The following is a 57,671-nucleotide window of genomic DNA, read 5'->3' on the forward strand; positions in this document are numbered from 1 at the left end:
GTGCTTTTTGTGTATAGTTTGTTTAGTAATTGTCTTCGGTATTTTATAAAGTAAGTACATTGTATACAATGAGAAGAAATCAACAATTTGGTATGGAGTGATAAAAATGGAAGCTTTTATTAGAAGTGATCAATATAATTTTATAAAATCACAAGCTCATATTCTAGTGAATGGACATGCAACAGTAAATGATAGAGGCGTTATTGCTGCTTTAAAGTCTCTTGCGATAGAAAAAGTGTTACATGTTTTTGAAAACCTTACTGATGAACAAAAAGAATTAATAGATACGATTTTGACGGTTGAAAATAGAGAGGACGGAGAAGCGTTTTTATTCAAGTTAAATCCATATGTCATTCCGTTTCAGGAAGTTACGCCGCAAACGTTAAAAAAATTATTTCCTAAAGCTAAAAAATTGAAGCTTCCTGAAACGGAAGGAATAAATATGAAAGAGATGTCTTATCTAGGCTGGATTGATAAAGGCACAAGTAGAAAGTTTATTATAGCAAAGAATAAAAATAAGTTTGTTGGTTTACAAGGCACATTCCAAAGTATAAACAAAAAAGGTATTTGTGCATTGTGCCATGGTCATGAAGAAGTAGGTATGTTTCTAGTTGAAATAAAAGGAGATGTACCAGGTACTTTTGTTAAAAAAGGAAACTATATTTGCCAAGATAGCGTAACGTGTAATCAGAATATGACTTCACTGGATAAGTTATATGATTTTATTGAGAGATTGAGAAAATAACTTATAGTAAAAAATAGGTACAGAAAAGGGTGAGCTTTTATCATCCTTTTTATCCCGCTATTTGAGGGCAGTAATACTCCCACCTCAAAATTCGGCGAAAGCATTGTCCAGCTCTAGCAGCTAGAATCTCCAGTCGTTTCGCCCCCTCGGACGAGGCAAAAAGCGCCTCTCTGCCTTTGGCGCGGGCGTCCTGCGATTCTGAGCAAGCCGCTTCCGTTTTTCTAAAGAAGTAAGGTAGGAGATAAACTGCCCGTAAAAGCCCGATTGGTGAGGGCTGATAATCAATGGGGGACCCCACTGATTAAAGTTTCACTTTATGCTGCAAGGCATGGGTTATTCAATTTTGCATAGATGAAAAAAGATGAACAGTAGGGAAAGGATCATTTTTTGCATGGCATGATTTTTGCATTTTAATAAAAAAGATTTAGGAAAGTTTTTGAATGTGAAAATTATGCTGATAAAGGGGAAATGACGTATGAAATATCCACTAACGCCAGATGTAAAACCTGAGTTTTGTACGACGGGTTCATTTATGAGATTACCATCAAGTAATGAGCAAGCAAAGATTGCAATTCTAGGAATGCCGTTTGATACGGCTGCTTCTTTTCGCGTTGGTGCGCGTTTTGCTCCGCAAGCAATTCGTCAAGCATCTATGACTTTGTTCCCATATCATCCGATTCACCATGTTTATCCGTTTGATGATACAAATGCAATTGATATTGGTGATGTTTCTGTGATTCCGCACAATATTCATCGTAGCTATGATCTAATTGAAGAAACTGTTTTTGGATTAATGCAACAAGGAATTATCTCGATAGGTCTTGGAGGGGATCATTCAGTTACATTAGCAAGTCTTCGTGCAGCAGCGAAAGTTCATGGACCTGTCGCAATGATTCACTTCGACTCCCACACAGACACATGGGATACATATTATGAAGAGAAATATTGGCATGGTTCCCCATTTATTCGTGCACATGAAGAAGGATTACTACAACCTGAAAAAGTATTCCAAATTGGTATCCGGGGAACATTAAATCATCCTGGTGATATAGAAGCTAGTAATGATTTAGGGTATAACGTCATTACAACGGCTGAATTATGTGATCGTGGTTTTGAAAGCGTTCTCGAGCAAATGCGAGCAACGATTGGCGATACACCATGTTTCTTAACGTTTGATATTGATTTTGTAGATCCATCTTGTGCACCTGGTACAGGTACGTTAGAAGTGGGGGGATTTAACAGTCGCGAGACACTAAATATGGTGCGTTCATTAAGTGGATTTAATTATATTGGTTTCGACTTAGTAGAAGTATTACCGCCATATGACCAGACCCAAATTACTTCTCTTTTAGCAGCGACACTTGTGCATGATTTTGCTAGCTTAATTGCTTTACAGATGAAAAATGAAGTGAATAAGTAAGAAGATAATTATTATATTGAAATATAAAAAGACCGATGAAACAACTTTTCATCGGTCTTAAAAAACGTTCATTTATTATTTTTTCTGCCAATTCCCCTTGATAAAGTCTTCACGACCAGACTCTTTACGTTCCCTGGCATATTTCTCTGGATTTTTTTTGTAGAAATGTTGATGATATTCTTCCGCTTCATAAAAAGGAGCAGCTGAACGAATTTCTGTTACAATTGGGTCTTTAAACATGCCGCTTTCTGCTAGCGTTTGCTTCGAGTATTCAGCTAGTTCTTTTTGTGTTTCATTATGATAAAAAATTGCAGTACGATAGGACGGACCACGGTCAAAAAATTGTCCGCCATCATCAGTTGGATCAATTTGTGGCCAATATAAATCTAATAATTTTTGATAAGGGAAAACAGAAGGATCGAATGTAATTTGAACGACTTCTAAGTGTCCAGATGTTCCAGACTTTACTTGTTCGTATGTTGGATTTTCGATATGACCACCAGCATAGCCTGAAACCACTTTTTGAATACCAGGAAGTTCATCAAATGGTTTTACCATGCACCAAAAGCAGCCGCCAGCAAAAGTTGCAAGTTCGTATGTTTTTTCTGCCATTACTATAATCCTCCTAAATAGATATGTTTTATCTAGTATTATACAGATTGTTTTATTACGCAATAAAAAAGATTTGAAAATATATGTTTTTTATTCCGTTTTGTTTTGATAAAAATATCTATATAAATCCATTTTAACTTTTCGACATCTATATGTATCCATTTTGATTTTCCAGCATATAAGTCACTGCTATGAAGAACAAAAAGTGACCGCTACTTATTTTCTCTATTTGTTTTCACTTCGCATGTGGCAGAAACAGGCCCTGACCGCTTCTATGCATAGCCAGATGCTCTCTCCTATCTAAAAAGAGGGGGGTTATGTCGTTTTTTTAATTGATGTATATATAGATTGAAAAGTTTTGATTACAATTAAAAATATGAATTTTCAAAAAATATATTGACAATGAAAAGAACAAGGTCCTATAATACGTGTAATAACTTAAATTTAATTAAGAATTTTCTGATTTTAATAAACTGTATATGCAAAGAAGAGGAAAGTAGATGATTATGAAAGTTTTAGAGAGCTGCCCCGTGGCTGGAAGGGCGGTAACGATCGAATCATTGAAGATCACCTCGGAGCATCGCTTGCGAAAGGGAAACTGAGTAGAGGGCGGCGGTATCGTCTCCGGTAAATGGACGGGGGTCTGATAGGACCTACAGAGCTTATATTTCGTGAGAAGTATAAGGAAGCTGAGTGGTAACGCGAAACTCTCGCCTCAGCAATCAAAGCTACTATGGTGTAGTAATTGATTGCTGAGGCGAGAGTTTTTATTTTAGAAAATAGATATAGAAGAATGTGAAGAAGAGGAGAGTAAACGATATAAATTGTTTCAGAGAGCTGCCCCGTGGCTGTGAGGGTAGTAACAATTATATCGATTGAAAATCACCTCGGAGCACTACTCACGAAAGGTAACAAGTAGGGAGTAGCGGAGTTGTTCCCGGTAGAAGAACAGAAGTCTAATTTGGACTTACAGAGCTTATATTTTGTGAGAAGTATAAGGAAGCTGAGTGGTACCACGATTCCCTCGTCTCAGCACTAGGTTGCTACACGTTTGTAGAAAATCGATTGTTGAGGTGAGTATATTTTTAAGTTTAATATACAGAATCTTCTGTCTAAATGTATTCTTCTCAGCAATCGATATAGAAATGGATTGCGCAAAAAGAGATAAATAAAAAGGAGCGATGTAAGATGGGAAACCAGTATATCTATATGAATGGGGAATTAGTAGAGAAGGAAAAAGCGGTTGTTTCAGTATATGATCACGGATTTTTATATGGAGACGGCGTATTTGAGGGGATTCGTAGTTACGGCGGAAATGTATTTTGTTTAAAAGAGCATTTAAAGCGTTTATATGAATCCGCGAAATCAATTTTACTCACTATTCCAATGACAGTAGAAGAAATGGAAGAAGCAGTTTTACAGACACTACAAAAAAATGAATATGCCGATGCATATATTAGGTTAATTGTTTCAAGAGGAAAAGGGAATTTAGGACTCGATCCAAGAAGTTGTGAAAAGCCGAGTGTCATTATTATCGCAGAACAGTTAAAGTTGTTTCCACAAGAATTTTATGATAACGGCCTTAGCGTTGTATCTGTTGCATCTCGCCGGAATATGCCGGATGCGCTTGATCCACGCATTAAGTCAATGAACTATTTAAACAATGTATTAGTAAAGATTGAAGCAGCACAAGCTGGTGTACTAGAAGCACTTATGTTAAATCAACAAGGATATGTTTGTGAAGGATCAGGAGATAACGTTTTTGTTGTGAAAGATGGAAAAGTGTTAACACCTCCTGCCTATTTAGGAGCATTAGAAGGTATCACACGAAATAGTGTGATTGAACTGTGTGAACGATTAGGTATCTCATGTGAAGAAAGACCATTTACTCGTCACGATGTATATGTAGCAGACGAAGTGTTTTTAACAGGAACTGCTGCTGAATTAATTCCAGTTGTAAAAGTTGATTCCAGAGAAATCGGAAATGGAAAGCCAGGAGAAGTGACCAAGCAGTTAACGGAAGAATTTAAAAAGTTAACTAGAGAGCGAGGAGTACGCGTTCCGGGCCTAGCAGAGAGCTTAGCTTAAGGAGCAGAGGGTTAGCAAAATAGAGGAACACCATGCAGTTTGTAAAGAAAAATGTGTAGGGAGGGACTTGAAAAGATGAGAAGTGACATGATTAAAAAGGGCTTTGATAAAGCACCACATCGTAGTTTATTAAAAGCAACAGGTTTGAAAGATGAGGATTTTGACAAGCCGTTTGTAGCAATTTGTAATTCTTTTATTGAAATTATTCCAGGACATAAACACTTAAATGAATTTGGCCGCCTTGTAAAAGAAGCGGTGCGTGCGGCGGGAATGGTTCCGTTTGAATTCAATACAATTGGAGTAGATGATGGGATTGCAATGGGGCATATTGGTATGCGTTATTCACTCCCAAGCCGTGAGATTATTGCTGATTCGGTTGAAACAGTAGTAAATGCGCACTGGTTTGATGGGATGATTTGTATTCCGAACTGTGACAAAATTACACCTGGTATGATGATGGCAGCATTGCGTGTTAACATTCCAACCGTGTTTGTTTCAGGTGGACCAATGGCGGCTGGGAAAACATCTAAAGGTGATGTAGTCGATTTAAGCTCTGTTTTTGAAGGAGTAGGGGCTTATCAATCTGGGAAAATTTCAGAAGAAGAATTAAAAGATATTGAAGATCATGGCTGCCCATCTTGTGGTTCTTGTTCAGGTATGTTCACTGCAAATTCGATGAACTGCTTATGTGAAGTATTGGGGCTTGCGCTTCCAGGGAATGGTAGTATTTTAGCGACAGACCCAAGGCGTGAGGAATTAATTAAACAAGCAGCTGAAAAATTAAAAGTATTAATTGAACGTGATATTAAACCACGTGATATTGTGACAGAAGAAGCGATTGATGATGCATTTGCGCTTGATATGGCGATGGGAGGATCAACGAATACGGTATTACATACGCTAGCAATCGCACAAGAAGCGAGACTTGATTATGATATGAGCCGTATTGATGCAGTTTCGAGACGTGTTCCTCACCTATGCAAAGTAAGTCCAGCTTCAAATTGGCATATGGAAGATATTGATCGCGCGGGTGGCATTAGTGCTATTTTAAAAGAATTAAGTAGAAAAGAGGGTGTACTTCATCTCGATCGTATTACTGCTACTGGTCAGACATTAAGAGAAAACATCGCTCATGCAAATATTCAAGATAAAGAAGTAATTCACTCTCTTGAAAATCCTCATAGTGAAGAAGGTGGCCTGCGTATATTAAAAGGAAACCTTGCAAAAGATGGTGCTGTTATTAAAAGTGGTGCAACAGAAGTAAAACGATTTGAGGGCCCGTGTGTTATTTTTAATTCACAGGACGAAGCACTTGCAGGAATTATGCTTGGAAAAGTAAAAAAAGGAGATGTTGTTGTTATTCGTTATGAAGGGCCAAGAGGTGGTCCTGGTATGCCAGAAATGTTAGCTCCAACATCAGCAATTGCTGGTATGGGGTTAGGGGCAGATGTTGCTCTCTTAACAGATGGACGTTTCTCAGGGGCATCACGTGGTATTTCTGTAGGACATATTTCACCAGAAGCGGCTGCCGGCGGGGAAATTGCACTTCTTGAGCAAGGAGATATCGTATGTATTGATGTAGATGAGCGTTTACTTGAAGTGAGAGTAAGTGAAGAAGAGTTAGAAAAACGCCGAACAGAGTGGAAAAGACCAGAATTAAAGGTGAAAACGGGATGGCTTGGGCGTTACGCACAAATGGTGACATCAGCAAATACAGGCGCAGTATTGAAAATGAAAAATTTTGATTGAAATGATATAAAAAAAGAGATAAGGAATGATACGAAATGGTGCAAAATGTAAAGGAGAGAGTGAAAATTGAAGATATCCTTGTGGCTCATAATCATATGAAGGATATCGTCAATAAAACACCGCTTCAGCGAGATGCGGTTTTATCTGAGAAGTATGAATGCGACGTGTATGTGAAAAGAGAAGACTTGCAAGTCATTCGTTCATTTAAAATTCGTGGTGCTTACAATTTAATTCAAAGTTTATCGAAAGAACAATTACAAAATGGTGTTGTATGTGCGAGTGCCGGTAACCACGCGCAAGGTGTTGCGTACACATGTAATTTATTGAAGATTCCGTCAAAAATTTTTATGCCAACGACAACACCAAAGCAGAAAGTATCACAAGTCCAGTTCTTTGGTGGTGATTATGCGGAAATTGTATTAGTCGGCGATACATTTGATAGTTCTTTTCAAGAAGCGCAGCGCTATTGTGAAGAAAATCGTATGACGTTTGTGCATCCATTTGATGATCCATATGTGATTGCCGGTCAAGGGACGGTTGCAGTTGAAATTTTACATGATATGGAGAAACCAGTTGATTACGTGTTCACAGCAATCGGCGGTGGCGGTCTAGCCTCGGGTATCGGTACATATGTAAAAGGTGTGAGTCCTACTACAAAAGTAATCGGTGTGGAACCAAAGGGAGCAGCATCGATGAAAGAAGCTTTTTTACAAAATAAAAATGTGACGCTAGAGAGCATTGATAGTTTTGTGGATGGAGCAGCGGTCAAAAAGGTAGGGAAATTAACCTTTGAAACTTGTAAAGATGTACTCGATGATATTGTATTAGTTCCTGAGGGGAAAATTTGTACAACAATTTTAGAATTATATAAGAAAAATGCAATCGTTGCGGAACCAGCTGGTGCTCTTTCCATTGCGGCGCTCGACTTTTATAAAGATGAAATAAAAGGGAAAAGTATTGTTTGTACGTTAAGTGGTGGCAATAATGATATTGATAGAATGCAAGAAATGAAAGAGCGCTCTCTCATTTACGAAGGATTAAAACATTACTTTATCATTGAATTTCCGCAGCGCTCAGGGGCATTGCGAGAGTTCCTGGATAAAGGCTTAGGGCCAGAGGACGATATTACCCGCTTTGAGTATATTAAGAAACACAATAAGGAAAATGGTCCTGCGCTTGTTGGCGTGGAGTTAAAACATAAAGAAGATTATGAGCCGTTAATTACTCGCTTTCAAGAGAATAATATTCAATTTATGGAGCTGAATAAAAATCCTATTTTGTTTGATTTGTTAATTTAATGTACAAAAAGAAAGAGAGCTATAAAATCATAAGCTCTCTTTCTATCTATTTGCAAGTGGCAAATGTATTGCCGGGGATATGAGTGGTTGGAATAATTGTTTCTATATATACATCAATTAAAAAAACGACATAAAACCCCCTCTTTTTAGGTGGGAGAGAGCATCTGGCCATGCATAGAAGCGGTCAGGGCCTTTTTCTACCACATGCGAAGTAAAAACAGAAAGAGTAAACGAGTGTAAGTTACTTTTTATTCTACATAGCAGGGATGTAGATGTCGAAAAATGAAAATTAATTGCTGATCTATCTCATGATTTGCGAACACCATTAACGACAATGCGTGCACAAATGGATTCTTTGACAGAAGAGGTTATCTCGGAAAAGGGATACAAAACAATTACGCTAATGGATGAAAAAATTAATTACCTAGCCGAATTAATTGAGAACTTACTATCCTATTCGTTAATAACAGCAAAAAAATATCCGTATCACCCAGAACGAACGGATATGACACGTTTAATGAGAAAACTCGTTGCATCATGGTATGACATATTAGATGAGCAAGGTTTTGAAGTTGATATTATGATTCCAGAAAAGCAGTTATTTTGGAATATTGATGAAAATTGGTTTCAAAGAATCATAGATAATGTAATTCAAAATGTAGTTCGACATGCGAGTGATGGAAATTTTATAGGAGTATATATGAACCATGAAGAAGGAACGATTGCAGTCGTTGACCATGGGCCAGGTTTTCAAAATGCTCATTCACCAAATAAGGGTGCGGGAATTGGATTATCCATCATTGCTGTTATGGCGAAAGAAATGGATATCGAATGGCGTATAGAATCTGATGATACAGGGGCGACGTTTCTATTTAAAAAGTTGATGTAGAAGAACTTCTCCAATTTGTTATCTATGAATTCGGTGAAAGATGGATTGAAGCGGCGAATAAAGGTTTTCGAGAATATAAAGAACCACCAATTTACATTGCAAAGCAAAATGAAAAGATTATTGGTTTTGCTTGTTATGATGTTGTAAGAGAAAAGAAGGGACTATTTGGACCGATGGGAACAGCTGAAAATAATCGTGTAAAAGGTGTGGGGAGAGAACTAGTACAACATCGATGCTTGTCTGATATGAAGCAAATTGGTTATGAATATGCAATTATTGGTCAAGCAGGCCCGATTGAGTTTTATGAGAGAAGTTGTCATGCTCAATTAATACCGATTGAAATAACATGATACGTATTGCTAGAGGAGTAATCAGTGGGGATGGAGAAAACCCACTGATTAAAATTTCATTTTATTGAAAAGTTAGTAGATAAAATTGTTAGGAAATATTATATTTTTCCAGTGTAATATTTCACTTGATAAAATATAGATCTCTATTGCTCCAATGAATTGCGGCTAGGAAATAAAATGTCGTATGGGAAATGTGGCAGGAATTAGAAAGTGCTTTCTCAACCTCTGAAAATTCTGAATATATGAAATTGAGTTGAAGTTAAAAGGGGATAATTGTTAATATATCCTTGTATTACCAATATGTTGAAAAAGGGGGTCTTCAAATGAAATTAACAGTCAAAATTAAAAAAGCTACGCAACGAGAGAATCAATGTGTTTGTTTATTATTATGCTAGTTTTGAAAAGAAGAAGGTGTGCAAACACCTTCTTTTTCAATGGAATGGAGAGAAAGAATATGAGATTAAAAACAAGTTTAAATTTTAGAGGGTATCCGAATAAAAATGAAATTGTCTATTACGATGGAGAAGAACGGATTATTGAAGTGAATGAATTTGAAAAACTATGGTCATTGTTAAAGATTTTAGAAAATCCTATAGGTGATATTCGGGAAAATATACATGAATGGAAGAATAAGAATGGAATGGATGATGAGGAATTACAAAACATTATTCAATTTATAAATGAGAATCGACTTTTATATGAAAAACGTTGTGATGAAGATAAGGAAGAACAGTTGTTTAATCGTAGAAATTTCAACTATTTCAGTACACATGATTCTACTTTACATGCAGATACAATCGTTCAGAAGATGAAGAAGATAAAGGCAGTTGTTATCGGAGCCGGTACGATTGGTGCAACATTATGCATGACGTTATCAAAACTTGGTGTTGGAGAGATTATTGTAATCGATTTTGATACAGTTCATCCTAAAAATATTAGAGCACAAACGATATTTCAAACAGAAGATATTAACAAGAAAAAAATACATGTAATCCAAGAGAAACTGGGTAAGATGGATCCGTATATCAAAATTCAAGTATTTGATATGAAAATAGAAACACTTAAGGATTTATTGCAATTAAATTTAAATGAGATCAGCTATATTTTTGGATGTTTTGATGACTCTTCACTACAATTGCAAAAAGATATAATGGACTATTGTGATGAAGAAAAAATCAAGTATTTTTTGATGGGGTATCATAATGATTTTGTAAAAGTATTGCATGTAAGTAATAGTAATAATGGTGCTCTAATACTTGAGGATAGTTTCCAAAATTATTATACAGAATATGTAATTCGTGAAAATAGAGGAACAATTATTCAAAGTTTAGCTGTTTCACTTATTATTAGCCGGATTATATTTGGAGATATAATAAATGATGAGCATACGCAACAAAATGGATATAGTTTTGATTTTATTAAATTCCGTACTTCAGCAAATCATGAATCAATACCTTGGGAGCCATTTACCCAATCCTTGCAAAAAATTATGCCTCTTCATCAAGAAAAATTGAAGCGAAAAATAGAAGAGATTTCTAATATTGCGCATGTAAAAGGAACTATTCTTCCAAAAGTAATTGAAATTGATATTTTATCTATGCATCAAGTTTTTGATATTTTACTTCATATGGATCAGTTGTCTATTTTACAATTGGAAGAGGAGTATAACGAATTTGTTAAACTTATGCGTGATATAGAAGGAGAGGATGGGAACGAAGAGGAGTATGAGCGGTACTTACAGATAATTCGAAGTATGAAAATTGTCTATAAGGGTGAGACATATGCTATATCTGAAATCTTTGAAATGATGCGTGATACAAAGGATTATGAAGAAAAGAAATCAATGCAGAGAACCGTCTATGAGGTATTGCAAAGCAACGGAAATGAAATTCTTCAATTTTTTACAAACAGTAAGCAAAGGTATTTATCTTTGGAAACATCTGATTATTATATGGAAGTTTTTGGAGTGAGGGAAGGAACGTTACATACGTTTGAAGAGAAATTGCAGAAGAGATTTCATGCGCTTATTACGAAAAGTCTATCGCTTATATTTCCAACTTCATCTGGGAAAATTAGTGCGGACTTTTTAGCGTATAATGAAGAGGAACGAAGCACAATTTCAATTGATGAGGCGAAAGAAATCATATTAACAAGCTTGGAGAAATGCGGACAAAATCGCTGGATCAATCATATTGAAAAGATGTTTCAATATAATTTTGTGCAAGTGTACAATGAAATTGAAGTGAACAAAACATATTATTTTCCAAATACTAAAGAGAGTAGAATTCTGTTTAACTATCATGATGACGTAGATAGTTTATTTATATTATGTCATGAATTAGGACATGCGTATTTTAATCAAAGTTATGGACATACATTCTTTGATGATAGTACACAATTAGTAAACGAGATTATGGCATATTATTTTGAAATAATCTGTGTGCAAGCAATGTTACAAAATGAGGATATAAGTTTAGAGATAAAGCGGGAAATAGCAAGTCAGTATGTAAAAAGAATACATCAAGTTGTCTTATCTACATATGGGGTTCATTTATTTGAAACGAGTTTAATAAAATGTATACAGGGTTATGGAGAAGTTTCAGTAGCAGATTTTTTAAGAATCCGAGAAGAGTATGGTCAACATCCTTTTTTTGAAGGGATACAATTTAAAAATGAAAAATACTCCTATTTAAATCCACTTTTGAAAACTTCATTTATTTTTGAATTTGGAGACCATGTTTTGCCTCCGATTGCGTATTTACTTGCAATTAGTTTATGCCATGAACAAGTAGAATCCAGTATTCCAAAAGATATTCAAATACAAGAAGCTATACTAAATGGGGTATATCGTACGGAAGAGTTTTTGTCGTATATGTCAAAAGGAGTATCTCACGGTGAACGTATGGATCAAGCAATTGATGAGTTATTACAAATGCTACTTACACTTCAGTCTTTCATGGTAGAAGATGTAGTACATTCTAGATAAATCCATTTTCATTTTTCGACATCTACATCCCTGCGATGCAGAATAAAAAGTAACCTACACTCGCTCTGTTTTTACTTCGCATGTGGCAGAAACAGGCCCTGACCGCCTCTATGCATGGCCAGATGCTCTCTCTCACCTAAAAAGAGGGTTTTATGTTATTTTTTTGAATTGATGTATATATAAATAAAAGAATGAGTGATTTTAAATTGCTAGTAAAGGTGTATATCTTTGTTAGCAATTTTTATTTTTGTTTAAAATTTTTTTAGAGGAATATCCTTTATACCCGATGCTTTTCCTACCAAGGATTACTTGTACATAGTAAAGGATGTAAATGAAGTATAGTCCCTAAATCGTATTGCTAAACTTTTTAAATAAAAAGGTGTAGAATGGGTATCTAAGAAAGAAGGTGTGAAAATGGCCAGCTGGAAAAGAAATTTAATGATTTGTTGGCTTGGTTGTTTTACCACTGCAGCTGGTATGAGTTTAGTGATTCCTTTCTTATCCTTTTATATTGAGGATCTAGGAGTAACGGGTACTTCTAATATCGCACAGTGGTCGGGAATTGCATTCGGTGTAACCTTTCTAATGGGTGCGATTGTGTCACCTTTATGGGGAAGACTTGGTGATATACATGGACGGAAGCTGATGCTCATTCGCGCTAGTCTCGGCATGGCAATTATCATGACGCTTATGGGATTTGTCACAAATGTGTATCAACTAGTCGCGCTTCGTTTTCTAATGGGAGCGGTAGCTGGTTTTCTTTCTACAGCGATGACATTTATTGCAGCAGAAACACCAAAAGAACACTCTGGTTGGGCAATTTCGACAATATCAACTGGGGGTGTCAGTGGCTCCCTGCTTGGGCCAATGCTCGGAGGATATTTGTCTGAGCTAATTGGAATGCGTCATGTATTTTTAGTGACAGGAGCTTTTTTATTTCTTTCATTTATAATCGTCTTTTTCTTCTTACATGAATCGAATCATTCTGTTCAGAAGAAAAAAGCACAACCGAAGAAAGTATGGACGATGGTTCCAGCAAAAAACTTTATTATGAGCTTATTTGTCGCAACGTTTATGATTCAACTTGCGAATATGTCAATTCAGCCTATTCTTACATTGTATGTAAAGCATTTAGCAGGTGCACATACACCTCATATTGAAACGATTGCAGGTGCCGTAATGTCAGCGACAGGTTTAGCGGTCATCTTAGCAGCGCCTAGATTGGGGCGGTTATCGGATCGCATTGGTCCTCAAAAAACTTTAATTGTAGCATTGTTTGTTGCAGGAATTATTTTTATCCCACAAGCATTTGTGACCTCTGTATGGCAATTATTAATTCTTCGTTTTTTATTAGGAATCGCACAAGCTGGATTATTACCTTCCGTACAAACTCTATTAAAAAAACATACACCAAATCATGTAACTGGACGCATTTTCGGATACAATCAATCTTTTCAATTTTTAGGGAATATGATCGGTCCAGTACTCGGTGGACAGATTGCCGCACATGCCGGATTTCAATATGTATTCTTTTCCACAGCATCGCTTTTATTTATAGCTTGCATTTGGGTATATTTTAATAATAAAAGCGCAGAGATGGTAGAAAAAGAGCATTTGGAAGTTAGTTAATGAGGTGAATTATATAGAGCGTAAATATTGAATAAGCATGAACCAAAAAGGATGAAGCGCCATTCGCTTCATCCTTTTTGGTTTAAATCAATTAAAACTGAAAGCAAAGATAACTTAATGTTCCAAGCTCATAGCTACGATGAATGACTTTACCTTCAGTATTACTACTTCCCATAGCGATGAAAAGAGGGACAAAATGCTCTGCTCTTGGAACGGCTAATTGTGCGTGAGGGGCAGTTTCCCAATTAAACAACGAATCAATGCGGGATAAATAGAAAATGCAGTGTTTGTCATAATGGAAATAATTTCATATAATACATAGTAAGAATAATGAATACTCATTCATTTTGTAATGGTATATATAAGGGATTTGGGGGCTATCAAAATGGATATACAGGAAAGCTTCGTTACGGCGCTGGATGGATCGGAATTTTATTTACGTAAGTGGCTGCCAGAAAGTGAGCCTCGCGGGATTGTACAGATTGCACATGGCATGGCAGAACATACGGGTGCTTATACAGAATGTGTTCATACCTTACTGCAAGCGGGATATGGTGTTTATGCCCATGATCATAAGGGACATGGGAAAACAGTAAAAAGGGAAGAAGACTATGGGCATTTTGAGCCAGATATTGGTTGGAATCAGGCTGTTTCTGATGTGATTTTTGTGTCAGAATTTATAAGACAAGAGCATACTTGTCCACTTTTTTTATTAGGGCATAGTATGGGTTCCTTCTTATCAAGACGTGCTGTACAACTTCGCGGTGAATTATATGATGGATTTCTTATTTCTGGAACAGGTGGAAACCCAGGTTTTTTAGGGATTATTGGTCATAAAGTGGCAACGATTGAGATGAAAATCCGCGGGGCAAAAACGAAAAGTCCGATGTTAAACTTTTTATCATTTGGGAATTTTAACTCGCATTTTAAACCAAATCGTACAAAGTTTGACTGGTTATCTTCAGATACAAATCAAGTTGATAGGTATATAGAAGATCCATTATGTGGTTTTATTTGTTCAACAAGCTTTTACCGTGAATTATTTCATGGGGTGCTTGAGGTAAATAAACTAGAGGAATATAAGAAAACGCCAAAAGACTTGTCAATACATATTTTTTCCGGAGATCGTGATCCGGTTGGAGGTATGGGAAAAGGTGTAAAAGAAGTGCACGATATGTATAAAAAGTGCGGTGTGAAAGATGTAACACTTCGTTTATATGAAAATGGGAGACATGAAATGTTTCATGAAGTGAATAGGGATGAAGTATGCCAAGATTTGATCTTTTGGTTAAATGAACATACTGAATAAGAAGAAACCTCACTTTTGTTGAAGTGAGGTTTCTTTTTTAGAAATTAGAGAGCGCTATTTCATAACCAGTAATTGAGAAGACTAATTTCAATTAAAAGAATTTTATTCAAACGAAAGGGATCATAATTTTTTGATTTCTACAGGAGGTGCTGGGATTTTTGGCTAATTATTATAAATGAGTAGTTTAAATGTAAATACAAGTTTAAGAGGGGATAATTGATGATAATTAGAGAAGCCTTATTAAAAGAAACAAATGAACTCAGTGAACTAGCACTCAGTTCAAAAGCAACTTGGGATTACAGCGAAGAATTTATTCAAGCATGCAAGGAAGATTTAACAATTACAGAAGCGTATATGAAAAACAACTACGTATACGTTTTAGAAAATGAAGGAGTAAAAATTGGTTTTTTCTCATTTCTACGTACAGAAGAGGATGCTCTTGATTTTCTATACTTACATCCAAATTATAAGGGGAAAGGTTATGGGAAAGTTGTATGGAAAGGCGTTGTAGAAAAAGCGGCTGAATTAGGGATTAAGCGTTTTACAATTGATAGTGATCCAAATGCAAAAGGATATTATATGAAAATGGGAGCAAAGTTAATTTGGGAGACACCTTCGACTGTTTTTAACAATCGGACTTTACCACTTTTACAGTATGATGTATAAAACGTTTGATACATAGGAGATGCTAAGATGGATAATTTAGAAATTGAACAGATACATAAGATTTTAACGAAATCTTGGTCACTTGAAACAAGCTCAAAATGGACGAAAGAAAATCCAGCAAAAGGACAATGTGGTGTAACAGCACTTGTTATACATGATTTATTTGGTGGGGAAATAAAGAAGACGCAAGTTGAGGAGGCTTGGCACTTTTACAATATGATAAACGGTAAGCGATATGATTTTACAGCATCACAATTTTTGACCGAGATAATTTATATGGATATTCCTTCTAGTAGAGAAGAAGCATTTGCAGACACGAATGAAAGGCAATATAGTGTTTTAAAACAAAACGTATATATCTTCACAGTGGAATCTATATAAATCCATTTTAATTTTTTAGCATATAAGTCGCTGCGATGCATGGCCAGATGCTCTCGTCCACCTGAAAAGAAAGGGGTTTTTATGTCGTTTTTTCAACTTGTATTTATATAATTATTTTTTGACTCTTTCTTTCTAATAAGTTACTATAGTGGTAGTAACTTATTAGAAAGAACTTCATAGAGTCGAGAGGGGAAATACTTTTGAAAACAGCTTATGTAAGCGCTACGATTGTAACGCTAAATGAAAAGAATGAAGTGTTTGAAAACGGATATATCATTGTAGAAGATGATAAGATTATAGAAGTGGGAAATGGTGAATTTTCTAATCAAGATCAAGTGGATGAAGTTATAGATTTGAAAGGAAAGTGGCTATTGCCAGGTCTTGTGAATACACATACACATGTTGTGATGAGTCTGTTGCGTGGCATTGGCGATGATATGTTATTACAGCCATGGCTTGAAACGAAAATTTGGCCGCTTGAAAGTCAATTTACTTCAGAACTGGCGGTTGCTAGTACAGAACTTGGTTTATTAGAAATGGTGAAAAGTGGAACGACAACATTTTCTGATATGTTTAATCCAATTGGTATCGATCAGGATGCGATTATGGAAGCGGTTCGTAATAGTGGAATGCGCGCAGCGGTTTCAAGAACTTTATTCAGCTTTGGAACGAAAGAGGACGAAAAAAAAGCAATTCAAGATGCAGAGAAATATGTAAAACGATATTACAGTGAAAGTGGCATGCTAACAACGATGGTTGCTCCTCATAGCCCATATGCATGCTCTACAGAAATGTTAGAAGAGTGTGCGAGAATCGCAGTAGAGAACCATACAATGGTTCACATTCATCTTTCAGAAACAGAGCGTGAAGTACGTGATATTGAAACGCAATATGGCAAACGTCCAGTAGCGTATGTAGCGAGCTGTGGTTTATTTAAGAGACCGACGGTTATTGCTCATGGCGTTGTGTTAAATGAAAATGAACGCGCCTTCTTAGCAGAACATGATGTTCGTGTTGCTCATAATCCTAATAGTAACTTAAAATTGGGATCTGGTATAGCGGATGTTAAGGCAATGTTAGAAGCAGGAATCAAAGTCGGTATTGCCACAGACAGCGTTGCATCTAACAATAACTTAGATATGTTTGAAGAGCTACGCGTTGCAACTTTACTACAAAAAGGTATCTATAAAGATGCAACTGCATTACCTGTTGAAACAGCTCTTCCGCTCGCGACAAAAGGAGCAGCAGAAGTCATTGGAATGAAACAAACAGGTTCCATTGAGGTAGGAAAGTGTGCCGACTTTATTACGATTGATCCATCGGATAAGCCACATTTACAGCCAGCAGAAGAAGTAGTATCACATCTTGTGTATGCAGCGAGTGGAAAAGATGTATCTGATGTTGTGATTAACGGGAAGCAAATCGTGTGGAACGGTGAATGTAAAACATTAGATGAAGAACGAATTATTTTTGAGGCGAGTCGTTATAAACGAGGACTGAAGATGTAGTTAAAATAGAGAAATTGATGAAGGACGCTATCCTTTTTAGTGAATATAAGAGGGAGAGCGTTTTTTTATTTAGAATGAATAAATATTCCATAGAATGTCACGACTTTATAATCCTCTTTCTGCTATAATAAATAGCGTTTCATAATACTATTTGAATTTAAGGAGAAAAATTCATGAAGCAGAAAAAGTACCGCGTATTAGTAAGTACACTTGTTATATCTTTGATTTTATCGGCCTGTAGTAGTAAAGCGAATAAAAGTGATAAAGAAGGCCAAAAACAAGCGTTAAACGTAACAATATCAGAAGAAATTCCTTCTCTTGATACAGCGAAAGCGATGGACGGTACATCATCACATGTGATGCAAAATATATTTGAGGGATTATATGTACTGGATAATCAAGATAATCCCATCCCTGGTGTGGCGAAGTCATTTGAGAGAAGTGAGGATGGGAAAAAATATACATTTCATTTGCGTAAAGATGCAAAATGGTCAAATGGAGAATCGGTAACAGCACATGATTTTACTTTTTCTTGGAAACGGACATTGGCTCCTGAAACAGCATCTCAATATGCGTACATGCTATTTTATATAAAAAATGCAAAAGAAATCAATAAAGGTGCAGTGGCTAGTGACCAACTAGGAGTAAAGGCATTAGATGATTATACACTTGAAGTACAGTTAGAACAGCCTGTTCCATATTTCCTACAATTATTAGCTCTGCCGCTTTATTTACCACAGCATGAATCATTTGTGAAACAACAAGGAAATCGTTATGGATTAGAGCCAGATCATCTTATATACAATGGACCGTTTGTGTTAGACAAATGGAAGCATGAACAAGAATTTCAATTAAAGAAAAATGATACATATTGGGATAAAGAGAAAGTGAAGCTAGATGAAATAAACTTTCATGTTGTAAAGGATACAATGACAGCTGTCAATCTATATGAATCTGGTAGTCTTGATCGTGTGCCCATTAATTCTACATTTGTAGATCAATATAAAAATAGCAAAGAATTCCATGTGTTAAGTGCTCCTGCTATAGCCATGCTGCGATTTAATGAAAGCAATGTTTCACTAGCAAATAAAAAAATTCGTCAAGCTATTTCTTTAGCACTGAATAAAGAGGAATTTGTAAATCACTTTATAAACAACGGTGCAACTCCTGCGGAAGGCCTGATTCCAACAGGATATAAAAATGAAGCAACCGGGAAAGATTTTCGAAAGGAAAATGGAAGTATTGCTGTATATGATTTGCAAAAAGCAAAAAAACTTTGGGAAGAAGCTAAAAAAGAGCTTGGCAAAGAAAATATTACAATAGAGTTCCTGACATTTGAACAAGATAACGCAAAACGTATGGCTGAGTATATAAAAGGAGATTTAGAAAAGCAGTTACAAGGTTTAACATTACAGATCAAACAGCAACCATTCAAGCAAAAATTACAGCTAGAACAAACAGGACAATATGATATTTCTATGGTAGTATGGGGGCCAGATTATAAAGATCCGATAAATTACTTAGAATTATTTACGACAGATAATCCGAATAATAAGATGGGGTACTCGAACTCTGATTATGATGATCTTATAAAGAAAGCAAAATATGATATTGTACTAGATCAACAGAAAAGATGGAAAGCCTTACAAGAGGCCGAGCGATTAGTCTTAGAAGATGCTGCAGTTGCCCCGCTTTATCACGCTGGTTCAGCATATTTACAAAAAGAGTATGTAAAAGGAATTGAGACGCATCAATTTGGTGGCGTATTTACGTATAAACATGCTTTTATAAGCAAAAAATAATAATCTATAAAAAAAGAGCGAATTGCTTAGGGCATTAGCTCTTTTTCTATGGATTTTAGAATTATTTTAAACAAATCTAGAAAAGCTTTTGATAGGAGAGATTGCATTTAAGTTTGAAAATTATATTGTTAATGAAAGGAATTGTGTATGCCTTCTATTAAATAGATTTTAGTAAAGAATAAACATATGTATCATGTGGAACATCATTTTGATACATATAATTTTTCAGAACTCCCTCTTTTTTAAATCCTAGTTTTGTTAACAAGTGATTTGAGGATTCATTTTCAAGAAAAACAACTGCTCCGATACGTGTTAAATTAAGATTATTAAAACCATATGATATAACTGTAGAAACTGCTTCAGTAGCATAGCCATTTCCCCATTGCTCAGGGAAAAGTGCATAACTTATGTTAGCTCTTCTATGTTCTGAAGACCAATCGTGAAAACCAATTGTTCCAATAATGCTTTTCGTCTCCTTTAATTCAATTCCCCATTTCACGCCATGTTTTTCATTGTAACTTTCTGCAAAATTTTTAATGACTTGTTTTACCTGATCTATACTTTTTAATGGGCTTTGACCATAGTAACGTAATACATCTGGGTTAGAAAAGCAATTTAATAGACTTTGTGCATCGGATTCTGTAAGTTCTCTCAAAATTAGCCGTTCTGTTTCTAATATAGGGAACATTCTCTCACTCCTTTTATATAAATTCCATTTTAATTTTTCAACATCTAAATCCCTGCTATACAGAATAAAAAGTAACTTACACTCGTGTGCTCTTTCTGTTTTTACTTCGCATGTGGCAGAAAAAGGCCCTGATCGCTTCTATGCATGGCCGGATGCTCTCTCCCACTTAAAAAGAGAGGTTTTATGTCGGTTTTTTAATTGATGTATATATAGTATAAAACTAGATATTTATTAGTTTATATTAAAATTAGAAAATATCAAATTTTAAAAAATGACTTAGAGTGATAATAAAAAACATCAAGACGTTTTTTAATCGATCTTTGTATAAGTGGTTCCATTGTATGTTGACGTACATTTTCATTTTGATTGTAAGTAAAACAAGATTAAAAGTGTGCTGAAAATAATTATAAGAATAATTTGGAAATCTAATTAAAAAGAAATAATGATTCTCTTTTACCACATGTTAATATAGTTGTGTGGAATATATTTCAAATAACATTGAAGAGGATGGACTATGAAACAACAATCTATATTAATCGTAGATGATGACGCAGATATTGTTCAATTCATTGAGGTGCAGTTGAAACAAGAAGGGTTTAAAGTCTTAAGAGCTTATAATGGAGAAGAGGCATTGTGTATATTGGATACGAATGACATTCAGTTGGTCATTCTTGATATTATGATGCCCGGAATGGATGGAATTGAAGTATGTAGAAAAACTAGGAAAAAATATAACATCCCGGTTATTTTCCTAAGTGCAAAATCATCGGATATAGACAAAGTCATTGGATTAAGTACAGGGGCAGATGATTACATTGTAAAACCATTTAGTATGATTGAGCTCGTGGCACGGGTGAAAGCACAATTAAGAAGGTATACATATTTCAACCAAGTTCCAAGTCAATTACATGAAAAGAAAATTCAAATTAAAGGATTAGAAATAGATCAACTATCTAGAAAGGTAACAATATATGGAAAGTTAATTAATCTTACAAAAACGGAATATGATATATTGCATCTGATGGCAAAACATCGAAATCGAGTATTTACATTAGAAGAAATATTTGAAAGTGTGTGGGGAGAAACTTCCTATGAAAGTAATAATACTGTCATGGTTCATATTGCAAGATTAAGAAATAAGATAGAAGAAAATCCAAAGGAATCAAAAATTATACAAAATGTTTGGGGAGTCGGATACAAAATTGAGGATTAAATTATTGCAAGGGATTAGAATGAAATTTTTTCTTGCTTTTATATGTAGCATTTTATTCACTACCATATGCATTATACTATTTCAAAGTTTGGCTGGAAGTATATATGCAGATGTTGCTAGGTACGAAGAAGAATATTCCTTTATCTATTTTGTTATTTTTCTTATTTTAACTTCATTCTTTTTCTTATTATTGTCAAAGAGTACAGTAAAACGAATAGAACAAATCAATCATAGTGTGAAACAGATAAGCAAAGGTAATTTAGAAGTACATATACCTGTTTTGAAAAGTGATGAGATTGGAGAATTAGCAACGAATATTAATGGAATGGCTGAAAGTTTAAAGGAATCGATTGAGAAAGAAAAACGATCACAAGAAATGAAAAATGAAATGATTCATAATATCTCCCATGATTTACGAACACCTGTAACATCTTTAATAGGCTATGTTGATTTAGTAGAAAGTAAGCTTCATTCAAATGTAGAGGAATGCAATCAATATGTAGCAGTATTAAAGCGGAAAAGTTATGAGTTAAAGGATCAAATAGATGATTTACTGGAATATTGTCATATAAACTACAAGGAAATTCAGTTACATAAAGAGATAATAGGAGTTAAAGCATTAATAGAACAAATTATGATTGATTTTGTACCACAATTAGATAAAGCAAAGCTGCACTTTGAGATTGAGTGTAAACAAAATTTGCAAATTGAAGCGGACATAAGCTTAATAGTGAGATTAATGCAAAATGTAATTAGTAATAGTATTTTGTATGGAAAACCCGGAAAGAAAATTACCATTCAGATTCAACAGAAAAAAATGAATGTCGAAATAAAAATTAAAAACTATGGACAATGTATCTCAAAAGAAGATCTTCCATATATATTTGAAAAATTTTATCGTGGAGAAAAATCAAGGAATGCTCATACTGGTGGAAAAGGAATGGGGCTGGCTATTGCTAAAAGTATTGCCCAGCTTCATAAAGGGGATATAACGGTATGTAGTAGCAATGACGAAACAACATTCGCGATCCTTTTACCAGAATATAAAGAAGAATTGTAAGAAAGTCGTAAGTATTTCTTTCATATGTCTTAAAATTTGTTTTGTATCATAACGAATGAAGATATAGAAACGGAGGATATAGCATGTGGAAGAAAATAACTCTTACAATTTTATTTGTAGTTTTGTTTATAGGATGGAGTTCAATTTATTTAGCTAGGGGTATAGTATCAATCATCGCTTGGTGGGGAGTACAAGTTTTTAGTGTTTTTTCTATCATTATCCTAACCATTTCAGTTATTGTAATTACACGAAATTTATTTTCTAGAAGGCGTTTACATAAAACAATTATTTTTATTTTTGTTTTATCCATAGTTGGAGCTTGGCCAGCATGTTGGTTTGCCGGGATAGGGCAAATTGCTTATCCAGCAGATGTTCATTCGGCAACCCCGAAAGCAATGGTTCGTCTTCCGTTGAATCAAGTCGCGTTAGTCGGATGGGGAGGCGATCGAATCGAAACAAACTATGCTCACGCCATGGTGCCCAATGAACTCTGGGCATATGATCTTCTTGTTCCTCCGGCTGGGATCAAAAGCTTAAAGCTAGAAGACTACGGTATATATGGAGCGGAGGTAGTCGCTCCGGCTTCTGGAACGGTTGTATCCATCAATAATGATGAACCTGACTTGAAACCAGGAACGGATGACTTTGATTCTATGGCTGGCAATCACATATACTTACGCTTAGATGAAACAGGAACATATCTTATTCTTGCACATTTGAAGAAAGGATCGGTACGAGTGAAGGCGGGACAACATATAACAGAAGGAGAAATCCTTGCCCAAGTTGGCAACTCAGGAAGTTCCAGTGAGCCCCATTTGCATATTCATCATCAGCGGCAAAATCCATCCGAGACGAGCATGTTTCTTTCGGAAGGCTTGCCATTATATTTTCGGGATATTGATGGGCCGGCTATGCCAACTGGTGGCGTTCGTATGGAGAATGGAAATGAGGTACCGATAGGAGATGTTGTTTCACCTTTATAATGAAAATTCCCCTCTGCATTTCAAGCAGAGGGGAATTTTCATTAACCAACAAATGTTTGATACAGTAAGAAAATATTTAAAGCGATAACTAGTGCAGCAATTAACCAGGCAATTACGTTTGTAATAGCGTGATTAGCTAGTGAGCCCATAATTTTTTTACTACTTGTAAACATAATAAGTGGTACTAATGCAAAAGCGATACCAAATGATAATACAACTTGACTCATGACAAGAGCATAAGTTGGATTCACTCCTAAAGCGATAATAACAAGGGGTGGAATCATTGTCACGAATCGTCGTAAGTATAAAGGAATATGCATTCGAATAAAACCTTGCATGATAATATCACCAGACATTGTTCCGACAGAAGAACTAGATAAACCAGCAGCTAACAATCCGACTCCGAAAAGGCTGGCAGATACAGGACCAACTAAAGTACTAAATTCTCTAAAGGCAACATCTAAATCTTCAACATGTAATCCGTTTTTGAAGAACAAGGCAGCAGCTACAATTAACATACTTGCATTAATTGCTCCAGCAATCACCATTGCTATAATGATATCAATGAATTCAAAGCGGAAGATCTTTTTGCGTTGTTCCTCTGTTGTTCCTACCACGCGGCGCTGCGTTAAAGCAGAATGTAAATAAATCGCATGTGGCATTACAGTTGCACCTAAAATTCCAGCGGCAAGTAAAATGCTATCTATACCTTGGAATTTAGGAATAAATAGTCCTGCAAGAAGAGGGCTTAGCTCTGGTTTTGCATAAAATACTTGTACACCAAATGCTATAACAACAATAAAGATCATCCCTGTAATAATAGCTTCTAATGGACGGAAGCCTCTGCGCTGAAATTCAAGTATAATGAATGATCCAACTGCAGTAAGTAAAGCAGCGGGCAACATTGGAATGCCGAAAAGTAAATATAGCCCTAAAGCGGCTCCGATAAATTCAGCTAAATCAGTAGCCATTATAACGAGTTCACCTTGTATCCATAAACCAATTGAAACGGGTTTTGGAAAATGCTCGCGAGCGACTTCGGGAAGGTTTTTACCAGTAGCAATCCCTAATTTCGCTGATAGAGACTGAATTAAAACAGCCATTAAATTGGAAGCGAGAATCACCCAAAGTAATAAATAACCGTATTGTGATCCAGCTGCAATATTTGTAGCAAAGTTCCCAGGATCAATATAAGCAACGGAAGCAATAAAAGCAGGTCCTAAAAAGGGTAATAATCTTTTTAGTCCTTTTGTTTCACCACTTAAAGCGAGGTGGGCAGATTGAACCGTTGTACTTTGAGAAGGGACTTGTGCATCGTTTGTTATATCTTTATTCATAGTAGTATTCCCCTTTAGTTTCTTAGCTTGCTGCAATTATTGTATGTATTCTTACTAGTTATTTCAATACATTTAGATATTTTTATTTGAACATAAATGTTTCCTTAATGCAAATTATATGAATGTATACAATAAAAGGTATCCAAAATTGAGGAATAGATAATTATTTAACAAAAATGAATAAAACAGCCAGTATGCAGTTGTAATTTTTAGGAATTTAGGTAGATAAAGCGAGTTAGTCGATAATATGAATTATATAAATCCATTTTAATTTTTCGACATCTAGATCCCTGCGATGCAGAATAAACAGTAACCTACACTCGTTTGCTCTTTCTGTTTTTACTTCGCATGTGGCAGAAAAAGGCCCTGACCGTTTCTATGCATGGTCAGATGTTCTCTTCCACCTCAAAAGAGGGGTTTTATGTCGGTTTTTTAATTGATGTATATATAGAAAAGAGCATGTTTTTCGATTATAAAATAGGAAAAGCATATTAATTGCTGGAAACCAATTTGTATGTTATATAATATATTGGGATTACATCACAGCCGTAGTGGATTGTGATGTAATCTCATTTTCATTTGTGTTAACTTACAGGAAAACATTATAAATAGGAGAAATTGACTTGAACAATAGTTAGCATATCTTTTCTTATTCTTATATGTTCCGATATGATCGTTAACTTATACATGATGTTAAAATATCGAATTAGATAGGTGGTAAAAATAAAATGTCAAATACGAAACCGTACAGAGTGTTACTGTACTACATGTACACTACAATTGAGAATCCTGAAGAATTTGCTGCTCAGCATCTAGAATTTTGTAATTCACTTGAGTTAAAAGGAAGAATTCTTGTAGCAGAAGAGGGAATTAACGGGACTGCTTCAGGTACTGCCCAGCAAACAGAGAAATATATGGAAACAATGAAGAATGATCCGCGTTTTGCTGGAATCGTTTTTAAAGTAGATGAGGCAGATGGACATGCATTTAAAAAAATGCACGTGCGTCCTCGTAAAGAGCTTGTTACACTTCGATTACATGATGATATTAATCCGAAAGAAACAACAGGAAAGTATTTAGAACCAAAAGAGTTTTATGAAGCAATGCAACAAGAAAATACGATTGTAATCGATGCAAGAAATGACTATGAATTTGATTTAGGGCATTTTAGAGGTGCGATTAAACCTGATATTAAATCATTCCGTGAATTACCTGACTGGATTGATGAAAATAAGGAAATGTTTGAAGGTAAAAAGATTTTAACGTATTGTACAGGTGGTATTCGTTGTGAGAAGTTTTCAGGCTGGTTAGTTCGAGAAGGTTTTGAAGATGTAAGTCAGCTTCATGGCGGAATTGTAACGTACGGAAAAGATTCTGAAGTGCAAGGTGAACTATGGGATGGACAATGTTATGTATTCGATGAGCGAATTACGGTTCCTGTGAATCAAAAAGAACATGTTATTGTTGGTAAAGATCACTTTACAAACGAACCTTGCGAACGCTATGTGAATTGTGCAAATCCAGAATGTAACAAAAAAATCTTATGCTCAGAAGAAAATGAACACAAATATTTACGTGCATGCTCACACGAATGCCGTGTACACCCGCGCAATCGTTATGTAAAAGAACATGAATTAACAGAAGAACAAGTGGCTATTGCATTAGAAAAAATTGAAGCAGAAAATCAAGTGAAATTAGGATAATCGTTCACTTTAATAAAAAACGGATCTTATCGTAAACGAGGGGATCCGTTTTTTTTATTTCCATTTAGATAATAAAAAAGATTGCACATTGCTTGTTTGAAACAGCTTGTTTATATAGTTTTTGAATTTCTAAAAAGTAACTATAGGTATATTCTAATATTTCATTCGGATCATCATCTTCAACAAGTGGATAAAGTTGTTCATCCATTAAATCTTGAAAGTTGAACATGTTATTGAAATCAGATGCACTTAAATCTTTTATTGCCAAATAAACTTCTTCGACTTCACTAGCTGTAAGGTAAAACGTACCGAGAGAATCGTTATCTATGATGGAATCATTAAGAGGTACAACATGTCCAAGTGGTGGTTCGCCTCCGCCAATCTCACCACATAAAATAAAATGAAGTAGTTGCCAGGACTTATCGATATCTAAATCAGATTCTTTAAAATAAATATCTAACTCATTGTTTTTGATTTTACTTAATTCCTCATCTGTAACTAATACATACTGTCCAATCATCCCCATAATAGCCAGCTCCTCTAAAGATTTTGAATTTAGTATATCATATTTATGTAGGGGTTTTTTGGGGGGATAGAAGAGGATTATAACTCATTTATAAGATATGAGAAAATATAGATTACTTCTGGTGAATCAAAACAAGGGAAATGTTTAAATAAAAGAGTAGGCCATAAAAATTTGTGGCCTATTCTTTTTATAATCATTCATTTAGATGTTAAAACGTAATTGTTAAAAGGAGGTTTCTGTGTTGTTTATTCTTGAACATTTGATTTTTATGGTGGGAGTAAAGTTTTCGTATTATTGATATTTGCTAAAAAGAAGCGCGGCTACTTACTCTTGTTATAATCAGATCTTGTTAAACCGTAAACAACAGTATCTTTATATGTATAATATAGTTATGCTATAAGAAAGTAAAATTTTCATGTTTTGAAAGAGGGGAGTTCTATATGCGTATTTTAGTATTAGGAGCTGGAGGAGTCGGAGGATATTTTGGGGGCCGTTTAGTAGAAAAAGGGGAAGATGTTACTTTTCTCGTTCGTAGTCGACGGAAACAACAGCTTGAGAAAAATGGTCTTGTTATTCGTAGCATAAAGGGAGATTTTTCATTTATTCCACAATTAATCACCAAAACTGAATCCGTAGATCCATTCGATTTAATATTATTTTCAACAAAAACTTATCATTTAGAAGAAGCAATAAACGATTTGAAGCCATTTGTTGGTGAGAAGACAATTATTATACCACTACTAAATGGTATAGCCCATCTATCTGCATTACAAAGGGTATTTGGCGAGGATAAAGTTATTGGAGGTTTGTGTTTTATCGAAACAACATTAAACGATGAGGGAAATGTTGTTCAAACTAGCTCTACTGACCGACTTGTATTTGGGGAAATTAAACATCTACATACAGAGCGAATACAAGGGATTACCGATACATTAAAGGGTACAAAAGCAAGCTTTGTTTTGAGTAATCATATCGTGCAAGATATGTGGCATAAATATTTATTTATTACTGTTATGTCAGGTGTGACTACGCTAATGCGAGCGCCAATAGGACCGATTCGTGAAAGTGATGGGGGCCGTGACTTGATTCGGAACTTACTTGAAGAAGCAGCGCAGATTATGACAGCATCTGGAGCCCCAATTCAGGATAATATTGTTGACGAACATATGAAGACGATTGAGAAGATTTCATATGATATGAAATCTTCTATGCAGCGGGATATGGAAAAAGGTTCATCTATCGAAGTAGAGTATTTACAAGGATATTTATTGGAATTAGCAAAACAATTTCATATAGATGCACCATTGTTAAAGATTGTTTATCAAAATTTAAAAATTTACGAAGAATAAAGGTGTTTAAAATTGAAAGTCGATATTATAAAATAGTATCGGCTTTTTCAAATTAACTTAAAGATATAGCAATAATTCCTATCCGTTTAAAGGAAAGTTTGGAGGAATGAAATGCATCGACTAAATCTTAAGAAATTTGAAGGAACAGACTTTAAGGAGTACTTTCAACTAGTTGACCTGAAAATTTGTCAGAAAAAAATACCTTTAAATATATCATTCTTCTTAGGCGAACTTGATCGGATACATTATGTTCATTCATAAAGTACTATCCTATATAATCATCACAATTTTTCTATTTCAAAAAAATTAGGCTATTGTTAAAAAGTTTTTATTTACTTTTTTTAAATAAGGGAGTATGATAATCGACAGTTTCAAATTTCTAAATCGCTGAAACCTGATGGTATGGGGGAACCGTTTTTGTGGATTGATACATAATCCAAGGGGTGAATCCTTGCAAGGTAGGGCTACTCAATGGCCCGAATCCGACAGCTAACCTCATAAGCGTTATATGAGAAGGAAGGTGGAGCTTGTGCGACAAAAAAATTGATGTCTACAAGTTTATTTGTTATGAACTTGTAGACATTTTTTTATTTTTGGAAAACCTGTCTTTTATTAAGGGTTTTATTTAACTAACAGAGAAATAAGCGCATAAAATTATTGGAGAGTGAAGGTCAGTGGTTTCTTCCATAAAAAGATTCTTAATCGGTCGGCCATTAAAATCAACCGAATTAGGAGAGCAAAAACTTAACAAAACGAAAGCATTAGCTATTCTTTCTTCTGATGCTTTATCATCAGTTGCATATGGTCCAGAGCAAATATTGATTGCTCTAACTACAGTCGGCACGTTAGCATATTGGTATTCCATTCCGATTGCAGTTGGAGTGTTAGTTCTGTTAACGGCTCTTATTCTGTCTTATAGGCAAATCATCTTTGCATATCCTCACGGCGGAGGAGCGTATGTGGTATCAAAAGAAAATTTAGGTGTCAATCCGGGATTAATAGCTGGAGGCTCCTTGTTAGTAGACTATATTTTAACTGTGGCCGTAAGTGTATCTGCGGGTACGGATGCACTTACATCTGCTTTTCCTAGTCTACATGCTCATAATGTGGTTATTGCCATCATATTTGTGTTATTTATTACAATCTTGAACTTACGAGGTGTAACGGAATCAGCTTCTGTTTTAGCTTATCCGGTATATTTATTTGTTTTAGCATTATTTATATTAATCGGTGTAGGTATATATAACATTGCAACAGGTGCAGTTCCGTCTCATTTACATACGCCAATTGGCACACCAGTAGCAGGAATTAGTTTATTTATACTTTTAAGAGCATTTGCATCAGGTAGTTCTGCTTTGACTGGAGTTGAAGCTATTTCCAATGCAATTCCAAACTTTAAAGATCCCGCTCCTAATAATGCTGCTAAAACGTTACTTGCGATGGGGGCCTTACTTGCGTTGCTATTTTCGGGGATCGTATATTTAGCTTATTATTATGGCATTGCTCCTAGTCAAGAGGTAACAGTTGTCTCACAAATTGCTGAAGAAACATTTGGACGGCATTTTATGTATTTCTTTATTCAAGGAACAACAGCAGTGATATTAATCCTTGCTGCTAACACTGGCTATTCTGCTTTCCCTTTACTGGCAGTTAATCTTGCAAAAGATAAATTCATACCAAGAATGTTTACAGTTAGGGGAGACCGATTAGGGTATTCTAATGGAATTATCATACTTGGGATTGCTTCAATTATTTTAATTATTGCTTTCCAAGGGCAAACAGAACATCTTATTCCACTTTATGCAGTAGGCGTGTTTATCCCATTTACGTTGTCCCAGTCTGGAATGGTAGTTAAATGGATTCGTGAAAAGCCTCAAGGATGGATTTTAAAATTAACGATCAATTTAACGGGTGCTATTATTAGTTTTATAGTTATGAGTATGTTCTTTTTAACTAAATTCTCACAAGTTTGGACAGTCTTGATTTTCCTACCTATCATTATTTTTGTGTTTCACCGAATTAGAAAGCATTATGAAGCGATAGGAGACCAATTAAGTCTTACAACTTGTGAGCCAATTATTCCAATTGAAGGGAATGTAATACTTGTACCAGTGGCTGGTATGACTCATGTAGTAGAGAACTCATTAAATTACGCTAAATCTCTTTCACCAGATCAAATCATTGCTGTTTACGTTTCTTTTGAAAGAGAAGATGAGAAGAAATTTGAAGAAAAATGGAAGAAATGGCAGCCTGATGTTAGATTAGCGACACTGCACTCTCATTATAGAAGTATTATTCAGCCATTAACTAAATTTATTGATACAGTTCAATACAAAGCAAGTGAATCAAATTATCGGGTTACTGTAGTAATACCGCAATTTATTCCTAAGAAGGGTTGGCATAATATTCTTCATAACCAGTCTAGCTTATTGATTCGTGCATTCTTGCTTTATAAGAGAAATGTAGTTATTACAACTGTACCTTACCATTTGAAAAAATAAAGATTAATAGATTTCTAAGGTAGCTTTACGTGGATAAAGCTGCCTTTTCTTATATGTGAGGAATAGAAATGTTCTCTATTCATTTAGATGGTCGAATTTTCTAGAATAAAGCTGTATAATGCTTGTAAGTACAATGTATGTGATAAAAGGGAAATAATAGGAAAGGATATGTAATGAGTTACTATGGATAAAGAGAAACAACAATTAAGTGTTGAAGTTGCGAGATTATACTATCAATCGGATTATAGCCAACAAGAAATTGCTAATAAGCTGAATATTTCGAGGCCAACTATCTCGAGGTTGTTAAAATACGCAAAAGAAAAGGGATTTGTTCAAATTCATATAGCAGATCCATTTGCTGATTTAGATAATGTCGGAAACCTGCTTAAAGAAAAATATAATTTGTTAGAGGCGCATGTCGTGTTTTCTCCGGTACCAGAGTATGCGACGATTACGGAATATATTAGTAAATATGCTGCTGAGTATATGGAGAAAACTGTTACAAATGGTGATACCGTCGGGGTGAGCTGGGGAACGACAATGTATGAAATCGCTAGAAAAATTGTACCACAGCATGTAAAAGGAGTGGAGGTTGTCCAATTAAAAGGAGGCATCAGTCATTCAAGTGTAAATACATATGCGAATGAGACAATTGCTTTATTTGCAGATGCTTTTCAAACGACACCGCGAAATTTACCGCTCCCAGTTATATTTGATAATGCAGTGACAAAGGAATTAGTGGAACAGGATAGACATATCCACCATATTATTGCAATGGGAAAACAAGCGAACATTGCAATCTTTACTGTCGGAACTGTTCGAGACGAAGCGTTATTATTCCGATTAGGTTATTTGGATAAGGACGAAATGGATCTATTGAAAAAGCAAGCTGTTGGTGACATTTGTTCACGCTTTTTTGATGGAGACGGCAATATTTGTAGCGAAGAAATTAATCAGCGTACAATTGGAATTGATTTAGAAGAGTTACGATTAAAAAAACGTTCTGTTCTCGTTGCTGGAGGATCTCGAAAAGTGAAGGCAATTGATGGTGCGTTAAGAGGTGGATATGCAAATGTATTAATTATAGATCAGCATACCGCAAAAGAATTGTTACATTATCAAAAAGATTAGAAATAGAAGGCTCTCTCAAAAGTAGTATTTTGAGGGAGCCTTTTAGTTTAAATAAAGAATTCGCTAAAAAAAGATATGAACAAAATTTCAAAAGTATGTTTACATTTGTTCAAGTAAGAGTTAGAATGAAGTTGTTAAAAGATATGAGGAGTGAAGAAAATGAATATTGCAAAGTTAATTGATCATACAGTTTTGAAACCGGATACTAAAAAAGAAGATGTTATGAAAGTTTTAGAAGAAGCAAAGAAATACAATTTCGCTTCTGTTTGTATTAATCCAACATGGGTAAAATTAGCTGCTGAAGAATTAGCAGGACATGATGTGGACGTTTGCACAGTTATTGGATTCCCTTTGGGTGCAAATACGACTGAAACAAAAGTATTTGAAACAAAAGATGTGATCGCAAAAGGTGCAACTGAAGTAGACATGGTAATCAATGTCGGTGCTTTAAAAGATGGAGAAAATGAACTTGTTGAACAGGATATTTATGAAGTTGTACAAGCTGCAAAAGGAAAAGCGCTTGTAAAAGTTATTATTGAAACTTGTTTACTAACGGATGAAGAAAAAGTTCGTGCTTGTGAATTATCTGTAAAAGCTGGTGCTGATTTTGTAAAAACTTCAACGGGATTCTCAACTGGTGGAGCGACTGCTGAAGATATTGCATTAATGCGCAAAACAGTTGGAGAAAATGTTGGTGTGAAAGCATCTGGTGGCATTCGTACACGTGAAGATGCAGAAAAAATGATTAAAGCTGGAGCTTCTAGAATCGGTGCAAGTGCTAGTGTTGCAATTGTATTAAATGATAAAGAAGGCGCTTCAGATAACTATTAATTCATAAAAAGTTGGAAGTAATAGATACACAAATTGTCAAAGAGCATGGTGTATCTATTACTTTAATATTTGAAAAATATGTAAGCGGATACGAAAAAAGGTGGAGTTTTATGAAGTACTTAATAGGTATTATAGGCCTCGTAATTATTTTAGGTATCGCATGGCTTGCTAGTAATAATAGAAGAAAAGTCAAATATCGTCCTATTATAACGATGATTATATTACAGTTCATTTTAGGCTTTGTATTATTAAATACAAGTGTAGGGAACATACTAATAGCTGGAATTGCAGATGGTTTTGGACAATTGTTAAAGTATGCTGGAGATGGTATTAACTTTGTATTTGGCGGTTTGGTAAATCAAAAAGAATTTTCATTCTTTTTAGGGGTATTAATGCCAATTGTATTTATATCAGTCTTAATAGGTATTTTACAGCATATTAAGGTATTGCCGTTTATTGTGAAATACATTGGTTTAGTTTTAAGTAAAGTAAATGGAATGGGTAAACTTGAATCATATAACGCTGTGGCTTCAGCAATTTTAGGACAATCAGAAGTGTTTATTTCTGTTAAGAAGCAGCTAGGTTTACTATCAGAAAGAAGATTATATACACTATGCGCGTCTGCGATGTCGACAGTTTCTATGTCTATAGTTGGATCCTACATGGTGTTATTAAAGCCTCAGTATGTTGTAACCGCTCTAGTATTGAATTTATTTGGAGGGTTTATTATCGCTTCTATTATTAACCCTTATGAGGTTACTGAAGAAGAAGATATGTTAGAAGTACAAGAAGAAGAGAAAAAGAGCTTTTTTGAAGTACTAGGAGAATATATAATAGATGGTTTTAAAGTTGCGATTACAGTAGCTGCTATGCTAATTGGATTCGTTGCTTTAATTGCTTTCATTAATGCTATTTTTAAAGGAGCAATTGGTATCTCATTCCAAGAGATTCTTGGATATGTATTTGCACCATTTGCATTTATTATGGGGGTTCCTTGGCATGAAGCTGTTAATGCCGGTAATATTATGGCGACGAAACTTGTATCAAATGAGTTTGTAGCTATGACAGATTTGGCAAAAGGTAACTTCAATTTTACAGGAAGAACGACTGCTATCATATCAGTGTTCCTTGTTTCATTCGCAAATTTCTCTTCAATCGGAATTATTGCTGGTGCTGTTAAAAGTTTAAATGAAAAACAAGGAAATGTGGTAGCAAGATTTGGTTTAAAACTACTTTTTGGTGCAACTTTAGTAAGCTTCTTATCAGCAACAATAGTTGGATTAATATATTGAGAGTTTAATAAGTTTCCCCTTTACAAATTATATATACATCAATTAAAAAACAACATAACCCCTCTCTTTTTAGGTGGGAGAGAGTATCTGGCCATGCATAGAAGTGGTCAGGGCCTTTTTCTGCCACATGCGAAGTAAAAACAGAAAGAGAAAACGAGTGCAGGTTACTTTTTATTCTGCATAGCAGGGGTTTAGATGTCGAAAAATGAAAATGGATTTATATAAAACAAAAAGGATTGGTGATTAGGATGAGAATGGTAGATATTATTGCGAAAAAACGTGATGGTAAAGAGCTAACAACAGAGGAAATTCGCTTCTTTATTAAAGGATATACAGATGGATCAATACCTGATTATCAAGTGAGTGCATTGGCAATGGCGATCTTTTTCCAAGACATGTCTGATCGTGAACGTGCGGATTTAACGATGACTATGGTTGAGTCTGGGGAAACAATTGATTTATCAGAAATCGAAGGGGTTAAAGTAGATAAACATTCAACTGGCGGTGTTGGTGATACAACAACATTAGTTTTAGGACCATTAGTAGCTGCTTTAGATGTACCAGTTGCAAAAATGTCTGGACGTGGTCTAGGGCATACAGGTGGTACGATTGATAAATTAGAAGCAGTAGAAGGGTTCCATGTTGAGATTACGAAAGAGCAATTTATTGATTTAGTGAATCGTGATAAGGTTGCAGTTATTGGGCAAACAGGAAATTTAACTCCTGCTGACAAAAAAATATATGCACTACGTGATGTTACCGGAACTGTGAATTCGATCCCATTAATCGCAAGTTCGATTATGAGTAAAAAAATTGCAGCTGGTGCTGATGCAATTGTTCTTGATGTTAAGACAGGTGCTGGTGCATTTATGAAAACAGAAGAAGATGCGAAAAAATTAGCACATGCAATGGTACGAATCGGAAATAATGTTGGTCGTCAAACAATGGCCGTTATTTCAGACATGTCCCAACCACTTGGCTTTGCGATTGGTAATGCTCTTGAAGTGAAGGAAGCAATTGATACCCTAAAAGGGGAAGGTCCAGAAGACTTAACAGAGTTGGTACTTGTATTAGGAAGTCAAATGGTTGTACTTGGTAGAAAAGCTGATACATTAGAAGAAGCTCGTGAAATGTTGAAAGAAGTTATGAAGAATGGAAAAGCGATTGAGAAATTTAAAGAGTTCTTACACAATCAAGGTGGAGATAGCTCGATTGTAGATCATCCAGAAAAGTTACCACAAGCAAAGTATGTAATTGATGTGCCAGCTAAAACTTCAGGTGTTGTGTCTAACATTGTGGCAGATGAAATTGGTATTGCTGCAATGCTTTTAGGAGCAGGCCGTGCAACAAAAGAGGATGAAATTGATTTAGCGGTTGGTTTAATGCTACGCAAAAAAGTTGGTGAAGCTGTAAAAGAAGGGGAACCACTTGTTACGATTTATGCAAATCGTGAAAACGTGGAAGATGTAAAAGCTAAAATTTATGAAAACATTTCTATAGCAGAAAAGGCTGAAACTCCTAAATTAATTCATACAATTATAACTGATTAATCATTCATAGGATTGAATTTACTTTGAGGAGGAAATCACATGGATAAAAAAAGATACATTGAAGAAGCGACAAAGATGTTAGAAAAAGCTTATATTCCATATTCTAAATTTCCTGTTGGTGCAGCGTTAGTTACGAAAGAAGGTAAAATCTATACAGGTTGTAATATAGAAAATGCTTCTTACGGTTTATGTAATTGTGCTGAAAGAACAGCTATATTTAAAGCAGTATCAGAAGGGGAGCGGGAGTTTAGTTATTTGGTAATCACGGGTAAAACAGATGGGCCGATTTCACCATGTGGAGCTTGTAGACAAGTCATCGCGGAGTTCTGTGATCCTAAAATGCCAGTGTTATTGACAAACTTAAAAGGTGATGAAAAAGAAGTAACAGTTGAGCAATTGCTGCCAGGTGCATTTTCGATAGAGGATTTAGTCTAGTTATAATCATAAAGATTAAAAATTAACTATGTATATAGGGTCAGCTCTATATACATCAATTAAAAAACCGACATAAAACCCCTCCTTTTAGGTGGGAGAGAGTATCTGGCCATGCATAGAAACGGTCAGGGCCTTTTTCTACCACATGCGAAGTAAAAACAGAACGAGCAACCGAGTGTAGGTACTTTTTATTCTGCATAGCAGGGATGTAGATGTTGAAAAATGAAAATGGATTTATATAATTAAAAAAGCGCATATTTTTTACCTCAATGGTTCATCTTCCTATGCACATTGCGTAGAGAGATGAACCATTTTTCATACTGAAAAAAGTTATGTAAAGCATCATTCTTTTAAAAAATTGTAAAAGCAATAGGTGCTATAAAATTAAAACTAATATTGAGTATTTGTTAGATCCTTCTTACAGGGATAGATATCTATTCTCTTGTTTGTAAGTTATATATTGAATGTGTTGAACATTCGTGCATTCGGAATATTCTAAATTGCGATAATCAGACTATGGGGAGTAGGTAAGTTGATCTAGAATGGCTCGCGCGGATGCCGCTGTACAAGCCATTCTAGATCAAGATGTTTTTTGGAAATGTAATTAATTCATGTTGTTTGATTCATAGTAAGCTTTCATACTAGTTTGTTGCTGTAGTGTTTTTTAGTAAGAGTGTAAATCAAAATTTATCCCGCATTAACGGGCAGTAAGACCCCCACCTCAACATTCAGCGAAAGCAAAGAAATTAGGTGGGGGATCAACTGCCTGTAAAAGCCCGATTGGTTCAACTAATAATCAGTGGGGGGATGAAAGCTCCCACTGATTAAAGTTTCACTTTATAAAATACATACCATTTGTTGTATCCATTTCAAGGACTCGTTAAAATTAAGAATTGTCATTAAGTATCTTATAATTTTTATGATTCACTACTGTTCTATTAAATTCAACAGTCCCCCCATTTACACCTATAATTTCTACTAGTACAGATTCATTATATAGTTTGACTACTGAACCTGTTATTTTTACACTTCCACGTTGAAATAGTATAGTATCTCCTACATTTGCTTTCATAGTACCACCTCAAAAAATAGAAATATTTTCATATTATATATATTAAACCATGTATTGTTGCATTAGTGAATAATTAATTTTATTTATCAAATTGGATTGAAACTGTAAGAACGCAGTGAGACACAAAAGAAGAATGGCACAGTATAATGGGAAAGGCTACTTTCTTCATTTGCAAGAACAATAGGCTTTAATCATACCCCCTTTTTTAGAAAGCAAAAATACAACTTTTTTATGTGAAATTTCCTTTTTACAGTCAGAAAATTTTTCTAGATTAGAAGTGGTGTTATTCATTGAACAAAAGATATAATATGTGCCACATGTATCATGTAATAAGGATTATATAAGCATCCTATTGTGAAGGTGTAAAGATTAAGCGTATAATATTATAGGTCTAAAACATATAGGACGAATTGTGAATGATAAAAATGATAGATATTTTATCATCGCTTATAAAAAATAGATAAAATGAAAGTAACACGGTTTAGATAGGGAGTTATAAAATGAAATTAATTATTGCTGAGAAACCAGATCAAGGTTTGGCCCTTGTTTCTCAATTTAAATATCGCCGAAAAGACGGCTATTTAGAAGTAGAGGCAAATGAGTTATTTCCAAAGGGAGCTTACTGTACATGGGCAATTGGTCATTTGACGCAGTTATGTAATCCTGAACATTATCACGCTGAATGGAAAAAATGGTCACTCGATACATTACCAATGATTCCAGAGCGTTTTCAATTTGAAGTAACAAAATCAAAGTATAAGCAATTTAATGTTGTGAAACAGTTGTTACATAATCCACAAGTGACGGAAATTATTCATGCAGGCGATGCTGGGCGAGAAGGGGAATTAATTGTCCGAAATATTATCAATCTTTGTAACGTGCAAAAACCGATGAAACGTCTTTGGATTTCTTCTTTAACGAAACAAGCTATTTACCAAGGTTTCAAAAACTTACTTGACGAATCAGATACAATCAATACGTATTATGAAGCCTATACAAGATCCTGTGCCGATTGGGTAGTTGGTATGAACGCATCACGTGTATTTAGTATTTTGTTAAAGAAAAAAGGAATGAATGATGTGTTTTCAGCTGGTCGTGTGCAAACGCCGACATTAGCTTTAATTGTAAAACGTGAAAAAGAAATAGAAAACTTTAAATCAGAGCCATTTTGGGAAGTGTTTGCAACCTTTAATATAGAAGGAAAGAAATATGAAGGAAAGTGGGAGAAAGATAATGAATCCCGCTTAAAAGATCCTAATATGGCAAATAAAATTGCAGCATTTTGCCAAAATAAACCGGCTGAAGTAAAAGAAATGAAAACGGAGCGAAAAGAGTTTCAGCCACCGTTTCTATTCAACTTGTCATCATTACAAGCAACGGCAAACAAAGCATTTAAATTTTCACCAAAAAAGACGCTTGATATAACACAGGCTTTATATCAAAAAGGAATTGTTTCCTATCCTCGTTCAGATTCTAACTATGTAACACAAGGAGAAGCGGCAACATTTCCTGATATCTTACAAAAGTTAAGCCAATTTGATGAATATAAAGAGTTATTGCCAGCACCAATTGATTCTATTATGAATAATAAGCGGTATGTAAATGAGAAAAAAGTGACGGATCACTATGCGATTATTCCGACAGAGCAAGTCACAAATCCAAGTAAATTATCTGGCGATGAAAAGAAAATTTACGATATGATTGTGAGAAGACTTATTGCAGCGCATTACGATGTTGCTATTTTTGACTATACAACAATAACAACGCTTGTAGATGAACGTGCTGAATTTGTCTCAAAAGGGAAGCAACAAATTCAAGAAGGTTGGCGTAAAGTTATTTTCCAAGATGATAAAGAAGATGAAACAATTCTTCCAATTGTTGAAGAAGGTGAACAAGGAAAAGTCGTCAAGGTGAAAGTGAAAGAAGGAAAAACACAGCCGCCAAAGCGTTACACAGAAGGACAACTTATTACGCTAATGAAGACCGCTGGGAAGTATTTAGATAATGAAGAACTTGAGAAAGTATTAAAGAAGACAGAAGGTTTAGGGACTGAGGCGACTCGTGCGGGTATCATTACAATGCTGAAAGATCGTAAGTATATTGATGTGAAGAAAAACCAAGTGTACGTAACGGATAAAGGGAAAGTACTAATTACTGCAATTGGTGATAAAATTTTGGCTTCACCTGAAATGACAGCGAAGTGGGAGCAGCGCCTTGCTGAAATTGGAGAAGGTACAGCTTCGCCAGCAACTTTTATGGAACAAACGAAAAAGTTATCAGCGAAAATCATTGAAGATGCGATTGAAATGTCTGAGAAGTGGGATTTTACCGGGTTGCACGTAGAGTCGATTGAACGTAACGGCTCAAAATTCACAACAGGTAAAAAAGTAGGGAAATGCAAAAAATGCGATGGGGATGTTATTGATAAATCGACTTTCTATGGCTGTTCGAACTATAATACAACGCAATGCGATTTCACGATTTCCAAAAAAATACTAGGGAAAACCATTTCACAAAAGAACATGAGCAAGCTATTAAAAGATGAACAGACAGATTTAATCAAGGGCTTTAAAAAGAATGATAAAACATTTGATGCGAAGTTAGAGTGGAAAGAGAATAAAATTAATTTTGTGTTTGAAAAGTGAGAGAAGGTGTTACGTTTAGTCGTAACACCTTTTTCGGTGTTTAAAGGTAAGACGGAAAGTTTATATTGATTCTAGAAAGTTATGAATAGTAAAATTTAGAAACAAGAAGATGCGGGGAACAGAACATAGAGCGTTGTATAAGGAGTCGTTAAGCTTTAATCGTAAAGAAAACAACAATCTTTACAGGGGGGGAAGAGGATTGCGTGATTTTCCGAATTTGAAAGCCTATAAATATTTTCCGTTTCAGCCTGAATTTGAAGTGCAAACAGATTATTATATCGAACATAAAGAAAAAAATATATTCAATCAAACGGTACTACTATTTTATCAATTTCGCTTGAAAAAAGATTTGCTTCATTCTGTTTCAGTTATTCCCGATGGATGTATGGATATATTGTTTTGTTGTAATGAACAGAAGTTTTTTGCCAATATGTGTGGGAGTGTGATTCGTAGTAGGACAATTTGTTTGCATGCGGATAGTGAGTATTTTGGTGTAAGATTTCTTCCTAATCAAGAAATGATTCAGTCAAACTATACAATAAAAGAGATAGTAGATAAAGAAGTACCGTTAATTGATATGTTTTCCATTCATGGTACGGCTGTGGAGAAATTAATATATGCAAAGGGATTTCAAGAAAGGATACGTTTATTTAAAGAATTAATTGGCCATGTAATTTTTACATCTGGTGTTTCGGGGAACGCTATAGGACAAGCATTAAACAAGATTTATGCTTCAAAAGGAAATATAAATATGAATCAGTTAGCAAAAGATATGGGGTATTCGACAAGATATATACGCAAGCAATTTGAAGAATATATCGGGATCTCACCAAAACTATTTAGTAAAATCGTTAGATATCAATCTTCTTTAAATATGTTAATCAAAATGGGGAATTTTACTGTATGGGATGTCATTAATGAAAACGGCTATTATGATCAAGCGCATTTAATAAATGAATTTAAAAATTTTGGCTCCTTAACACCAAATGAATTTGTCGAGAAGTTTTCTGGGAAGCTATATTCTGAGTAAGAGTTAATTAAGTGAAAAATTATCAGAATGTTCCGTTTTTTACAATAAATATAAAGTGCAATTCGATATTATTTTCTTAGTTTTAGATAAAAGTCATTACCAGTCAGTTATAGAACTGTCATGTTATGAGGGGAGGAGATGAGGCGTTCATAATGATGTGTACGCAGACTGTAACTAAGCATAAATATATCAATTGAAACATAAGGTATGTGTTTTTAAAGGTATATATCAGGGAGGGATTACATGGTGAAAGCATATCAGTTATTTATAGGTGGAAAATGGGTAGATGCAGTGTCTGGTAAAACATTTGAATCGATTAATCCTGGTACAGGTAAAGTGAATGCAGTTGTATCAGAAGCTGGTAAGGAAGATGTTGATTTAGCAGTCAAGGCCGCCCGAAATGCCTTTGAATCAGGGGCTTGGTCCGATATGGACCCTAGTGATCGGGGGCGGCTTTTATATCGAGCGGCGCTAAAAATGAGAGATAAGTTAGACTTTCTTGCTGAAGTAGAATCAATGGATAATGGTTTGCCTATTAATGAAACGAAATTTATTGCTATGCCAGCAACGATTGATGTATTAGAGTTTTATGCCGGCTTAGCGAATAAAGTACAGGGAGAAACGTTAACTTCACCAAAAAATCGCTTGAATTACACTTTAAAAGAGCCACTAGGAGTTATTGGAGCTATCGTACCATGGAATTTTCCGCTTATGCTTGCAATGTGGAAGTTGGCACCGGCTTTAGCAGCGGGAAATACAATCGTTATTAAACCAGCGGAACAAACGCCAGTTAGTATTTTAGAATTAGCTAAAATATTTCAAGAAGTCGGTATTCCAGACGGTGTATTAAATGTTATACCTGGTTTTGGAAGTGTGGCTGGTGATGCTTTAGTAGCTCATCCAGGAATTGATAAAATTGCATTTACAGGTTCTACACGTACAGGACAACTCATTATGCAAACAGCTAGCAAAAATTTGAAACCGTTATCATTAGAGCTTGGCGGGAAATCACCGAATATTGTTTTTGAGGATGCGAACTTGGAAGATGCAGTGAATATGTCCGCATTTGGTATTTATTTTGCACAAGGACAAGTATGTGCGGCAGGTTCAAGGTTATTTGTTCAAGAATCGATTTACGATAAATTTATGGACCTGTTTGTAAAAAAAGCACAGTCCATTCGTGTCGGTAATCCTCTTGAAGGAACTACACAAATGGGGCCGCAAGTTTCAGAAAAGCAGCTGCAGCAGATTGAACAATACGTAGCAGCTGGACTTGATGAAGGGGCGAATCTAGTAACAGGTGGTAAGCGATATACAGAAGCTGGTGATGGATATTATTTTACCCCAACCATTTTTGAGAACGTTAGAAACGAAATGACCATCGCTCGTGAGGAAATTTTCGGTCCATTTGTATCAGTTATTCGGTTTAAAGATGAAGCGGATGCGCTTGCTAAGGCAAATGATACGGTGTATGGTCTTGCTTCTGGTGTATGGACAAATGATTTAAAACGTGCTCATCGCATGGCGCGCGGAATAAAGGCAGGAACAGTGTGGGTAAATACGTATAGTTTTTTAGATAGTGCAGCACCATTTGGAGGCACGAAGCAAAGTGGATTTGGTCGGGAATTAGGTGTACAAGCAATGGATATGTATACGCAAACAAAACACGTTTGGGTCGATCTGAATGAAAGAGCTTTAAATTGGTATGGGGGATAAAGAGGGATATCAAAAAAATATATTTGCTATAGCGGGGCAAAATTATATATGTATCATTTGATCAACAAAAAGAGGGGGAAAATGATATGAGTAAAATTGATTGGCAACAAGTAGTTGAATGGGATAAAAAATATATTATGAGAACATTTTCTACACAGGAAGAATATGAGCCAATTCCAATTGCGACTACAGAAGGAGATTACCTCATTTTACCGGATGGTACACGCTTATTAGATTGTTTTAATCAATTATATTGTGTAAATGCTGGTCAAAGAAATGAAAAAATAAATAATGCAATTAAAGATGCATTAGATCGATATGGTTTTTTACAAGATGCTTATACGACAGATTATAAGGCAAAAGCGGCTAAAATGATTATTGAAGATGTACTTGGAAATGAAAGTTGGCCTGGGAAAGTCCGCTTTGTTTCTACTGGGAGCGAAGCGGTGGAGACAGCACTTATGATTGCTAGACTATATAAAAATCGATCACTGGTTATAACGCGAGAGTATGCTTATCATGGCTGGACAAAAGGTTCTTCTTCAGTGACAAGATTAAAAGGGAGCAAAAGCGGTGTCACAGAATCCAATCCAAATTCGCGTCCGCAGCATGTACCAGCTCAAGATAGCGGGTTAGTTGCTGTAGCGCCTGCACCAAATTGCATGCGGTGCTCACTTGGACATAAGTATGGTTCTTGTCAAGATGAGAATGGCGAGTTGGCTTGTGTAAAATATACAAGACGTATGATTGAGAATCAAGGACCTGAACAAGTTGCGGCAATTATTACAGAAGTTACACAAGGAGCAGGCTCTGTTCAGCCGCCAGATGAATATATTCCACAAATTCGTCAAATGACAAAAGAACTTGATATTTTATGGATTGCAGATGAAGTGTTAACAGGGTTTGGTAGAACAGGCGAATGGTTTGCGTACCAACATTATGGAGTGGAACCTGATATTATATCACTCGCTAAAGGGATTTCGAGTTCGGCTATTCCGGCGGGTGCTGTAGTTGTGAGTAAAGAAATTGCAGAGTTTATGGACCAGTACCGATGGGAGACAGTTTCTACGTATTCAGGGCATCCAATTGCTATGGCTGCTGTATGTGCGAATTTAGAATATATAATTGAAGAAAATTTAGTAGAAAAAGCAGCAGCGGCAGGGCGTTATATTAAACAAAGACTACTAGAGTTAAAAGAAAAACATCGATCTATTGGACAAATAGCTGGGTACGGAGTTCTTTGGCTTGTAGAACTTGTCAAGGATGAGAAGATGACACCATTTGTTGAAATAGATAGAAACTTTACTCACGAAGCAGATCCAAGTACTTTTCCCTCTAATATTATCAGATCGAAGGCGATTGAAAAGGGAGTGTTAATTGGTGGGGTAATGCCAAATACACTTCGCTTTGGAACATCACTAAATATAAGTAATGAGGATATTGATAAAGCAATCGATGCGCTTGATTACGCACTTACTCATTTAGAAAGTCAAGTATTACAGGTGAATTGAACATGTGACTAGTGAAAGAGAATAAACAGTGGGCGGCAGTCTTCCCATCTCAAACTTCAGCAAAAGCGAAGAAAATAGATGGGAGATGCGGTCCCATTAGATAGAAGTTTCACTTTATTAGGAGAGGGGAATTTATTATACGAGGTTACATGCTGGCTAACGTCGTGTTGATTCCTGCGGAGGTGTAAAGCGTGGAGATACAAAAATCATTAGAAAATAGTTTGAGTGTACCACATGCATCGGGATTGAAACGGACGTTAAAAATGAGGGATTTAGTTATCTTTGGACTTGGATTTATGGCCCCAGTGGCAGCGATGTCCCTTTTTGGGATTATTACGCTAGTTTCTAAAGGACATTCTGTACTTTCATATTTACTTGGATTTATTGCAATGCTGTTTACTGCGTATAGTTTTGGGAAAATGGTTGAGGCCTTTCCTGTTGCGGGATCAACCTATACATACGCGCAGCGTGCCCTTCATCCAAGAGTTGGTTTTGTAGCGGGATGGGGAATGTTATTAGATTATCTGTTAATCCCTATGCTAACTTACTTAATTAGCGCTAACTTTGCGAATGCTCTTGTGCCAAGTATTCCAATTTGGGCATGGGTTCTTATCTTCGCAATACCGATTACATTTGTGAACTTGATAGGCATTGAAGTGGCAGCAAAGGTAAATTTCATATTAGTTACAGGTATGATCATAGCGGTTTTTGCATTTATTATCACAGCTACCCATTATATTATAACGGGTGATCTAAATATAATTAACTTGAATGCTGTATATAATTCCGAAACGTTTTCGGTAGGAGCAGTGATTAGTGGAGCCGCGATTGTAATCGTTGCTTATTTAGGCTTTGATGCCATCACAACGCTTGCAGAAGAAACAAATGTAAGTGGAAAAAAGATAGGAACGGCGATTATGCTAACGTGTGTTATTCAAACTATATTTTATATTTCTGTGACGTATTTAAGTGTAATCGTGTTAGGAAAATATACATCTATTGATAACCCGGATACTGCATTTTTTCATATCCTCCACGTACTAGTTGGTACTTTTCTTCAAACTTTCATCACACTTATGATTATTGCCTCGGGGGTAGCAAGTGCCTTAGCTAGCCAATCCGCATCCAGTAGATTACTTTTAGGAATGGGCCGAGATAATGTAATACCTAACTCGTTTTTTGGCTATATCCATCCGAAGTTTAAGACTCCAGTTTATAATATTTTATTAATGTCGGTTTTAGGAATAAGCGGTGCACTTTTATTAAATTTACAAATGGTATCAGATCTTGTAGCATTCGGAGGTTTGTTTGGATTTGCTGTTGTTAATTTGTGTGTGATAAACCATTATTTTATAAAAAATAAACAAAAAAATATTTTTAAATATGTCATTGTCCCAATCATTGGTATCGTTGTGTGTGGATATATATTATTTGGACTTTCAATAACAAGTAAAGTGGTAGGCTTTTTCTGGCTTGGTTTTGGTATTGTATATTTGATTGTTCGGTCTGTTATCTCTAAAGATTTTAAAGTAAGGCTTACAAAGGAAACAGATAGAAGCATATGAATGTATCATAAGCAGACCTTATGAAGAAGGTTACTTGACAGCTATCTATATGCCGCTAGAGTCCAACTTAAATACGTTAGCTAAATTTTTATTCAAAATGAAAAGGTGTTACACAAAAACACTCTCTAGAGTAGACACTAAAAAGTCTATCTATAGGGTGTTTTTTACATAGGGAGTAGAAAAGGGTGCACAAATTTTAAAATTTGTATAGTAAATAATTGTTTGGAAAATTTAAAAATAATATTGCAAAATATTATCCTTCGAACTATAATAAACAAAAGAAATATCTAACTATTAAACTAAATATTCAGAATATTTAATTAGTTAAAATTGGAAATGAGATAATTTATTTTGTAATGGGGGTTATATCGTGACGAATAGAGTACCTTTTTCGTTTATAGTAGTTATCGGATTAATGTTATTTGCTCTCTTTTTTGGGGCAGGAAATTTAATTTTTCCAGCAATGCTTGGCCAATCAGCAGGAACGAATGTTTGGTCAGCGAATGCAGGGTTTTTAGTAACTGGAGTTGGTTTGCCATTACTTGGCGTATTAGCATTTGGAATTTCAGGTAAAGAAGATTTGCAATCACTGGCAAGTCGTGTGCATCCTATTTTTGGGCTTGTGTTTACAACGGTTCTGTATTTAGCAATTGGTCCGTTATTTGCAATACCGCGAACAGGTAATGTTTCTTTTGAGATAGGAGTTAAACCTTTCCTATCAGAAAATCCGGGTTCTATGCCTTTAATCATTTTTACAATTATATTCTTTAGCATTACGTGTTTTTTTTCGCTCAATCCTGCGAAAATTGTCGATATTGTTGGAAAAATATTGACACCAATTAAATTAACTTTCATTGGAATTCTAGTACTCGTTGCTTTCATTCATCCAATAGGGGATATGCAAGCACCTGTTGAAACGTATACATCTAACGCGTTCTTTAAAGGATTTCAAGAAGGATACTTAACAATGGACACACTTGCATCTTTCGTATTTGGCATTATCATCATTAATGCAATTAAAGAGAAAGGTGCGAAAACGAAAAAACAGATTATGGTTGTTTGTGCAAAAGCAACAATTATTGCAGCAACAGTATTAGCGATTATTTATTCAGCACTTTCTTATATGGGAGCTTCGAGCGTAGCAAAACTTGGACACTTAGAGAATGGTGGAGAAGTTTTAGCGAAAGTTTCCAATTACTACTTTGGCTCATATGGTGGGATACTATTAGGATTAATGATTACAGTAGCTTGTTTAACGACTAGTGTAGGGCTTGTCTCAGCATGCTCTTCATTTTTCCATAAACTATTTCCAAAGGTATCTTATAAAAAGATCGCTATTATGTTATCTGTTTTTAGTGCAATTGTTGCTAATGTAGGATTAACACAATTAATTGCTATTTCTGTTCCAGTATTAACAGCAATATATCCATTAGCGATTGTATTGATCTTCTTAACATTTTTACATCCATTATTTAAAGGGAGAACGGAAGTTTATCAAGTAAGTTTACTAGTAACGTTTATTATAAGTTTATTTGATGGACTTGGTGCAGCGGGAGTGAATATTCAAGCAGTTAATCAGTTGTTCACTCGAATCCTTCCAATGCATGAAGTAGGACTTGGGTGGATCTTCCCGGCTATTATTGGCGGATTTATTGGATATGGTATTAGTTATTTCCGAATGAAAAATGAAATTCATTCTAGTGCAGCAAGATTAAATAAGTAGTTATATGTGCAAAAAAGTTATAGAATTCGTTTCTATAACTTTTTTGTTATTGTTTAAGTTCTTATCCAAATAAGTCATTAATTGAAATGATACAAAAAATTATATAGAAAGAGTTGACTTATAGCTTTGTTGTAACTATAATGATTACATCTTGGTGATGATCATAAAGAGAATGCATATTTTTCTCTAAGTTGTAACTTATTTTATTACGATTTAGAACGATAAAAGAAGGTAAGGTGTAATAACATGACCGTAAAAATGAAAGTATATTCTGATTTTATATGTCCGTTTTGTTTCTTAGCGAAAGGCCCACTAGATGAAGTGGCTAAAGAGAAAGATGTAGAAATTGAATGGATGCCATTTGAATTGCGTCCAAGTCCATATTCAAAAATCGATCCGTGGCAAGAGTCAGATAAATTAAGTTCTTGGGATTCTTTTATTCTTCCTACTGCGAAAAAGTTAGGAGTTGAGATGCGTTTACCACGTGTTTCTCCTCATCCATATACACATTTTGCGTTTGAGGGATATCAATTTGCGAAGGAACATGGCTTGGAAAACGCTTTTCATCATCGCGTATTTACTGCGTTTTTCCAGGAAGAACAAAATATTGAAGAGATAGATGTACTAACAACATTAGCAGGTGAAGTAGGGCTTCCTGAAATTGAATTTAAAGAAGCTTTAGTAACTCGTAAATATAAGGAGAAACATCAGCAAGCAATCCAACATGCATACGATGAAGCAAATATTATGGCTGTTCCAACTGTAATGATTGGAGAAGAAGTCATTCAAGGGCTTGCTAGTAAGGAAATGTTAGAAAGAGTAATTGATAAAGAAATACAAAAGAGAAAAACAAATTCATTGGATGGCATGCAATGTACGACGGATGGGTATTGCTAATCGATATCTTTAATTGAAAAATCAAACGTATGTGTTTAAGGAAATTATAAAACCTATATACTTGATAGTAGAAAAAGAAGCTATTTTGGCAAATAGCTTCTTTTTTCATGTAAATAAGAGTTAATTGAGAAATTTTAAAAGCCATACAAACTAAACAACGCCATTTTCATTATAGATGGTGTTATTTATGTTTTCTTTTTATTAGCTTTTGCTCCATGGATGGATGTATCAATCGTTGTACCACTCGGTATCGTATGGGGATTACAACCATTTGCAGTAGGACTGACGGCATTTACAGGGAATCTTATTTTGGTTCTATTACTGGGCTTCTTTTTTAAGCAGTTTGCAAAATGGCGAACGGCAAGAAAATTAAAAAAAGGTATAACAACACCTTCTAAAAAGGAAACCAGATCAAGACGAATATGGGAACGATATGGTATTCCGGGTTTAGCTCTGCTAGCTCCAATTCTTGTAGGAACTGATATTGCGGCTGTACTGGCTTTAACATTTGGGTCTTCCAGGACACACGTCATAAGTTGGATGACGGTAAGTCTAGCAGTATGGACAGTCATTTTTGTGGTTGCTTCTATGTATGGGTTTAGCTTTTTAAATATCATTTAAGCTTCCATGAATTTTAAATATAGTGTAGTTCTTTAAGAAATGACTGTACCATAAAGTCAAGATACATTTTGGAAAATAAACTAGTGAAAAAAGATATTTCGTTCATTTTCTGTAATAGCATAAAGTGGTAATTTCAGTTGAGAGGAGAGGTAACTCATGAAAAATCGAATTGAAACATTCAAGGGATTAAAGCATTTTCGGCTGACACTACATTTAAGAATGATAATAAGTAATGGTAGGAGTATGAACTCTTTGTTTAGGGAAGAAATATAACAAATAATATGTGCTCGATTCAATGAGAATTTATAAAAGGATGTGTAACTATGAATAAAGAGAAGAAATATACAGTTGTAGGTACCGACATTGATGAAGTGAAACGTTTAAATAAAAATTCTGGGTTAACGTATAATCAAGTAAAGGAGTTATTAGCGAAGCGGATGAAGCGGAAATAAGGAAACAAAATAGTAGTCATGAAAATACGTTTATCCCGCTATTTACGAGCAGTAATACCCCTCACCTCAAAGTCCAGTGAAAGCAAAGAAGGAAGGTGGGGGATTATTTGATCCTACATTTTGAATAGGCTATGTATAGCAGTAGTAATTTAAAAGCGAGATTAAGATTGCGTGGCATGATGTACATACTAATATAGTTTTACTCTTTGAAATGGAATAAAAAAATATGATAATTAAAAAGAAAAAAGAGGACTCTTTCAAATTAGTGAGAAAGATTGTCTTTAGGAGTTCATAAAATGTCCTAACATAGTAATTAATAAACGGACAGCATTTCTTGAAGATATTGAATTTTCATCTAGTAAAGGGGGAATTAAAGATTAATGATCCAAGTGAAAAATTTCTTTCAAAGTAGGGGGTTTCAGCGGCTCCTTGTACTAGTAATTTTAGCCCTTATATTATACGGGCTAAAAAGTATGATCAATTTAATATTGGTCACTTTTATTCTTACGTTCTTAATGGATCGTTTTCAAAGATTTATTTCTGAAAAGCTTAATCGATTTGTGCGGATAAACAGGAAAGCGATTATCGCCTTCTTATACATAGTTTTAGTGGCGTTTATTGTCACTACATTATATAAATATTTACCTGTATTAACGATACAAATCTCACAATTGATTTACCAGTTTAAATTATTTTTTAAACATCCGCCTGATAATGAAATGATACGATATATGCTTTTTGCAATTAATCAGATGGAAGTATCAAAGTATATTGAACAAGGGGTAGATGTGATTTATCAATCATTAGCGAATATTGGAAAAGTAGGTTTGCAAATTTTCCTTTCTCTTATTTTAAGCTTATTTTTCTTATTAGAAAAAGATCGCATTATCGCTTTTACTTCTAAATTTAAGGAGAGTAAACTTCGTATTTTTTATGAGGAAATTGCATACTTTGGCCAGAAGTTTGCCCGTTCATTTGGCAAAGTCATTGAGGCACAATTTTTAATTGCAGTTGTAAACTGTATTCTCTCTGTCATTGCACTTGTATTTTTAGGATTCCCGCAGCTACTTGTATTAGCAGTTATGATATTCTTACTTGGTTTAATTCCGGTTGCAGGTGTTATTATTTCACTAATTCCACTTTGTATCATAGCGTATAACATTGGTGGGATTGCATATGTCGTATATATATTAATTCTTATTGCGGTGATTCATGCAATTGAAAGTTATTTTTTAAATCCAAAATTCATGTCTGCAAAAACAAATTTACCACTCTTTTATACATTTATGGTTCTTATCTTTGCGGAGCACTTCTTAGGAATATGGGGCCTTATTATTGGGATTCCAATCTTTATCTTTTTACTTGATGTGCTTGAGGTACACGATGGAGAGAAACCCGCAGTAAATACTGAATGAGGTTTTTGAATTATGCAAAAAGCAATCCAATTATTTTGGATTGCTTTTTTTGTGGAGCGATAATTAGCATGTATCTTATAGTACGGGAGCCATTGTTTTTTTCAGTACTTGAACAGAATGATCAAATTTTAATTCTTCTTCTGCACTTAATTCAATTTCTACAATTTCACGAACGCCTTGACGATTCAGGACTGCGGGAACGCCAATATAAACATCTTGTTGTCCATATTGACCTTCAAGATATGCGGATACAGTTAATACGCTGTTTTCGTCATTTAAGATTGCTTTTGTCACACGTAAAAGGGACATACCAATGCCGTAGTATGTTGCACCTTTTCGTTCAATAATGTGATAAGCAGCATCACGAACGTTTACAAAGATTTCATCTAAGTCTTTTTGATTATGCTCATTATCTTTTTCAAGAATTGTTTGTAGTTTTTGAATTCCAATTGATACGTGACTCCAAACAGGAAGCTCTGTATCACCATGCTCGCCGATGATGTAAGCATGAATATTGTGAGAATCAATATTGAAATATTCTCCTAGCATATATCGGAAACGAGCAGAATCTAAAGTTGTACCAGAACCAATTACGCGTTCTTTTGGTAAGCCAGATTCTTTCCAAGTTACATAAGTTAAAATATCTACAGGATTTGTAGCAATCAAGAAGATACCATCAAATCCGCTATCCATAATACTACGAACGATTTGTTTAAAGATTTTAGCGTTTTTCTCAACTAAGTCTAAACGTGTTTCACCTGGTTTTTGTGGTAATCCAGCAGTGATGACTACAAGATCAGCTTCTTTACAATCTTCATAGCTGCCTTTCCAAACTCTTGTTGGCGCTGGAGCAAAGGGAACCGCATGGCTTAAGTCCATTGCTTCTCCTTCTGCTTTTGCCTCGTTTACATCAACTAATACAAATTCTTCAGCAACACCTTGGTTAATCATACAGTAAGCGTAGCTACAGCCTACTGCTCCAGTTCCTACTAATACGACACGGTTAATACCTTTTTTCATATGACATTACCTCGCTATTTCAGTAATTTTTATATGTAAGAAAAAAATAGGTCTTACTTCTATAGACTCTAACCTAGTTTATTGCATTTCATAAAAGATATTCAAGTATTTCAAAATATATCCGCTTATATAGTTGTGAATCGGAAGGAACGAAACATAGGCATCTTTTAGCTGAAGTCAAAATCCATACCCTTGCGGAGGATTTACCGCGTTTGAACTAGGGCAAGAGAGTGGGGGAATACATTTTGCGGGAGAACATACGGGATGGATACGAGGAGCAATTGAATCAGGAACCTGAGTTGCTTATGCAGTGAATCAGTAAACATATTTAAATGGTTACAACAGAGTTAGAGAGTTTTGTTTACAAATGGCATTGATTTTAATAAAATAATAAATATAAATCGTAATAATTACGCTTTAAATTATATGAAAAGCACAGAAATGGATGGTCAGTCATATGAGTAAAGTAGAAATTCATATATTAGGTGGTTTTTTAGGAAGCGGAAAATCAACACTGTTACAAAATTTATTATTAGCGGAAAAGAAGAAAAGTCGAAAAGTTGCTGTTTTAATGAATGAAATAGGAGAATACTCGGTAGATACAGATATTATAGGGAAAGAAAACATTTTAAGAGAACTTTTAAAAGGTTGTATTTGTTGTACGTTAAAAGATGAACTTGAGATTCAGTTACACTCTTTATACCAACAAGAAAGACCAGATGTAATTTATATAGAAACAACTGGAGTTGCTCATCCAATCGAAGTATTAGATGCATGTCTATCACCTATTTTAGCACCGTATATTGAAGTGAAGTCAATTATTGTTGTATTAGATGCAATGAGATGGTTAAATCGTGACGTATTAAGTAAAAGTATTCAGCAACTCCTAAATGAGCAAATCAAATACGGAAGTCATATTCTCATTAATAAATCGGACTTATTAACAGCGGAAGAGAAGAAAAGCATTTTAGAAGAAGTAGCAGCGATAAATAAGCAGGCGAAATTGTATGAAACACAGTATTGTAATATATCTTTAGAAGATATAGAAGAAGTGAAATTAGGAGGTAAGGAAGAACATGAAACATTACATGTGAAACAGCATTTACATATACAAACGATGACATATCAATTTACAAAATCAATTGATCAAGATCAATTATATGAATGGCTTTCAAATTTACCACAGGAGATTTATCGTGTAAAAGGGTTTGTAAAATTTAATGGGGATAAATATCCGCATTTATTACAATACTCATTTGGTGTACCAACTTTATTGGAACAGGACTTTGGATTTCCTACAAATCTTGTGATGATTGGTGAAGGTTTAGATAAGAAGAAATTAAAGGAAGAGCTAGAAAAGTTGGAAAATTCATCTGTTTAAGTATAAAGAATTTTCTGGGAAATTTTTAAAAAAAGTATAGATGCGTAAGTACTACGAAATGTATGCTGTTTATCGGGTAATAGCAGACTCTTTATGTAAAAACTCTAAATAGTGTAAAGTACGTTTGGTTGAAAAGACTAGCTCCTTTTGGGAGTTAGTTTTTTAGTAGGGGGATTAATAAATTTTTTTGTATAATTGTGTGAATATTTACGAAAATATCGGAAGGGATTTGGAAATGTCTGGCGAATGTAGAGGTACTTCGAGAAATTTCTATTGACAGCAAGGTTTAAATTGTTAAAAGTGAAAAGTCATGATTACGGATGGTTTACTATGGCGTATTTGATTCTATCAGAAAGTAAAGTATGGGGAGGATCACAATGTCAGGGAAAAAACGTAAGTGGCTAAAAATGATGTTTACGGGATGCATTCTTGGTTCATTGTTGATAACAGCAGGTTGCTCAGGAAAGAAGGCAAGTACAGACGATGAGAAAACGATTAAGGTAGGTGTACTTGCTTCGTTAACAGGTCCGCTAGAATCGTATGGGAAACAAACTGTAAATGGATTTGAGCTGGGGCTCGATTACGCAACAGGTGGAACAGGGAAGGTGGAAGGGAAGAAGATTAAGTTTGTTGTAGAAGATACAGAAACGAAAGCGGATGTAGCGGTTAAAAAAGCTACGAAACTATTAGAAGAAGATAAGGTTGACTTTCTCGTTGGATCTTCGAGTTCAAGTGATACATTAGCAGTATTACCATTAGCCGAAGAGTATGAAAAAATAATGGTCGTTGAACCAGCGGTTGCAGATAGTATTACAGGTAAGAACTGGAATAAATACATTTTTAGAACAGGAAGAAATTCATCTCAAGATGCAATTGCTGGTGCTGCATCAATTGCTAAGAAAGATGTAAAGATTGCTACATTTGCTCCAGACAACGCCTTTGGGCGTGAAGGAATTGCTGCATTTAAAGCTGGAGCGCAAAAACTAGGTGCGAATATTGTAAACGAACAATATGCTGATACAAATTCTACTGATTTTACCGCAAATATTCAAAATATCATTAGTTCAAAACCGGATTATTTATTTATTGTTTGGGCGGGTGCAAACTCACCGTGGAAGCAATTAAAAGATATGAACGTGGAAGGACAAGGAATTAAGATTTCAACAGGGGCACCGGATATACCAGCATTAAAAACAATGGATGCGCTAGTAGGGATGCAAGGGTTTTCGGTATATTATCATACGCTTCCGAAAAATAAAGTGAACGATTGGTTAATAGAAGAACATAAAAAGCGTTTTAATGGAAACGTTCCAGACTTATTTACAGCTGGAGGAATGTCTGCGGCAATCTCCATCGTTGAGGGGTTAAAGAAAACGAAAGGAGATACAGATGTTGATACGCTCATTAAGAAAATGGAAGGAATGGAATTTGAAACACCAAAAGGTAAAATGAAGTTTCGGGAGAAAGATCACCAAGCATTGCAAACGCTGTATTCGATAACGTTGCAGAAACAAGATGGTGTTGATTATCCAGTACCTGTTTTAGAACGTGAACTGACAATGAAAGAAACGGAGCCACCAATTCAAAGTAAATAGACTGAATATTTTAAAAATAATAAGTTTTATCCCGTATTAACGGCAGTAAGTCCCCCACCTTAAGATTCAGAGAGAAGCAAGTATAGGTGGGGGATAATTGCGCGTGTAAAAGCCAGATTGGTGAAATTAGTAGGGGGATCAAGAAAGCCTCTACTAATAGAGGTTTCACTTTATGGGGAGGTAGAGCATGAAGAATTTGTTAGAGACTAGAAATCTGTGTGTCTCATTTGGAGAACATCATGTCATTAAAGATGTAAATTTGACGATACCAAAAGGCAAACTTATTTCGATTATTGGGCCGAATGGGGCAGGAAAGACAACTCTCTTTAACTTGTTAAGTGGACAAGTTTCTCCGACGAAAGGGGAGATTTATTTTAAAGAGCGTGATATTACAAAGTTATCGATTCCAGAGCGAACACGTCTTGGAATTGGGCGTTCTTTTCAACTTACAAATATCTTCCCAGAATTAACCGTGATTGAAAATGTCCGCTTAAGTGTACAGTCGTTTGTTCAAGATTATTATAGTTTTTTTCCAAAATCCTCTCGATTGAAACAACAGATGGGAGAGGCAAGGCGACTTTTGAAGACAGTATTACTTCATGAAAAAGAAGAAGTGCTAGCGAAAGATTTAGCACACGGAGAAAAACGAAAATTAGAACTTGCTATGTTGTTAGCGCTGAAGACAGATGTATTGTTACTTGATGAACCGACAGCGGGTATTTCTGTTGAGGAAGTTCCAGCTATTCTACAAGTAATAGAGAATATAAAGAAAAATCGTGAGAATACGATTGTACTTATTGAACACAAAATGGATATGGTACTGCATTTATCCGATCATCTAATTGTATTATTTCATGGAGAGTTATTAGCAGAAGGATTGCCAGAGGAGATTATGAAGGACGAGCGCGTACAAACAGCATATTTAGGAGGATTATACGGTGACACTATTAAAAGTGGATAATATAGAAACGTATTTAGATCAGTTTCATATTTTACAAGGTGTTTCTTTAGGTGTTGAAAAAGGAACAATAACGGTATTGTTTGGAAGAAACGGGGCCGGAAAAACAACAACTTTACGTTCTATTATGGGATTTTATCGGATTTCTCATGGAGAGATCTATTATTGCGATGAGAAAGTAAATGGTTTATCCACTCATTTGATTTCGCGAAAAGGAATGGGATATGTACCAGAGAATCAAGGGATCTTTCATGATTTAACGGTAGAAGAAACATTTGCTCTCGCAGGGACAAAGAAAGGAATAGAAACTGCTGAAAAGATAGAATGGATGCTCGATTTATTTCCGGACTTAAAACAATATTGGAAAAAAAAGAGTGGCTTTTTGAGCGGAGGACAAAAGCAAATGTTGGCGATTTCAAGAGCGTTCATTAATAGTGATGGATTGTTGCTTATTGATGAGCCAAGTAAAGGATTATCGCCGATTATGATTGAAAAGTTAATGTTCGCTATTTTGAAAATGAAAGAGAAAACAACTGTTTTGCTTGTGGAACAAAATTTTATGATGGCAAGCCAGATAGGGGATTATTTTTACATTATGGATAATGGGAGAATTGTGCATAACGGTCCGATGAATGAACTGAAAGAAGATAAGGAAACATGTCATAAATATTTAGGGATTTCTTAAAGGTGATATGGAGGGGGCATGGAACGTGGATGTGCTAGTTAATTTGTTTGTAAACGGCGTCTCAACAGGTATGCTTATTTTCTTGCTAGCATCTGGACTTTCACTTATTTTTGGTTTAATGAGTGTCCTCAATTTTGCTCATGGTGGATTGTTTGCATGGGGGGCTTTTACGGGTGTATGGCTATTTAATATGACAGGTAGCTATGTACTTGCATTAATAGGGGCAATTTTGATGGGGATGTTTCTTGGCTTCGTATTAGAAAGGTTTCTTATTCGGCCTGTCTATGGAAATCATGTTCGGCAGCTTCTTGTCACACTTGGTGGAATGCTCGTACTTAGTGAATGTATAAAAGTATTTTGGGGCCCGAATCCTATTAGTGCTAAATTACCATCATGGTTACAAGGGAGCTTTACATTTGACGGGATTATATTAATAAAGTATCGCTTATTTGTTATTGTTATTGGAGTACTGATCTATATTAGTTTGATGTTGTTACTGCGTAAAACAAAAATTGGACTTATGATTCGCGCGGGGGTAATAGATAAGGAGATGGTTCAAGCTCTTGGCATTAACGTAAAAGCTATATTTTCATTTGTCTTTTTATTAGGAGCTGGAATGGCGGCGTTAGGCGGATTTCTTCTTGCACCATATTCAGGAGTTATTTTCGCTGAAATGGGGATGCAGTATGCTATTTTAGCTTTTATTGTTGTCATTATTGGAGGATTGGGCAGCGTACAGGGTTCGGCCATTGCATCTTTAATTGTTGGTTTGGCCGGAGCTTTTACAGCTTACTATATACCTGATTTATCACTCGCAATAAATATGTTAATGTTGTTATTCTTCTTGATAGTTAAACCAACGGGACTTGTTGGTGAGAAGGGGTGAAATGGTGAACATCACATTTAATAGGGCCGGGCTATATTTTGGAATAGCTGCATTGATTTGTTTAAGTGTATTCCCTTTCGTGAATGATTCACGGAGCTTACTCATTTTGTTCACACAAATTTTCATCTTTGCAATATTTGCAATGAGTTTTGATATTCTGCTTGGGTATACAGGAATAGTATCATTCGGTCATTGTATGTTTTTTGGAATAGGTGCTTATTGTGTTGCACTCTTATTAGATCGACATGAGGTTTCTATAGCAAGCTTTTTAATTGGTATTGCGATAGCAGTTATAATATCAGCAATACTTAGTTATATAATCGGTATGCTTTCTTTACGATTAAAAAGTCATTTTTACGCAATGCTAACACTTGCCATCTCACAACTATTCTTCGTACTTGCTGAAAAATGGCGAGCTGTCACACATGGGGGGGATGGTTTTACATTCCGTGTGCCAGAAATGTTTCG

46 protein-coding genes, 2 pseudogenes, 1 riboswitch and 2 other annotated features (1 of these 51 only partly in view) are annotated in these 57,671 nt (G+C 35.2%); of the genes and pseudogenes, 41 read left to right on the forward strand and 7 right to left on the reverse strand.

Annotated features, from left to right (window positions below; all coding sequences use genetic code 11):
- The first annotated feature begins 106 nt into the window (after window positions 1–106).
- A complete protein-coding gene (locus ACIQ7L_RS21075; protein ID WP_400571352.1) occupies window positions 107–745 on the forward strand; it encodes a FusB/FusC family EF-G-binding protein in 639 nt (212 codons plus the stop codon).
- Between the two features lie 475 nt (window positions 746–1,220).
- On the forward strand, window positions 1,221–2,165 hold the full coding sequence (speB, locus tag ACIQ7L_RS21080; protein ID WP_400571354.1) for an agmatinase: 945 nt from the start codon (window positions 1,221–1,223) through the stop codon (window positions 2,163–2,165).
- A gap of 75 nt (window positions 2,166–2,240) precedes the next feature.
- Here speB and msrA read toward each other — a convergent pair whose 3' ends face one another.
- Window positions 2,241–2,777: a peptide-methionine (S)-S-oxide reductase MsrA gene (msrA, locus tag ACIQ7L_RS21085; RefSeq protein ID WP_400571356.1), complete on the reverse strand. Its 537-nt coding sequence runs from the start codon at window positions 2,775–2,777 to the stop codon at window positions 2,241–2,243.
- A gap of 475 nt (window positions 2,778–3,252) precedes the next feature.
- Window positions 3,253–3,498, forward strand: a binding site (T-box leader).
- 68 nt (window positions 3,499–3,566) lie between these two features.
- Window positions 3,567–3,812: a binding site (T-box leader), on the forward strand.
- A gap of 153 nt (window positions 3,813–3,965) precedes the next feature.
- Between msrA and ilvE the strand changes: the two genes are divergently transcribed.
- From ilvE to ACIQ7L_RS21120, 7 genes and pseudogenes are all read left to right on the forward strand, one after another.
- The gene (ilvE, locus tag ACIQ7L_RS21090) at window positions 3,966–4,865 is read left to right on the forward strand and encodes a branched-chain-amino-acid transaminase (RefSeq protein WP_400571358.1); all 900 of its coding nucleotides are present in this window, start codon (window positions 3,966–3,968) and stop codon (window positions 4,863–4,865) included.
- A gap of 75 nt (window positions 4,866–4,940) precedes the next feature.
- On the forward strand, window positions 4,941–6,614 hold the full coding sequence (ilvD, locus tag ACIQ7L_RS21095; protein WP_400571360.1) for a dihydroxy-acid dehydratase: 1,674 nt from the start codon (window positions 4,941–4,943) through the stop codon (window positions 6,612–6,614).
- Between the two features lie 35 nt (window positions 6,615–6,649).
- Window positions 6,650–7,912 carry a threonine ammonia-lyase IlvA gene (gene ilvA / locus ACIQ7L_RS21100; RefSeq protein ID WP_400571362.1) on the forward strand — a complete coding sequence of 421 codons (1,263 nt, stop codon included), beginning with the start codon at window positions 6,650–6,652 and terminating at the stop codon, window positions 7,910–7,912.
- A gap of 292 nt (window positions 7,913–8,204) precedes the next feature.
- Window positions 8,205–8,801, forward strand: coding sequence for a sensor histidine kinase (locus ACIQ7L_RS21105; protein ID WP_400571466.1), 597 nt, complete (start codon window positions 8,205–8,207; stop codon window positions 8,799–8,801).
- A pseudogene (locus tag ACIQ7L_RS21110) lies at window positions 8,795–9,151 on the forward strand (GNAT family N-acetyltransferase); the annotation flags it as partial. The gene ACIQ7L_RS21105 and the pseudogene ACIQ7L_RS21110, both read left to right, overlap by 7 nt.
- 454 nt (window positions 9,152–9,605) lie before the next feature.
- Window positions 9,606–12,137 carry a ThiF family adenylyltransferase gene (locus ACIQ7L_RS21115; RefSeq protein ID WP_400571364.1) on the forward strand — a complete coding sequence of 844 codons (2,532 nt, stop codon included), beginning with the start codon at window positions 9,606–9,608 and terminating at the stop codon, window positions 12,135–12,137.
- A 414-nt stretch (window positions 12,138–12,551) separates the two neighbouring features.
- Window positions 12,552–13,766: a multidrug efflux MFS transporter gene (locus ACIQ7L_RS21120; RefSeq protein WP_400571366.1), complete on the forward strand. Its 1,215-nt coding sequence runs from the start codon at window positions 12,552–12,554 to the stop codon at window positions 13,764–13,766.
- Window positions 13,767–13,857: 91 nt separating this feature from the next.
- On the opposite strand, the pseudogene ACIQ7L_RS21125 reads toward ACIQ7L_RS21120, so the two are convergent.
- Window positions 13,858–14,025: pseudogene (locus ACIQ7L_RS21125) on the reverse strand (dioxygenase); the annotation flags it as partial.
- Between the two features lie 126 nt (window positions 14,026–14,151).
- On the opposite strand from ACIQ7L_RS21125, the gene ACIQ7L_RS21130 reads away from it, so the two are divergent.
- From ACIQ7L_RS21130 to ACIQ7L_RS21150, 5 genes are all read left to right on the forward strand, one after another.
- Window positions 14,152–15,075, forward strand: coding sequence for an alpha/beta fold hydrolase (locus ACIQ7L_RS21130; protein ID WP_400571368.1), 924 nt, complete (start codon window positions 14,152–14,154; stop codon window positions 15,073–15,075).
- Window positions 15,076–15,294: 219 nt separating this feature from the next.
- Entirely contained in the window at window positions 15,295–15,741 is a 447-nt protein-coding gene (locus tag ACIQ7L_RS21135; RefSeq protein WP_400571370.1) for a GNAT family N-acetyltransferase, read from the forward strand.
- A gap of 27 nt (window positions 15,742–15,768) precedes the next feature.
- Complete coding sequence (locus ACIQ7L_RS21140) at window positions 15,769–16,122, forward strand: YunG family protein (RefSeq protein WP_400571372.1); 354 nt, start codon at window positions 15,769–15,771, stop codon at window positions 16,120–16,122.
- Window positions 16,123–16,322: 200 nt separating this feature from the next.
- Entirely contained in the window at window positions 16,323–17,630 is a 1,308-nt protein-coding gene (locus ACIQ7L_RS21145) for a bifunctional S-methyl-5'-thioadenosine deaminase/S-adenosylhomocysteine deaminase (RefSeq protein WP_400571373.1), read from the forward strand.
- Window positions 17,631–17,803: 173 nt separating this feature from the next.
- Window positions 17,804–19,432, forward strand: a complete 1,629-nt coding sequence (locus ACIQ7L_RS21150) for a peptide ABC transporter substrate-binding protein (RefSeq protein ID WP_400571375.1) — start codon at window positions 17,804–17,806, stop codon at window positions 19,430–19,432.
- Between the two features lie 157 nt (window positions 19,433–19,589).
- Here the strand turns inward: ACIQ7L_RS21150 and ACIQ7L_RS21155 are convergent, their stop codons facing one another.
- Window positions 19,590–20,120 (reverse strand): GNAT family N-acetyltransferase, encoded by a 531-nt coding sequence (locus ACIQ7L_RS21155; RefSeq protein ID WP_400571377.1) that lies wholly within the window; start codon window positions 20,118–20,120, stop codon window positions 19,590–19,592.
- 514 nt (window positions 20,121–20,634) lie between these two features.
- On the opposite strand from ACIQ7L_RS21155, the gene ACIQ7L_RS21160 reads away from it, so the two are divergent.
- The 3 genes from ACIQ7L_RS21160 to ACIQ7L_RS21170 all read left to right on the forward strand — a co-directional run bounded on the left by ACIQ7L_RS21160 (window position 20,635) and on the right by ACIQ7L_RS21170 (window position 23,376).
- Window positions 20,635–21,333 carry a response regulator transcription factor gene (locus ACIQ7L_RS21160; protein ID WP_400571379.1) on the forward strand — a complete coding sequence of 233 codons (699 nt, stop codon included), beginning with the start codon at window positions 20,635–20,637 and terminating at the stop codon, window positions 21,331–21,333.
- Window positions 21,299–22,393, forward strand: a complete 1,095-nt coding sequence (locus ACIQ7L_RS21165; RefSeq protein ID WP_400571381.1) for a sensor histidine kinase — start codon at window positions 21,299–21,301, stop codon at window positions 22,391–22,393. The genes ACIQ7L_RS21160 and ACIQ7L_RS21165 overlap by 35 nt, the downstream gene beginning before the upstream one ends.
- A gap of 83 nt (window positions 22,394–22,476) precedes the next feature.
- A complete protein-coding gene (locus ACIQ7L_RS21170; RefSeq protein ID WP_400571383.1) occupies window positions 22,477–23,376 on the forward strand; it encodes a M23 family metallopeptidase in 900 nt (299 codons plus the stop codon).
- Between the two features lie 41 nt (window positions 23,377–23,417).
- Here the strand turns inward: ACIQ7L_RS21170 and ACIQ7L_RS21175 are convergent, their stop codons facing one another.
- Window positions 23,418–24,713: an Nramp family divalent metal transporter gene (locus tag ACIQ7L_RS21175; protein WP_400571385.1), complete on the reverse strand. Its 1,296-nt coding sequence runs from the start codon at window positions 24,711–24,713 to the stop codon at window positions 23,418–23,420.
- A 728-nt stretch (window positions 24,714–25,441) separates the two neighbouring features.
- Here ACIQ7L_RS21175 and trhO point away from each other — a divergent pair.
- A complete protein-coding gene (trhO, locus tag ACIQ7L_RS21180; RefSeq protein WP_400571387.1) occupies window positions 25,442–26,416 on the forward strand; it encodes an oxygen-dependent tRNA uridine(34) hydroxylase TrhO in 975 nt (324 codons plus the stop codon).
- Window positions 26,417–26,480: 64 nt separating this feature from the next.
- On the opposite strand, the gene ACIQ7L_RS21185 is transcribed toward trhO, so the two are convergent.
- Window positions 26,481–26,942, reverse strand: a complete 462-nt coding sequence (locus ACIQ7L_RS21185) for a YfbM family protein (RefSeq protein ID WP_400571389.1) — start codon at window positions 26,940–26,942, stop codon at window positions 26,481–26,483.
- 440 nt (window positions 26,943–27,382) lie between these two features.
- Here ACIQ7L_RS21185 and panE point away from each other — a divergent pair, with 440 nt between their 5' ends.
- The 7 genes from panE (at window position 27,383) to ACIQ7L_RS21220 (ending at window position 36,031) form a co-directional block, all read left to right on the forward strand.
- Entirely contained in the window at window positions 27,383–28,291 is a 909-nt protein-coding gene (panE, locus tag ACIQ7L_RS21190; protein WP_335360596.1) for a 2-dehydropantoate 2-reductase, read from the forward strand.
- A gap of 375 nt (window positions 28,292–28,666) precedes the next feature.
- A riboswitch (cyclic di-AMP (ydaO/yuaA leader) is annotated at window positions 28,667–28,811 on the forward strand.
- 154 nt (window positions 28,812–28,965) lie between these two features.
- On the forward strand, window positions 28,966–30,792 hold the full coding sequence (locus tag ACIQ7L_RS21195; RefSeq protein WP_400571391.1) for an APC family permease: 1,827 nt from the start codon (window positions 28,966–28,968) through the stop codon (window positions 30,790–30,792).
- Window positions 30,793–30,975: 183 nt separating this feature from the next.
- On the forward strand, window positions 30,976–31,923 hold the full coding sequence (locus ACIQ7L_RS21200) for a DNA-binding transcriptional repressor DeoR (RefSeq protein WP_400571393.1): 948 nt from the start codon (window positions 30,976–30,978) through the stop codon (window positions 31,921–31,923).
- A 159-nt stretch (window positions 31,924–32,082) separates the two neighbouring features.
- Window positions 32,083–32,754 carry a deoxyribose-phosphate aldolase gene (deoC, locus tag ACIQ7L_RS21205; RefSeq protein WP_400571395.1) on the forward strand — a complete coding sequence of 224 codons (672 nt, stop codon included), beginning with the start codon at window positions 32,083–32,085 and terminating at the stop codon, window positions 32,752–32,754.
- A 110-nt stretch (window positions 32,755–32,864) separates the two neighbouring features.
- Complete coding sequence (locus tag ACIQ7L_RS21210) at window positions 32,865–34,046, forward strand: NupC/NupG family nucleoside CNT transporter (protein ID WP_400571397.1); 1,182 nt, start codon at window positions 32,865–32,867, stop codon at window positions 34,044–34,046.
- 248 nt (window positions 34,047–34,294) lie between these two features.
- On the forward strand, window positions 34,295–35,596 hold the full coding sequence (locus tag ACIQ7L_RS21215) for a pyrimidine-nucleoside phosphorylase (RefSeq protein ID WP_400571399.1): 1,302 nt from the start codon (window positions 34,295–34,297) through the stop codon (window positions 35,594–35,596).
- A gap of 39 nt (window positions 35,597–35,635) precedes the next feature.
- Window positions 35,636–36,031 carry a cytidine deaminase gene (locus ACIQ7L_RS21220; protein WP_097899397.1) on the forward strand — a complete coding sequence of 132 codons (396 nt, stop codon included), beginning with the start codon at window positions 35,636–35,638 and terminating at the stop codon, window positions 36,029–36,031.
- 886 nt (window positions 36,032–36,917) lie between these two features.
- On the opposite strand, the gene ACIQ7L_RS21225 is transcribed toward ACIQ7L_RS21220, so the two are convergent.
- Window positions 36,918–37,103 carry a DUF2187 family protein gene (locus ACIQ7L_RS21225; RefSeq protein ID WP_400571401.1) on the reverse strand — a complete coding sequence of 62 codons (186 nt, stop codon included), beginning with the start codon at window positions 37,101–37,103 and terminating at the stop codon, window positions 36,918–36,920.
- Window positions 37,104–37,603: 500 nt separating this feature from the next.
- On the opposite strand from ACIQ7L_RS21225, the gene topB reads away from it, so the two are divergent.
- The 10 genes from topB to ACIQ7L_RS21275 all read left to right on the forward strand — a co-directional run bounded on the left by topB (window position 37,604) and on the right by ACIQ7L_RS21275 (window position 50,678).
- Window positions 37,604–39,748: a DNA topoisomerase III gene (gene topB, locus ACIQ7L_RS21230; protein WP_400571403.1), complete on the forward strand. Its 2,145-nt coding sequence runs from the start codon at window positions 37,604–37,606 to the stop codon at window positions 39,746–39,748.
- A gap of 199 nt (window positions 39,749–39,947) precedes the next feature.
- Entirely contained in the window at window positions 39,948–40,778 is an 831-nt protein-coding gene (locus tag ACIQ7L_RS21235) for a helix-turn-helix domain-containing protein (RefSeq protein ID WP_400571405.1), read from the forward strand.
- A gap of 243 nt (window positions 40,779–41,021) precedes the next feature.
- Window positions 41,022–42,494: an aldehyde dehydrogenase family protein gene (locus tag ACIQ7L_RS21240; protein WP_335360698.1), complete on the forward strand. Its 1,473-nt coding sequence runs from the start codon at window positions 41,022–41,024 to the stop codon at window positions 42,492–42,494.
- An 86-nt stretch (window positions 42,495–42,580) separates the two neighbouring features.
- The gene (locus ACIQ7L_RS21245; RefSeq protein WP_335360697.1) at window positions 42,581–44,005 is read left to right on the forward strand and encodes a class-III pyridoxal-phosphate-dependent aminotransferase; all 1,425 of its coding nucleotides are present in this window, start codon (window positions 42,581–42,583) and stop codon (window positions 44,003–44,005) included.
- 191 nt (window positions 44,006–44,196) lie between these two features.
- Window positions 44,197–45,570, forward strand: coding sequence for an APC family permease (locus ACIQ7L_RS21250; protein ID WP_400571408.1), 1,374 nt, complete (start codon window positions 44,197–44,199; stop codon window positions 45,568–45,570).
- Between the two features lie 370 nt (window positions 45,571–45,940).
- Entirely contained in the window at window positions 45,941–47,293 is a 1,353-nt protein-coding gene (gene brnQ / locus ACIQ7L_RS21255) for a branched-chain amino acid transport system II carrier protein (protein WP_400571410.1), read from the forward strand.
- Window positions 47,294–47,539: 246 nt separating this feature from the next.
- A complete protein-coding gene (locus tag ACIQ7L_RS21260) occupies window positions 47,540–48,190 on the forward strand; it encodes a DsbA family oxidoreductase (protein WP_400571412.1) in 651 nt (216 codons plus the stop codon).
- Between the two features lie 162 nt (window positions 48,191–48,352).
- Window positions 48,353–48,811 (forward strand): small multi-drug export protein, encoded by a 459-nt coding sequence (locus ACIQ7L_RS21265; protein WP_400571468.1) that lies wholly within the window; start codon window positions 48,353–48,355, stop codon window positions 48,809–48,811.
- A gap of 323 nt (window positions 48,812–49,134) precedes the next feature.
- Window positions 49,135–49,263 (forward strand): hypothetical protein, encoded by a 129-nt coding sequence (locus ACIQ7L_RS21270; protein ID WP_003196938.1) that lies wholly within the window; start codon window positions 49,135–49,137, stop codon window positions 49,261–49,263.
- Window positions 49,264–49,643: 380 nt separating this feature from the next.
- Complete coding sequence (locus ACIQ7L_RS21275) at window positions 49,644–50,678, forward strand: AI-2E family transporter (protein WP_400571415.1); 1,035 nt, start codon at window positions 49,644–49,646, stop codon at window positions 50,676–50,678.
- Window positions 50,679–50,753: 75 nt separating this feature from the next.
- On the opposite strand, the gene ACIQ7L_RS21280 is transcribed toward ACIQ7L_RS21275, so the two are convergent.
- A complete protein-coding gene (locus ACIQ7L_RS21280; protein ID WP_400571417.1) occupies window positions 50,754–51,698 on the reverse strand; it encodes an L-lactate dehydrogenase in 945 nt (314 codons plus the stop codon).
- A gap of 457 nt (window positions 51,699–52,155) precedes the next feature.
- Between ACIQ7L_RS21280 and ACIQ7L_RS21285 the strand changes: the two genes are divergently transcribed.
- From ACIQ7L_RS21285 to ACIQ7L_RS21310, 6 genes are all read left to right on the forward strand, one after another.
- A complete protein-coding gene (locus tag ACIQ7L_RS21285; protein WP_400571419.1) occupies window positions 52,156–53,079 on the forward strand; it encodes a CobW family GTP-binding protein in 924 nt (307 codons plus the stop codon).
- Window positions 53,080–53,456: 377 nt separating this feature from the next.
- Window positions 53,457–54,674, forward strand: a complete 1,218-nt coding sequence (locus tag ACIQ7L_RS21290; RefSeq protein WP_400571421.1) for a substrate-binding domain-containing protein — start codon at window positions 53,457–53,459, stop codon at window positions 54,672–54,674.
- 187 nt (window positions 54,675–54,861) lie between these two features.
- On the forward strand, window positions 54,862–55,635 hold the full coding sequence (locus tag ACIQ7L_RS21295; protein WP_400571423.1) for an ABC transporter ATP-binding protein: 774 nt from the start codon (window positions 54,862–54,864) through the stop codon (window positions 55,633–55,635).
- Window positions 55,613–56,317: a branched-chain amino acid ABC transporter ATP-binding protein gene (locus ACIQ7L_RS21300; protein WP_400571425.1), complete on the forward strand. Its 705-nt coding sequence runs from the start codon at window positions 55,613–55,615 to the stop codon at window positions 56,315–56,317. The genes ACIQ7L_RS21295 and ACIQ7L_RS21300 overlap by 23 nt, the downstream gene beginning before the upstream one ends.
- A gap of 25 nt (window positions 56,318–56,342) precedes the next feature.
- Window positions 56,343–57,203 (forward strand): branched-chain amino acid ABC transporter permease, encoded by an 861-nt coding sequence (locus ACIQ7L_RS21305; protein ID WP_400571427.1) that lies wholly within the window; start codon window positions 56,343–56,345, stop codon window positions 57,201–57,203.
- Window position 57,204: 1 nt separating this feature from the next.
- Window positions 57,205–57,671, forward strand: the beginning of a protein-coding gene (locus tag ACIQ7L_RS21310) for a branched-chain amino acid ABC transporter permease (RefSeq protein ID WP_400571429.1). 538 nt of this gene lie beyond the right edge of the window; only the first 467 of its 1,005 coding nucleotides appear in the window; its start codon is at window positions 57,205–57,207; its stop codon lies beyond the right edge, outside the window.

This window comes from Bacillus sp. NPDC094106, assembly GCF_044764345.1.
GTDB lineage: Bacteria > Bacillota > Bacilli > Bacillales > Bacillaceae_G > Bacillus_A.

Excerpts from the sequence above, each read along its gene's own strand:
- ACIQ7L_RS21075 (WP_400571352.1), top strand. The coding sequence starts at position 107 with ATGGAAGCTTTTATTAGAAGTGATCAATATAATTTTATAAAATCACAA.
- speB (WP_400571354.1), top strand. The coding sequence starts at position 1,221 with ATGAAATATCCACTAACGCCAGATGTAAAACCTGAGTTTTGTACGACG.
- msrA (WP_400571356.1), bottom strand. The coding sequence starts at position 2,777 with ATGGCAGAAAAAACATACGAACTTGCAACTTTTGCTGGCGGCTGCTTT.
- ilvE (WP_400571358.1), top strand. The coding sequence starts at position 3,966 with ATGGGAAACCAGTATATCTATATGAATGGGGAATTAGTAGAGAAGGAA.
- ilvD (WP_400571360.1), top strand. The coding sequence starts at position 4,941 with ATGAGAAGTGACATGATTAAAAAGGGCTTTGATAAAGCACCACATCGT.
- ilvA (WP_400571362.1), top strand. The coding sequence starts at position 6,650 with ATGGTGCAAAATGTAAAGGAGAGAGTGAAAATTGAAGATATCCTTGTG.
- ACIQ7L_RS21115 (WP_400571364.1), top strand. The coding sequence starts at position 9,606 with ATGAGATTAAAAACAAGTTTAAATTTTAGAGGGTATCCGAATAAAAAT.
- ACIQ7L_RS21120 (WP_400571366.1), top strand. The coding sequence starts at position 12,552 with ATGGCCAGCTGGAAAAGAAATTTAATGATTTGTTGGCTTGGTTGTTTT.
- ACIQ7L_RS21130 (WP_400571368.1), top strand. The coding sequence starts at position 14,152 with ATGGATATACAGGAAAGCTTCGTTACGGCGCTGGATGGATCGGAATTT.
- ACIQ7L_RS21135 (WP_400571370.1), top strand. The coding sequence starts at position 15,295 with ATGATAATTAGAGAAGCCTTATTAAAAGAAACAAATGAACTCAGTGAA.
- ACIQ7L_RS21140 (WP_400571372.1), top strand. The coding sequence starts at position 15,769 with ATGGATAATTTAGAAATTGAACAGATACATAAGATTTTAACGAAATCT.
- ACIQ7L_RS21150 (WP_400571375.1), top strand. The coding sequence starts at position 17,804 with ATGAAGCAGAAAAAGTACCGCGTATTAGTAAGTACACTTGTTATATCT.
- ACIQ7L_RS21155 (WP_400571377.1), bottom strand. The coding sequence starts at position 20,120 with ATGTTCCCTATATTAGAAACAGAACGGCTAATTTTGAGAGAACTTACA.
- ACIQ7L_RS21160 (WP_400571379.1), top strand. The coding sequence starts at position 20,635 with ATGAAACAACAATCTATATTAATCGTAGATGATGACGCAGATATTGTT.
- ACIQ7L_RS21165 (WP_400571381.1), top strand. The coding sequence starts at position 21,299 with ATGTTTGGGGAGTCGGATACAAAATTGAGGATTAAATTATTGCAAGGG.
- ACIQ7L_RS21170 (WP_400571383.1), top strand. The coding sequence starts at position 22,477 with ATGTGGAAGAAAATAACTCTTACAATTTTATTTGTAGTTTTGTTTATA.
- ACIQ7L_RS21175 (WP_400571385.1), bottom strand. The coding sequence starts at position 24,713 with ATGAATAAAGATATAACAAACGATGCACAAGTCCCTTCTCAAAGTACA.
- trhO (WP_400571387.1), top strand. The coding sequence starts at position 25,442 with ATGTCAAATACGAAACCGTACAGAGTGTTACTGTACTACATGTACACT.
- ACIQ7L_RS21185 (WP_400571389.1), bottom strand. The coding sequence starts at position 26,942 with ATGGGGATGATTGGACAGTATGTATTAGTTACAGATGAGGAATTAAGT.
- panE (WP_335360596.1), top strand. The coding sequence starts at position 27,383 with ATGCGTATTTTAGTATTAGGAGCTGGAGGAGTCGGAGGATATTTTGGG.
- ACIQ7L_RS21200 (WP_400571393.1), top strand. The coding sequence starts at position 30,976 with ATGGATAAAGAGAAACAACAATTAAGTGTTGAAGTTGCGAGATTATAC.
- deoC (WP_400571395.1), top strand. The coding sequence starts at position 32,083 with ATGAATATTGCAAAGTTAATTGATCATACAGTTTTGAAACCGGATACT.
- ACIQ7L_RS21210 (WP_400571397.1), top strand. The coding sequence starts at position 32,865 with ATGAAGTACTTAATAGGTATTATAGGCCTCGTAATTATTTTAGGTATC.
- ACIQ7L_RS21215 (WP_400571399.1), top strand. The coding sequence starts at position 34,295 with ATGAGAATGGTAGATATTATTGCGAAAAAACGTGATGGTAAAGAGCTA.
- ACIQ7L_RS21220 (WP_097899397.1), top strand. The coding sequence starts at position 35,636 with ATGGATAAAAAAAGATACATTGAAGAAGCGACAAAGATGTTAGAAAAA.
- ACIQ7L_RS21225 (WP_400571401.1), bottom strand. The coding sequence starts at position 37,103 with ATGAAAGCAAATGTAGGAGATACTATACTATTTCAACGTGGAAGTGTA.
- topB (WP_400571403.1), top strand. The coding sequence starts at position 37,604 with ATGAAATTAATTATTGCTGAGAAACCAGATCAAGGTTTGGCCCTTGTT.
- ACIQ7L_RS21240 (WP_335360698.1), top strand. The coding sequence starts at position 41,022 with ATGGTGAAAGCATATCAGTTATTTATAGGTGGAAAATGGGTAGATGCA.
- ACIQ7L_RS21245 (WP_335360697.1), top strand. The coding sequence starts at position 42,581 with ATGAGTAAAATTGATTGGCAACAAGTAGTTGAATGGGATAAAAAATAT.
- ACIQ7L_RS21260 (WP_400571412.1), top strand. The coding sequence starts at position 47,540 with ATGACCGTAAAAATGAAAGTATATTCTGATTTTATATGTCCGTTTTGT.
- ACIQ7L_RS21270 (WP_003196938.1), top strand. The coding sequence starts at position 49,135 with ATGAATAAAGAGAAGAAATATACAGTTGTAGGTACCGACATTGATGAA.
- ACIQ7L_RS21275 (WP_400571415.1), top strand. The coding sequence starts at position 49,644 with ATGATCCAAGTGAAAAATTTCTTTCAAAGTAGGGGGTTTCAGCGGCTC.
- ACIQ7L_RS21280 (WP_400571417.1), bottom strand. The coding sequence starts at position 51,698 with ATGAAAAAAGGTATTAACCGTGTCGTATTAGTAGGAACTGGAGCAGTA.
- ACIQ7L_RS21285 (WP_400571419.1), top strand. The coding sequence starts at position 52,156 with ATGAGTAAAGTAGAAATTCATATATTAGGTGGTTTTTTAGGAAGCGGA.
- ACIQ7L_RS21290 (WP_400571421.1), top strand. The coding sequence starts at position 53,457 with ATGTCAGGGAAAAAACGTAAGTGGCTAAAAATGATGTTTACGGGATGC.
- ACIQ7L_RS21295 (WP_400571423.1), top strand. The coding sequence starts at position 54,862 with ATGAAGAATTTGTTAGAGACTAGAAATCTGTGTGTCTCATTTGGAGAA.